Source organism: Ochrobactrum sp. SFR4 (assembly GCF_019730395.1).
Classification (GTDB): domain Bacteria; phylum Pseudomonadota; class Alphaproteobacteria; order Rhizobiales; family Rhizobiaceae; genus Pseudochrobactrum.
In genome coordinates this window covers 1-57435 of sequence record NZ_JAAPBB010000004.1, presented here as the reverse complement: position 1 = coordinate 57435, position 57435 = coordinate 1, and the positions used below count along the sequence as shown (strand labels likewise).

The 57435-nt window shown below is 50.9% G+C and carries 52 protein-coding genes, 1 tRNA gene and 1 pseudogene (1 of these 54 only partly in view); 22 read left to right on the top strand and 32 right to left on the bottom strand.

Annotated features, from left to right (window positions below):
- The 3 genes from HBA93_RS06155 to HBA93_RS06145 all read left to right on the top strand — a co-directional run.
- Positions 1-609: the 3' portion of a glycoside hydrolase family 108 protein gene (locus HBA93_RS06155; protein WP_286201778.1), read on the top strand. It extends 144 nt beyond the left edge of the window; 609 of the gene's 753 nt are visible here — the last part of the coding sequence; its start codon lies off the left edge, out of view; its stop codon occupies positions 607-609.
- Entirely contained in the window at positions 606-866 is a 261-nt protein-coding gene (locus HBA93_RS06150; protein WP_221722689.1) for a hypothetical protein, read from the top strand. The genes HBA93_RS06155 and HBA93_RS06150 overlap by 4 nt, the downstream gene beginning before the upstream one ends.
- A gap of 96 nt (positions 867-962) precedes the next feature.
- Positions 963-1289, top strand: coding sequence for a hypothetical protein (locus tag HBA93_RS06145; RefSeq protein ID WP_221722688.1), 327 nt, complete (start codon positions 963-965; stop codon positions 1287-1289).
- Here the strand turns inward: HBA93_RS06145 and HBA93_RS06140 are convergent, their stop codons facing one another.
- The 6 genes from HBA93_RS06140 to cpdR form a co-directional block, all read right to left on the bottom strand.
- The gene (locus HBA93_RS06140) at positions 1290-1466 is read right to left on the bottom strand and encodes a hypothetical protein (protein ID WP_221722687.1); all 177 of its coding nucleotides are present in this window, start codon (positions 1464-1466) and stop codon (positions 1290-1292) included.
- Positions 1467-1551: 85 nt separating this feature from the next.
- Positions 1552-1941: a cupin domain-containing protein gene (locus HBA93_RS24490; protein ID WP_353619324.1), complete on the bottom strand. Its 390-nt coding sequence runs from the start codon at positions 1939-1941 to the stop codon at positions 1552-1554.
- An 80-nt stretch (positions 1942-2021) separates the two neighbouring features.
- The gene (locus HBA93_RS06135; protein ID WP_122093786.1) at positions 2022-2276 is read right to left on the bottom strand and encodes a hypothetical protein; all 255 of its coding nucleotides are present in this window, start codon (positions 2274-2276) and stop codon (positions 2022-2024) included.
- Positions 2276-2428, bottom strand: a complete 153-nt coding sequence (locus tag HBA93_RS06130) for a hypothetical protein (protein WP_221722877.1) — start codon at positions 2426-2428, stop codon at positions 2276-2278. Before HBA93_RS06130 ends, HBA93_RS06135 begins: the two co-directional genes overlap by 1 nt.
- A 235-nt stretch (positions 2429-2663) precedes the next feature.
- Positions 2664-2738: transfer RNA gene (locus tag HBA93_RS06125), tRNA-Val, on the bottom strand.
- Positions 2739-2856: 118 nt separating this feature from the next.
- On the bottom strand, positions 2857-3219 hold the full coding sequence (gene cpdR, locus HBA93_RS06120; RefSeq protein ID WP_022709690.1) for a cell cycle two-component system response regulator CpdR: 363 nt from the start codon (positions 3217-3219) through the stop codon (positions 2857-2859).
- A 425-nt stretch (positions 3220-3644) separates the two neighbouring features.
- Between cpdR and HBA93_RS06115 the strand changes: the two genes are divergently transcribed.
- Positions 3645-4553 (top strand): N-formylglutamate amidohydrolase, encoded by a 909-nt coding sequence (locus HBA93_RS06115; RefSeq protein WP_221722686.1) that lies wholly within the window; start codon positions 3645-3647, stop codon positions 4551-4553.
- Between the two features lie 306 nt (positions 4554-4859).
- Positions 4860-5651 (top strand): histidinol-phosphatase, encoded by a 792-nt coding sequence (gene hisN / locus HBA93_RS06110; RefSeq protein WP_502910057.1) that lies wholly within the window; start codon positions 4860-4862, stop codon positions 5649-5651.
- Between the two features lie 12 nt (positions 5652-5663).
- Here the strand turns inward: hisN and HBA93_RS06105 are convergent, their stop codons facing one another.
- Positions 5664-6653, bottom strand: a complete 990-nt coding sequence (locus tag HBA93_RS06105; protein ID WP_221722684.1) for an alpha/beta fold hydrolase — start codon at positions 6651-6653, stop codon at positions 5664-5666.
- Positions 6654-6904: 251 nt separating this feature from the next.
- Here HBA93_RS06105 and HBA93_RS06100 point away from each other — a divergent pair, with 251 nt between their 5' ends.
- Complete coding sequence (locus HBA93_RS06100) at positions 6905-7396, top strand: Hsp20 family protein (protein ID WP_221722683.1); 492 nt, start codon at positions 6905-6907, stop codon at positions 7394-7396.
- Positions 7397-7452: 56 nt separating this feature from the next.
- Here HBA93_RS06100 and HBA93_RS06095 read toward each other — a convergent pair whose 3' ends face one another.
- Entirely contained in the window at positions 7453-8505 is a 1053-nt protein-coding gene (locus HBA93_RS06095; RefSeq protein WP_121993050.1) for a threonine aldolase family protein, read from the bottom strand.
- Between the two features lie 665 nt (positions 8506-9170).
- Here HBA93_RS06095 and gltB point away from each other — a divergent pair.
- Complete coding sequence (gene gltB, locus HBA93_RS06090) at positions 9171-13916, top strand: glutamate synthase large subunit (protein WP_353619328.1); 4746 nt, start codon at positions 9171-9173, stop codon at positions 13914-13916.
- Between the two features lie 31 nt (positions 13917-13947).
- Entirely contained in the window at positions 13948-15417 is a 1470-nt protein-coding gene (locus tag HBA93_RS06085) for a glutamate synthase subunit beta (protein WP_221722681.1), read from the top strand.
- A 33-nt stretch (positions 15418-15450) separates the two neighbouring features.
- Here HBA93_RS06085 and HBA93_RS06080 read toward each other — a convergent pair whose 3' ends face one another.
- Positions 15451-16731, bottom strand: coding sequence for an SGNH/GDSL hydrolase family protein (locus HBA93_RS06080; protein WP_221722680.1), 1281 nt, complete (start codon positions 16729-16731; stop codon positions 15451-15453).
- Positions 16732-16841: 110 nt separating this feature from the next.
- Positions 16842-18077 carry a lytic murein transglycosylase gene (locus HBA93_RS06075; protein ID WP_221722679.1) on the bottom strand — a complete coding sequence of 412 codons (1236 nt, stop codon included), beginning with the start codon at positions 18075-18077 and terminating at the stop codon, positions 16842-16844.
- Positions 18078-18665: 588 nt separating this feature from the next.
- Here HBA93_RS06075 and galU point away from each other — a divergent pair.
- Complete coding sequence (gene galU, locus HBA93_RS06070; RefSeq protein ID WP_121993055.1) at positions 18666-19559, top strand: UTP--glucose-1-phosphate uridylyltransferase GalU; 894 nt, start codon at positions 18666-18668, stop codon at positions 19557-19559.
- 55 nt (positions 19560-19614) lie between these two features.
- On the opposite strand, the gene HBA93_RS06065 is transcribed toward galU, so the two are convergent.
- Positions 19615-21141 (bottom strand): outer membrane beta-barrel protein, encoded by a 1527-nt coding sequence (locus HBA93_RS06065; RefSeq protein ID WP_221722678.1) that lies wholly within the window; start codon positions 21139-21141, stop codon positions 19615-19617.
- A 299-nt stretch (positions 21142-21440) separates the two neighbouring features.
- On the opposite strand from HBA93_RS06065, the gene HBA93_RS06060 reads away from it, so the two are divergent.
- Positions 21441-22415 carry a KpsF/GutQ family sugar-phosphate isomerase gene (locus tag HBA93_RS06060; RefSeq protein WP_286201777.1) on the top strand — a complete coding sequence of 325 codons (975 nt, stop codon included), beginning with the start codon at positions 21441-21443 and terminating at the stop codon, positions 22413-22415.
- Between the two features lie 50 nt (positions 22416-22465).
- Here the strand turns inward: HBA93_RS06060 and HBA93_RS06055 are convergent, their stop codons facing one another.
- From HBA93_RS06055 to HBA93_RS06020, 8 genes are all read right to left on the bottom strand, one after another.
- Entirely contained in the window at positions 22466-22924 is a 459-nt protein-coding gene (locus HBA93_RS06055) for an NfeD family protein (RefSeq protein ID WP_122094441.1), read from the bottom strand.
- Entirely contained in the window at positions 22921-24006 is a 1086-nt protein-coding gene (locus tag HBA93_RS06050; protein WP_221722677.1) for an SPFH domain-containing protein, read from the bottom strand. Before HBA93_RS06050 ends, HBA93_RS06055 begins: the two co-directional genes overlap by 4 nt.
- A gap of 53 nt (positions 24007-24059) precedes the next feature.
- Positions 24060-25091, bottom strand: coding sequence for a ferrochelatase (hemH, locus tag HBA93_RS06045; protein ID WP_286201776.1), 1032 nt, complete (start codon positions 25089-25091; stop codon positions 24060-24062).
- A 183-nt stretch (positions 25092-25274) separates the two neighbouring features.
- Positions 25275-27038: a 5'-nucleotidase C-terminal domain-containing protein gene (locus tag HBA93_RS06040; RefSeq protein ID WP_221722675.1), complete on the bottom strand. Its 1764-nt coding sequence runs from the start codon at positions 27036-27038 to the stop codon at positions 25275-25277.
- Positions 27039-27282: 244 nt separating this feature from the next.
- The gene (gene omp10, locus HBA93_RS06035; protein ID WP_121993061.1) at positions 27283-27663 is read right to left on the bottom strand and encodes an outer membrane lipoprotein Omp10; all 381 of its coding nucleotides are present in this window, start codon (positions 27661-27663) and stop codon (positions 27283-27285) included.
- A 266-nt stretch (positions 27664-27929) separates the two neighbouring features.
- Positions 27930-28619, bottom strand: coding sequence for an aminotransferase class IV family protein (locus HBA93_RS06030; protein ID WP_221722674.1), 690 nt, complete (start codon positions 28617-28619; stop codon positions 27930-27932).
- A gap of 3 nt (positions 28620-28622) precedes the next feature.
- Positions 28623-29798, bottom strand: a complete 1176-nt coding sequence (locus HBA93_RS06025; RefSeq protein ID WP_221722673.1) for an aminodeoxychorismate synthase component I — start codon at positions 29796-29798, stop codon at positions 28623-28625.
- Positions 29799-29820: 22 nt separating this feature from the next.
- Positions 29821-31644 carry a M3 family oligoendopeptidase gene (locus HBA93_RS06020; protein WP_286201796.1) on the bottom strand — a complete coding sequence of 608 codons (1824 nt, stop codon included), beginning with the start codon at positions 31642-31644 and terminating at the stop codon, positions 29821-29823.
- 706 nt (positions 31645-32350) lie between these two features.
- Here HBA93_RS06020 and HBA93_RS06015 point away from each other — a divergent pair.
- On the top strand, positions 32351-34204 hold the full coding sequence (locus HBA93_RS06015) for a peptidoglycan L,D-endopeptidase MepK (RefSeq protein ID WP_221722671.1): 1854 nt from the start codon (positions 32351-32353) through the stop codon (positions 34202-34204).
- A gap of 170 nt (positions 34205-34374) precedes the next feature.
- Here HBA93_RS06015 and HBA93_RS06010 read toward each other — a convergent pair whose 3' ends face one another.
- Together HBA93_RS06010 and HBA93_RS06005 are read right to left on the bottom strand one after the other, a co-directional pair.
- Positions 34375-35013 carry a 2-dehydro-3-deoxy-phosphogluconate aldolase gene (locus HBA93_RS06010; protein ID WP_221722670.1) on the bottom strand — a complete coding sequence of 213 codons (639 nt, stop codon included), beginning with the start codon at positions 35011-35013 and terminating at the stop codon, positions 34375-34377.
- A gap of 69 nt (positions 35014-35082) precedes the next feature.
- The gene (locus HBA93_RS06005) at positions 35083-35712 is read right to left on the bottom strand and encodes an N-acetylmuramidase family protein (protein ID WP_221722669.1); all 630 of its coding nucleotides are present in this window, start codon (positions 35710-35712) and stop codon (positions 35083-35085) included.
- 237 nt (positions 35713-35949) lie between these two features.
- Here HBA93_RS06005 and trhO point away from each other — a divergent pair, with 237 nt between their 5' ends.
- The 6 genes from trhO (at position 35950) to HBA93_RS05975 (ending at position 40622) form a co-directional block, all read left to right on the top strand.
- Positions 35950-36873 (top strand): oxygen-dependent tRNA uridine(34) hydroxylase TrhO, encoded by a 924-nt coding sequence (trhO, locus tag HBA93_RS06000; protein ID WP_221722668.1) that lies wholly within the window; start codon positions 35950-35952, stop codon positions 36871-36873.
- Positions 36874-36986: 113 nt separating this feature from the next.
- Entirely contained in the window at positions 36987-37742 is a 756-nt protein-coding gene (gene modA, locus HBA93_RS05995) for a molybdate ABC transporter substrate-binding protein (RefSeq protein WP_502910051.1), read from the top strand.
- A 16-nt stretch (positions 37743-37758) separates the two neighbouring features.
- On the top strand, positions 37759-38439 hold the full coding sequence (gene modB / locus HBA93_RS05990; RefSeq protein WP_122094467.1) for a molybdate ABC transporter permease subunit: 681 nt from the start codon (positions 37759-37761) through the stop codon (positions 38437-38439).
- Positions 38436-39560, top strand: coding sequence for a molybdenum ABC transporter ATP-binding protein (gene modC, locus HBA93_RS05985; protein WP_221722666.1), 1125 nt, complete (start codon positions 38436-38438; stop codon positions 39558-39560). Before modB ends, modC begins: the two co-directional genes overlap by 4 nt.
- Positions 39561-39700: 140 nt before the next feature.
- The gene (locus HBA93_RS05980; protein ID WP_221722665.1) at positions 39701-40387 is read left to right on the top strand and encodes a GNAT family N-acetyltransferase; all 687 of its coding nucleotides are present in this window, start codon (positions 39701-39703) and stop codon (positions 40385-40387) included.
- A 4-nt stretch (positions 40388-40391) separates the two neighbouring features.
- Complete coding sequence (locus tag HBA93_RS05975) at positions 40392-40622, top strand: hypothetical protein (RefSeq protein ID WP_121993071.1); 231 nt, start codon at positions 40392-40394, stop codon at positions 40620-40622.
- Here the strand turns inward: HBA93_RS05975 and HBA93_RS05970 are convergent.
- The 3 genes from HBA93_RS05970 to HBA93_RS05960 all read right to left on the bottom strand — a co-directional run bounded on the left by HBA93_RS05970 (position 40619) and on the right by HBA93_RS05960 (position 43502).
- Positions 40619-41740, bottom strand: coding sequence for a nickel/cobalt transporter (locus HBA93_RS05970; RefSeq protein WP_221722664.1), 1122 nt, complete (start codon positions 41738-41740; stop codon positions 40619-40621). The two genes, HBA93_RS05975 and HBA93_RS05970, sit on opposite strands and share 4 nt — an antisense overlap.
- Before the next feature lie 74 nt (positions 41741-41814).
- Complete coding sequence (locus HBA93_RS05965) at positions 41815-42492, bottom strand: DUF1007 family protein (RefSeq protein WP_151160038.1); 678 nt, start codon at positions 42490-42492, stop codon at positions 41815-41817.
- Positions 42493-42581: 89 nt separating this feature from the next.
- Entirely contained in the window at positions 42582-43502 is a 921-nt protein-coding gene (locus HBA93_RS05960) for a LysR family transcriptional regulator (RefSeq protein WP_121993073.1), read from the bottom strand.
- A gap of 773 nt (positions 43503-44275) precedes the next feature.
- On the opposite strand from HBA93_RS05960, the gene HBA93_RS05955 reads away from it, so the two are divergent.
- From HBA93_RS05955 to gnd, 3 genes and pseudogenes are all read left to right on the top strand, one after another.
- Positions 44276-45406 (top strand): type III PLP-dependent enzyme, encoded by a 1131-nt coding sequence (locus tag HBA93_RS05955; RefSeq protein ID WP_221722663.1) that lies wholly within the window; start codon positions 44276-44278, stop codon positions 45404-45406.
- Between the two features lie 219 nt (positions 45407-45625).
- Positions 45626-46243: a GNAT family N-acetyltransferase gene (locus HBA93_RS05950; RefSeq protein ID WP_221722662.1), complete on the top strand. Its 618-nt coding sequence runs from the start codon at positions 45626-45628 to the stop codon at positions 46241-46243.
- A 139-nt stretch (positions 46244-46382) separates the two neighbouring features.
- Positions 46383-47807, top strand: a pseudogene (gene gnd / locus HBA93_RS05945) (NADP-dependent phosphogluconate dehydrogenase); the annotation flags it as partial.
- Positions 47808-47865: 58 nt separating this feature from the next.
- Here the strand turns inward: gnd and HBA93_RS05940 are convergent.
- From HBA93_RS05940 to HBA93_RS05925, 4 genes are all read right to left on the bottom strand, one after another.
- Positions 47866-48927, bottom strand: coding sequence for an ABC transporter ATP-binding protein (locus HBA93_RS05940; protein ID WP_221722660.1), 1062 nt, complete (start codon positions 48925-48927; stop codon positions 47866-47868).
- 3 nt (positions 48928-48930) lie between these two features.
- Positions 48931-49734 (bottom strand): ABC transporter permease, encoded by an 804-nt coding sequence (locus HBA93_RS05935; RefSeq protein WP_022709619.1) that lies wholly within the window; start codon positions 49732-49734, stop codon positions 48931-48933.
- Positions 49731-50633, bottom strand: a complete 903-nt coding sequence (locus HBA93_RS05930; protein WP_022709618.1) for an ABC transporter permease — start codon at positions 50631-50633, stop codon at positions 49731-49733. The genes HBA93_RS05935 and HBA93_RS05930 overlap by 4 nt, the downstream gene beginning before the upstream one ends.
- A 202-nt stretch (positions 50634-50835) precedes the next feature.
- A complete protein-coding gene (locus tag HBA93_RS05925; protein ID WP_121993078.1) occupies positions 50836-51939 on the bottom strand; it encodes an ABC transporter substrate-binding protein in 1104 nt (367 codons plus the stop codon).
- Positions 51940-52643: 704 nt separating this feature from the next.
- On the opposite strand from HBA93_RS05925, the gene HBA93_RS05920 reads away from it, so the two are divergent.
- Positions 52644-53462: a helix-turn-helix transcriptional regulator gene (locus HBA93_RS05920; RefSeq protein WP_122094485.1), complete on the top strand. Its 819-nt coding sequence runs from the start codon at positions 52644-52646 to the stop codon at positions 53460-53462.
- A 50-nt stretch (positions 53463-53512) separates the two neighbouring features.
- Here HBA93_RS05920 and HBA93_RS05915 read toward each other — a convergent pair whose 3' ends face one another.
- From HBA93_RS05915 to HBA93_RS05905, 3 genes are read right to left on the bottom strand one after another with little or no spacing between them, the layout of a single operon-like run.
- Positions 53513-53959, bottom strand: a complete 447-nt coding sequence (locus HBA93_RS05915; protein ID WP_121993080.1) for a Fur family transcriptional regulator — start codon at positions 53957-53959, stop codon at positions 53513-53515.
- On the bottom strand, positions 53959-54834 hold the full coding sequence (locus tag HBA93_RS05910) for a metal ABC transporter permease (RefSeq protein WP_502910056.1): 876 nt from the start codon (positions 54832-54834) through the stop codon (positions 53959-53961). Before HBA93_RS05910 ends, HBA93_RS05915 begins: the two co-directional genes overlap by 1 nt.
- Positions 54779-55672 carry an ATP-binding cassette domain-containing protein gene (locus HBA93_RS05905; RefSeq protein ID WP_221722659.1) on the bottom strand — a complete coding sequence of 298 codons (894 nt, stop codon included), beginning with the start codon at positions 55670-55672 and terminating at the stop codon, positions 54779-54781. The genes HBA93_RS05910 and HBA93_RS05905 overlap by 56 nt, the downstream gene beginning before the upstream one ends.
- Positions 55673-55831: 159 nt before the next feature.
- Here HBA93_RS05905 and HBA93_RS05900 point away from each other — a divergent pair, with 159 nt between their 5' ends.
- The gene (locus HBA93_RS05900; RefSeq protein ID WP_221722658.1) at positions 55832-56770 is read left to right on the top strand and encodes a zinc ABC transporter substrate-binding protein; all 939 of its coding nucleotides are present in this window, start codon (positions 55832-55834) and stop codon (positions 56768-56770) included.
- A 7-nt stretch (positions 56771-56777) separates the two neighbouring features.
- Here HBA93_RS05900 and HBA93_RS05895 read toward each other — a convergent pair whose 3' ends face one another.
- Positions 56778-57191: an RrF2 family transcriptional regulator gene (locus HBA93_RS05895; protein ID WP_121993084.1), complete on the bottom strand. Its 414-nt coding sequence runs from the start codon at positions 57189-57191 to the stop codon at positions 56778-56780.
- Positions 57192-57435: the final 244 nt, after the last annotated feature.

Sequence of the window (57435 nt, the reverse complement as noted above, 5' to 3'; positions counted from 1 at the left end):
ACACCTGCGGAAGTGAAAGCATTGACCAAAGAAGAAGCCGTCGAGATTTACCGGCGCTCTTATTGGGTGCAATCCGGCGGCGATCTGCTTCCGGTTGGCATTGACTTCATGGCCTTTGATTATGGCGTGAACAGCGGTCCCGCACAGGCGGTTAAATCACTTCAGCATGTGGTTGGTGTGACTGCGGACGGCATTGTGGGCGGCCAGACAGTTGCGGCAGTGAATGCCTATAAGGGCGATCTGATCGGCGCTTATGCTGCTGAGCGCCTCCGGTTCATGAAGACGCTTAAAACATGGCCGACATTCGGGCGGGGCTGGCAAAAGCGGGTGGCACTTGTGACAGGCCAAGCTCGCGCTATTAATCGCGCTTCTCTACCAACTATTAGCAACGAACCTGCACCGGCTAAAGCCAACCCCAAAGATCAGTCAATCACGGAAACGCTGAAAAAACCAGAGGCGTGGGCATCAATCGGTGGTCTCTTATCCGGTCTTGGTGGCATGGCTTCCGGCACCGGCCCCATGCAGTGGGCGCTAGCAATCATCATGGTTGGGGCATTTGTCACCGGTGCATACTTCCTCATCAGACGAATGCAGGATCAGGCAGCATGAGGATCAGCCTTCAACACATCACTGGTGCGGTCATCGGAGGGGCAGTTTCAGGCCTCTTTTTTTATGCGCTCGGCATTCATGATGGCAAACAAGATGCGGCCTTGAAAACCGCTCAAGCCGTGGCACAGGCAATCCAGAACAGGGCAGGGATCAATGAAACAATCGACAATTTGGATAGCTATAGCCTTTGCCGTGAGCTTGGCGGGGTGTCAGACCAGTGCGAACAATTGCGCGGGATGGCAGAAAATCAGCCTTAAACCGGAAACGGCTGTTTATCTGGCTGGCAATGACCAGAGTGCAGGCAAAGGTGTTGCCGGTCACAATCAGTTTGGCAAAAAGCAGGGGTGCTGGTGATGGAAGACCCTTTGGCTCAATACGGACTCAAAGTTTCTGTTGTAATTGCTGGCTTTGCTGGCGGAGTGCTGCGGGCGCTGTCTCATAAGAACTACACGTTCCGAGAGGCCATAGCATCGCCGGTATGCGGGGCATTGGCGGCCGGATATCTCACAAGCCCATTTGTGCATTATCTCAATGCGATTCATTTTCCGCTGCCGCCTGATGATGGTTCAAACGTCACAATTCACGCAGGAGCATTCCTTGTTGGGGTGTGCGGTATGTGGATCAGTGACGCGGTATTTGAGATTATCAGCAGGCGGATAAAGGGCAGCAAAGGTGAATAATTACTTCGGCGTTTTTGCGCCATCGTCTTTGTGTTCAAAGCAGAACCATTCGACCCCATAGCGGCCAGCAAATCCAAAAGCTCCCCATTCTTTGCAGCCTTCATGCATGCACCAATGGATATACAAGGCCTCTTGTTTGGCCGGTTTGTTTTCCCATGGCGGGGTATCATCGCTCATTCTATTATGCCTTTTGAACACAGGAAGCTGCGCCGGCACCAGTGATGGTGTTGCTAATGATGGCGCAGCGATTGCTTTGTTGTGGTTATGTCGTTGGTGGTTCTAGACCATTTGGTAGTGTTATCCAGATAACAGTTTGGGCTTCAGGAGAGTGGCGCGACAGGTGTCCTTTACCGTGAGTGTCCTCTACCAACACAAAGCTTCCGGCAGATACATGCCGTGTTTGGCCATCGCTGGTTTCGTACTCAACCGAGCCGTTGAGCCTAACAGTGAGTATTGATGCTGGTACGCAGTGCCACGACACCTCTCTCATTCCAGCAGGAATGTGAGTAATTCGTACTTGCGATGCTGGATAGCTGGCGGTTACATCGAATGGTGTAGCGTCAGGGTGGACAGACACTTTTCTGGTCGGTAACTCGACTTCATCAAAATGCGATTCTCCGTCCGGCGTGGCGTAAATTCGTAGGCATTTCATGAAATTGTACCTTTATGAGTGGTGTATTAAGGCATCCGTGGGGTAACATGGACTTGCCTCCAAATGAATGCTCCTCATTGTCACGCTAACCCTCCGGTAAAGCCGGACATTTCATCCAGCCGAACCATGGCCATGCGCATCTGACCTTTGCAGCCTCGCGCTTTGCATCGGGCGCGTTTCTCAATCTCATCCAGATAAAGCTGTTCACGGCCTTTGGCTGTGCAGATCGTGGCCTTGTTGATGTAAACAAGCCTGCTGCATTTCTTGCAGATCATTTCCAGCTTTTGCGTGTCGGACAAATCACTGACCCTGTATTTGGTTTTCCAGTTGCCCATTAATAGAAGTCCTCCGCGGAGGGGATACGCACATAGCTGATCTTGCCGCCGACTGGTCTGCCGCGCAGACGCTTGTCGCATTGCTGTTCAACGCTGGCGAAGAAGCCGTCAAAGTCGAGGTATAGGCGTTCAATGGTTTCTGGCTTGCGCATGGCAGAACAAATCCGTGGCGCAAACGAGTGCGCGAAAATAGATTTAATTTTTAAAACTTCAATTCTGTTCTACAAATGTTCTCTTGTAGACAAGGAGTCAATATCTGAAATTGCTGATTTGTTTTGATGTGATCAAATATGAAGGGGAAACTATTGTTAGGTTCAATGAACCTACAGATCGCTATTTATTGATTAATAAAATGGCGCTTAAGTCTTTGATTTATTGAGGTTCGGATGGTGGGCGTAACAGGGATTGAACCTGTGACCCCTACAATGTCAATGTAGTGCTCTCCCGCTGAGCTATACGCCCATCCGATGACGCGCATACACCATATTGGTTCGCGCGCGTCAATGCCCTTTTGAAGAATAAAGAGAAAAAACTTTGTTTTACCTGTTGTTTTTCAACAGGCTTAGTCCGAGACCTGCAATCAGGCTGCCAGCAACATTTTCTCGATCTCATTCACGAGATCGCGCAGATGAAACGGCTTGGAAAGGACTTTGGCTTCACGCGGTGCATTCGAGTCGGGATTGAGGGCAACGGCAGCAAAACCGGTGATGAACATGACTTTGAGGTCAGGATCAATCTCGGTCGCACGGCGCGCCAGTTCAATTCCGTCCATTTCAGGCATAACAATATCCGTCAGCAGCAAAGAGAATGGCTCTTCGCGCAGACGCTCATAGGCGCTGGCTCCATTGTCGAAATGGGTGACATGATAACCGGCTTTTTCCAGTGCTTTCACCAGAAAACGGCGCATATCATTATCATCTTCAGCAAGCAGAATTCTTTTCATTGGTCCGTCCGAATGTCTGTACGCTTTTTATCTGCGTGTCCCCAGCATGATATTGCGGTGACAAAATGGCAAGAAAAGCGATTCAATCTGATCCTATAAGACGCTGCTTTGGTAAATATCGGATGAATCATTCCTATTAATCTGCCGCGTCTCCGTGACTGGCAGTAAAGTTGTTTTATCGTACATGCGTTTTAACAGGCAAAATTTTCTTTAAAAATGACATATAGGGCAGTTCAAGAAAATGTCATGTGTCGTGGTATGAAATTGTTCTTAAATAATAAATTGAACGCCTGCTGCCGGTATTTTCTGGAAAATATGACAATTCCGGCTTTGCTTTTCCTGATTATCAGTTAGGCTTGAGGGATAAACGGCTCTCGGGCCAAAATAATCCGGGCAAATGCCCTTGCAGTATATGAAAGCGAAGAATGAGCCTGCAACGGGATTTTCAGACAATTACTCCCTTTGAAGTCTGTGCTCCGGCACAACAGCGTATCCCGTTCGTTTTTAATTCACCGCATAGCGGAAGTCATTATCCTCCGGCATTTCTGCAGCAGTCCCGTCTCAGTCCTCATGATATCCGCCAGTCAGAAGACTGCTATGTTGATGAATTATTCGCCATGGCTGTACCGTTGGGGGCGCCTTTGCTGCGTGCGCATTTCCCGCGTGCTTATCTGGATGTGAATCGTGAGCCCTACGAACTCGACCCGAAAATGTTTAACGAGCCTGTGCCGTCTTATGCGAATATCAGGTCGACACGGGTTGCAGGCGGCTTAGGCACAATTGCTAAAATTGTTGGGGAAGGTCAGGATATTTATAAATCCAGACTGCCATTATGTGAGGCGCTCGACCGGATAGAAACGATCTACAAGCCGTATCACCATCAGCTCGGACAGTTGCTGAGCGATACACGGGCACAATTTGGCTATGCTGTTCTGGTGGATTGCCATTCTATGCCGAGCGGAATGGACATGGCTGATCATGCCGGTCAGAACGGGGTTGCAGGGCGACCGGATTTCATTATCGGTGACCGTTTCGGGCGTTCCTGTTCGGATGCTTTGTCTTGGGCAGCAATCGAGCTGCTGCAAAATATGGGTTATAATGTTGCGCATAATAAGCCTTATGCCGGTGGCTATATTACCGAGCATTACGGGCGTCCGCATCGTGATTTTCATGCTTTGCAAATTGAAGTGAACCGCGCACTCTATGTCAATGAAAACAGTCTTCAGTACCTGCCGTCATTTGCGGGGCTTTGCCGTGATCTGACGCAATTTATGGCAGATCTGACGGCCTTGCCGGATTATGTGTTTTTGCAGAAACCGCAGGCTGCAGAATGAGACACGCATAAAAAAAGACCGCACAAAAGTGCGGTCCAAAATCTAGGGAGGAAACGCCCTTGCGGGCGAAAACAGACATATTGTCCGTTAACTATTTTATTTTGCCGGTGAGTTACGGTCAATTCGGAATTCGGAAAAATCAGACATTTTTATGAAAATTCTGAATTTTCTGAAGTTACAATCAAATTAACTTATTGATATATTTCATCAAAATGTTTTGGCTAAAAGCTATAGCTCAAGCATTTTGATGAAATATATCGCCGAAATTTCGTCGAAATGCTAAAATCCTGCTATGAAATGGAGTGAATTTTCGTGGTGAATTCGTCGTTTTTGAAAGAGGTTGCGCTTGCAGCGTCCGAACAAACCCTGCCGCGATTCCGGCAAAAAATCGCAATCGATAATAAATATACTGTCGGTTTTGATCCGGTAACCGAAGCGGATCGCGAGGCTGAAAAAGCCATTCGCAAAGTGATTAATCAGCATTTCCCCGGTCATGGAATTCTGGGAGAGGAATTTGGCGGCGAAAATCTCGACAGCAGCCATATCTGGGTAATTGATCCGATTGACGGCACCCGTGCTTTTATCTCCGGATTGCCGGTCTGGGGAACGCTGGTCGGCCTGATGGTTGATGGCGATGCCCGTATCGGCATGATGTCTCAGCCGTTCACCAACGAAATGTTTTATGCGCTGGGCGATGGTGCGTTCTGGAGCGGGCCGGAATATGCAGGCAATGGCGGGCATGTGCAGCTGAAAACCCGCCAGACCACAGATTTGTCGGAAGCAACGGTTTTCACAACGTCTCCCGCTTTGTTCAAAGACACGCAGCGTGAAGCGTTCGATCGTCTGGAAGCACAGGTGCGTTTGTCCCGTTATGGTGTGGATTGCTATGCCTATGCAATGCTGGCTTCCGGTTTTGCCGATCTGGTGATTGAGAGCGGTTTGCAGCCTTATGATGTTATGGGGCTAATTCCGGTGATTGAACAGGCGGGCGGTGTCATCACGCAGGCCGATGGCGGGCCTGCGGAGAAGGGGGGCTATATTGTAGCAGCTTCTTCGGCAGCTTTGCATGAACAGGCTCTGAAACTGCTCAATGCCTGATTATTATGTGGTCTATGCTTCTGTCAGCGCCGGTTCAGTATTCTGTTCCGGCGCGTTTGATCCCGGTATGAATGCATCAAATGCTGCCCAGACCTGCTCCCGATAAAAATCGCTTTCCTGCAATAATTCATGTCGCGCACCGTCAATGGTAATCAGAGACGCGCTGCGTAATTTTTCAGCAAGGCGCATTGCTGCTTTACCATCGACAACACGGTCGGCACCGGGAACGATAAACAGCGTCGGGATCGCAAAATTCTCATAAAATTGCTGATTGTTGATACTGTGAATGGCATTGAGTGTTTGTGCCAGCCAACGGATTGTCGGCCCAGCAATACCCAGTTGCGGATGATCGCGTGTGATTGCGGCATTGCGCAAATAACGGGTCTGATCGTGCGTAAGCGGGTTGCCGTCAAAACTCTCCGGCGGCAGTTGCAAAGGGACTTTGCCTGCATAGCGGCTGCCAAAACCGGATGATGCCAGCAATGAGGCAAGGGGCCGTAGCTGGCGGTCTGAGAATATACTGCGCGCTAGCCCGAGAAAAGGGGAAACCAGAACCATGCGGCGGATGCGCGACTGCAGCATTTCATGCGATTGCAAGGTAATTAACGCGCCGGTAGAATGAGCTAAAATATAGAATGGCGGCGGGCAATCGGGCATGATGATGGTCTTGAGAAAAATCTCGAAATCACTGCGATAATCGGAGAATTTGCGGACATAGCCACGCGCAGCATCTTTGAGCATGCGGAACGATCCGCCCTGACCACGCCAGTCCATTGTCGCAACACAAAAACCGCGCCGGTTCAGATCGCTGATTGTTTCATAATATTTTTCAAAGGCTTCATTACGTCCGTGGAGTAAAATGACAGTGCCGTTGCGCGGTGTATCTTCCGCATAGGGGCAAATGGCATAGCGCAGCTGAAATCCGTCGGCAGACTGAAAATAGCCTGCCTGCAATCCTGCGGGCGTCTTGTTATTTTCTGTCTCAAAATACGGATTTGTCATTACTGCTACTCTTGTCATTGCGTGCCGGTGAAGCTTCAGTGCTTCTTATATGGTCTGCATATAGCGGGATCATGGCGGGCGGAAGACAAATTGTAAATGCCGGAATTGCCCCCTTGAAATATGTTTTTGGCAATACCAGATCATTGGGGTAGCCGCCTGATAAGGGGCTGCGCAAACGAGAAAGGCTCGCCGATAACGGGAGTTTTTCAGACAGTCTTTTAACGCAACGTCGCTCTGAAGGAGGGCATTTTATGCGTCATTTTGATTTTTCTCCGCTTTACCGTTCAACCGTTGGTTTCGACCGTTTGTTCACGATGTTGGACAGTCTCGGCCAGCCGGAAAGTGCGCAGGCTTATCCGCCTTATAATATTGAGCGCACCGGTGAAAGCTCTTACCGTATTACCATGGCTGTGGCCGGTTTCGATCAGAATGAGATTGAAATTGAAGCTCACCGCAATCAGCTGACCATCAAAGGCACCAAGATTGCCGATGAAGCGGACAGTGAAAAAGAATTCCTCTATCGCGGAATTGCATCGCGTGCGTTTGAACGCCGCTTTCATCTGGCCGACCATGTTGAGGTCGCCGGTGCGAGCCTGAAAAACGGCCTCCTGCATATTGATCTGAAGCGTGAGATTCCGGAAGAACTGAAGCCACGCAAGATTAATGTGACGAGTGTTTCAGGCGATACTGTGCAAAGCATTGATGCCAAAACAGTTGATGCAAAAGCAATCAGCAAAAACTGATCTGCACATATTGTGGTAATGAAAAAGGGCAGGAAATTTCCTGCCCTTTTTGTTTGTTATAATGCTTTGATAAGGCTGACGAATTTATCTGTCTCGGCTTGCGTAGTGGCGAAGCTGGTAACAAGACGAATGAAAGTTTCGTCCTCAGCAATCGGATCGGCGCTGTGCGGCGGGTTCCAGTCATAGAATACTGCGCCCTGCGCCAGTAGTTTTTCACTGTCTGACTTTTTCAGAATGGCGAAAATCTCATTGGCCTGCGGTTGCCATGCCAATTTCACTTTGCCGGAAGTTTCGATAGCATTTGCCATTCTGGTGGTCATGGCATTGGCATGACGGGCAAGATTGAGCCACAGATCATCTTTGAGATAAGCATCAAACTGTGCGGCAATGAAACGGGTTTTCGAGAACAGCTGCGCTGCACGTTTGCGGATAAATGGCAGGTCTTTTGCCTGATCAGGATTCATGAACACCAGTGCCTCTGCACACCAGCAGCCGTTTTTGGTGCCGCCGAAAGAGACAATATCCACGCCCTGTTTCCATGTCATTTCTGCCGGTGTAACACCCAGCGTCACCAGAGCATTGGCAAAGCGTGCGCCATCGAGATGCAACGGCAGATTATGCTCACGGCAGATAGCTGAAATCGTGGCGATTTCGTCAAGTGAATATAGTGTGCCGATTTCTGTGGCCTGCGTGATAGTCACAGCCATTGGCTGACCGGCATGAATGAAGGCAGGGTTGAAGCGCTTCAGTTCTTTGCGCAGATTTGCCGGATCCATTTTACCCAGAGCGCCGTCTACCGGATGCAGACGGGCGCCGCCGGTGAAATATTCCGGTGCGCCGCATTCATCTTCGATCACATGGGCTTCACGATGGCAAAGCGATACACCGCCCGGACGGTTGACGCTGGCCAGCGCCAGAGAATTGGCGGCTGTACCTGTGCCGACAAAATAAACCGCAACTTCGCGTTCAAATAATTCATTGAAGCGCTGCTCGACTTTTTTGTCGATTTCACTGGCACCATAGGAAGCAGCAAAGCCACCGGCATGAGCAGTAATATTGGCATTGATATCAGGATGGGCACCGGCCCAGTTATCGGAAGCGAAGAACATCAAGAGCTCCGTATGCGTCAGGACTAAGAACTAAACTGCAAATCGCTTACAGGGTGCAGTTTAATGTGATGCGTGTTTATAGCTGGTTTTTTCTGACACACGAATGAAACCTGATATCAAGTTTCAGTGTGGTCACATTGACGCAGTTTGCCTGTATTGCAGCTTACGCAACCTTCTAAATCCTTGTTTTTTCATAAAGCAAAATTGATCGCGCAATAAAATTTCAAAAAATCGATTTAAAATTGAATATTTCGTGCTTGTAGAGCGGAAAATATTCTGCAATAAAATGATAGGGCAGCAATGCTGACCTATTGAGCAAAGTTTGACTTAGGGAGAATCCGGCGAATTTTGCTGCAATTCATGCTATGATTTTACCTGTTTTCCGCAATGGCAATCAAAGCGGCCGTTGCGATAACTGGTGGGAACATTCCGTTCATGCGCACGCCATTGCGTGCTTAGTAACAAGGGAGGCCGGTCAATGATTAATCTGATGTATTATGCTGTCTGCTTCCTTTGGTGCGCTGCACGGACAGGCATTTTCACAAGCTCATTTAACAATTCTGTCGTTTCAGTTCCGGCTTTTATCCCGTCCGGAGGACGGGTTGGTGCCGCACGCCTGAGCCGGCACATGGCCCTGTACCGGGTCTAAGGAGGTTTCGATGTTGATCAAGTCGCATTCTGTTGGGGCATTTCAGGCTCATACGCATACAGAAAAAGGCGGCAAAACCACAACATCGACTAAAACCGCCCAAACATCCCGAACTATGCCCAAGAAACAAGGGCTCTATGATCCGCGACATGAGCATGATGCCTGTGGTGTCGGCTTTATTGCGCAGATGAAAAACGTGCCGTCGCACCAAATTGTGCTGGATGGCTTGCAGATGCTTGAAAATCTGACGCATCGCGGTGCCGTCGGCGCAGATCCTTTAATGGGGGATGGTGCCGGTATTCTGGTGCAGATTCCGTACCGGTTTTTCCGAGAGGAAATGGCAAAATCCGGTATTCATCTGCCGGATGCCGGATATTATGCTGTCGGCCAGATTTTCATGCCGCAGGATGTAAAACTGCGTGCGCATCTGGAGCGGGTGATTACGGAAGTGATCGCCGCAGAAGGTCAGACATTGCTCGGTTTCCGCACTGTGCCGGTGGATAATAGTTCACTGTCCAAAGCGCCGGAGATCGCTGCAACCGAGCCGGTGCATCGTCAGGTCTTTATCGGCCGCAACCCGAATATTGCCAGTGATGATGATTTCGAGCGCCGTCTGTTCGTGCTGCGTAAGGTGATTTCCAATCGGATTTTCCACGAGACAGAAGGCCGTGACAACGGTTTCTATATTGTCTCCATGTCTGCCCGCACCGTTGTTTATAAAGGCATGTTTCTGGCCTATCAGGTCGGTGCCTATTACAAAGACTTGGCCGATCCGCGTTTTGAAAGTGCGATTGCACTGGTGCATCAGCGCTTTTCAACCAATACTTTCCCGTCGTGGAAACTGGCGCATCCGTATCGCATGGTTGCCCATAATGGCGAGATCAACACGCTGCGCGGCAATGTAAACTGGATGGCTGCGCGTCAGGCTTCGGTGGATAGCGAGCTGTTCGGCAATGATATTTCCAAGCTTTGGCCGATCTCCTATGAAGGCCAGTCGGACACGGCTTGTTTTGACAATGCACTCGAATTTCTGGTGCAGGGCGGTTATCGCCTGAGCCATGCGATGATGATGCTGATCCCTGAAGCCTGGGGCAATAACAAGCTGATGGCTGATGAGCGTAAGGCATTTTACGAATATCATGCCGCTTTGATGGAGCCTTGGGACGGTCCTGCCGCCGTTGCTTTCACCGACGGCCGTCAAATTGGCGCGACGCTGGATCGTAACGGTCTGCGTCCGGCACGTTATCTGGTGACCGATGATGACCGAATCATTCTGGCATCGGAGGCGGGTGTACTGCCGGTGGACGAGAGCCGCATTGTCAAAAAATGGCGGTTGCAGCCGGGGCGTATGCTGCTGATTGATCTGGAAGAGGGACGCATTGTCAGTGATGACGAGCTGAAATCCCAGATCGCCAGCGCGCATCCATATCGCCAATGGCTGAAAAACACACAGCTGGTGCTGGAAGATCTGGCACCGGTGGAGCCACGCGCGCTACGCCGTGATGTCAGCCTGATCGAGCGTCAGCGCAGTTTTGGTTACACACAGGAAGACACCAAACTGCTGATGGCGCCGATGGCGACAACGGGGCAGGAAGCGGTTGGTTCGATGGGTACGGATACACCGATTTCCGCGCTCTCGGACAAGGCCAAACTGCTTTATACCTATTTCAAGCAGAATTTTGCGCAGGTCACCAATCCGCCGATTGATCCGATCCGGGAAGAACTGGTGATGAGCCTTGTATCTTTCATCGGGCCGCGTCCGAACCTGTTTGATCTGGTCGGCACCTCACGGCGCAAGCGGATGGAAGTGCGCCAGCCGATCCTGACCAATGCTGATCTGGAAAAAATCCGCTCGATCGGCCATTCGGAAGACCGTTTTGACACCAAGACACTGGATATTACCTATCCGGTGAATGAAGGTGCGGCAGGTATGGATGGTACATTGGCACGTCTGTGCGACCGTGCGGAAGCCGCTGTGCATGGCGGCTATAATATCATCATCCTGTCTGACCGGCAGGTCGGGCCTGACCGTATCGCCATTCCGGCTTTGCTGGCAACGGCTGCCGTACACCATCATCTGATCCGCAAGGGTCTGCGTACATCTGTGGGACTGGTGGTCGAGAGCGGTGAGCCGCGTGAAGTGCATCATTTCTGCTGCCTTGCCGGTTATGGTGCCGAGGCGATCAATCCGTATCTCGCTTTTGATACGCTGACCGACATGCATCAGCGCGGCGATTTTCCGCCGGAAGTCGACAGCAGTGAAATTGTCAGCCGTTATATCAAATCTATCGGCAAAGGCATGCTGAAGGTGATGTCGAAAATGGGCATCTCCACCTATCAGTCCTATTGCGGTGCACAGATTTTTGATGCCATCGGCTTAAAACAGGATTTTGTCGACCGGTATTTCTTTGGCACAGCTTCGATGATTGAAGGTGTGGGCTTAAATGAAGTGGCGCAGGAAACTGTGCTACGGCATAACACGGCCTTTGTGAAAGAAATCGGCGGTACCGGCGCTTTGCCAGCGGGTGGTGAATATGCGTATCGTATTCGCGGTGAGGCGCATATGTGGTCGCCGGATGCGGTGGCCAAGCTGCAACATGCCGTGCGCAATGACAATCCGAAGAGCTTTGCGGAATATTCCGAAATGCTCAACAGCCGCTCAGCCGCTGCTAAAACCATTCGCAGCCTGTTTCACTTAAAGCGCGCCGGTGAACGCGGCAAGAGGCCGGTGGATTTGGCAGAAGTTGAGCCTGCGGCTGAAATCGTCAAGCGCTTTTCAACCGGTGCGATGTCCTTCGGCTCGATCTCGCGCGAGGCACATACAACATTGGCAGTCGCCATGAACCGGATAGGTGCCAAGTCCAATACCGGTGAGGGCGGGGAAGAGCCGGATCGTCTCTATCCGCTGCGCGACGGTTCACCAAACCCGCAGCGCTCGGCGATCAAGCAGGTGGCTTCTGGTCGTTTTGGCGTGACCACGGAATATCTGGTCAATGCTGATATGATCCAGATTAAGGTGGCGCAGGGTGCCAAGCCCGGTGAAGGCGGACAGTTGCCGGGGCATAAAGTGGATGCGACAATCGCCAAGACACGTCATTCCACACCACGTGTCGGCTTGATCTCACCACCGCCGCATCATGATATTTATTCCATTGAAGATCTGGCGCAGCTGATTTTCGACTTGAAAAATGTCAATCCTCAAGCCGATATTTCGGTCAAGCTGGTGTCGGAAGTCGGTGTCGGTACGGTTGCTGCCGGTGTTGCCAAGGCACGTGCCGATCATATCACCGTTTCCGGCTATGACGGTGGTACCGGTGCATCACCGCTGACTTCGCTGAAACATGCCGGTTCCCCTTGGGAAACAGGTTTGGCCGAAACCCATCAGACATTGGTTCTCAATGGTTTGCGCTCGCGCATTGCATTGCAGGTCGATGGTGGTCTGCGCACGGGGCGCGATGTGATTATCGGTGCTTTGCTGGGTGCGGATGAATTCGGCTTCTCCACCGCACCACTGATTGCTGCCGGTTGCATCATGATGCGCAAATGCCATCTCAATACTTGTCCGGTTGGCGTGGCGACCCAAGATCCTGTGCTGCGCCAGCGTTTCAAAGGCACGCCGGAGCATGTGATCAACTTCTTCTTCTATCTGGCGGAAGAAGTGCGTGTGCTGCTGGCCGAGCTTGGCTTTACCAAGCTTGAGCAGATTATCGGCCGTTCAGACCTGTTGGAAAAACAGGCGGCGATTAATCACTGGAAGGCACAGGGGCTGGATTTCAGCCGTATCTTCTATCGCCCTTATGCGGCCATTGCTGGTGATGAAAAACAATTGCGCCATACGCAATTGCAGCAGCATCCGATTGATGATGTGCTGGATCGTGATTTGATTGCAGCTGCCGCACCGGCACTGGAAAATCGTGAGAAGGTTACACTTATCCGCAGCATTAAAAATACCGATCGCTCGGCAGGGGCGATGCTGTCCGGCGCGCTGGTCAGCCGTTACCGCCACAAAGGTCTGCCGGAAGATACGATTCAGGTGCGTTTCAACGGTACTGCGGGGCAGTCTTTCGCAGCCTTTTTGGCGCATGGCATCAGTTTCGAACTGCATGGCGAAGGCAATGACTATATCGGCAAGGGCTTAAGCGGCGGGCGGATTATTATCCGTCCGAGTGAAGACAGCCTGCTCAAAGCCGATGAGGCGATTATTGCGGGCAATACTGTGCTCTACGGCGCGATTGAAGGCGAATGTTATATTCGCGGACAGGCGGGTGAGCGTTTTGCCGTGCGTAATTCCGGTGCCGTTGCTGTTGTTGAAGGCGTGGGCGACCATGGCTGCGAATATATGACCGGCGGTGTGGTGGTTGTGATCGGCGAGACAGGGCGCAATTTCGCGGCCGGTATGTCCGGTGGCGTGGCCTATGTGCTGGATGAAGCCGGTGATTTTGCCCAGCGTTGCAATATGGCAATGGTCGAACTGGAGCCGGTGCCTGAAGAGGATGACATTCTCGAAAAGCTGCATCATCACGGCGGTGATCTGATGCATAAAGGCCGCGTGGATGTTTCCGGCAATATGACCCGTCACGATGAGGAACGTCTGGCACAGTTGCTGGCCAATCATCATCATTATACGGGGTCGCAACAGGCACGGATGATCCTTGATAACTGGGAACAGTATCGTCCGAAATTCGTCAAAGTCATGCCGGTCGAATATCGCCGTGCCTTGGAAGAGATGGAACTTCTGCGCAATCCGGTTGCCGCAGAATAATCCGCACTTCAGAAAAGAACAGGTTTTTAAAATGGGTAAAGTTACAGGTTTTCTGGAGATCGACCGGCAGGTTGCGCAATATCAGCCGGCATCGGATCGTATCAGGCATTTTCGTGAATTCACTCTGCCTATGAGTGAACCGGAAGTGCAGAAACAGGCTGCACGCTGTATGGATTGCGGTGTGCCGTTCTGCCATGGCGATAAAAGCGGTGACAGCGGTTGTCCGGTGAATAACCAGATTCCGGACTGGAATGATCTGGTTTATGCGGGGCAGTGGGAAGAGGCGATTGCCAATCTCCATTCCACCAATAATTTTCCGGAATTTACGGGGCGGATTTGCCCTGCGCCGTGTGAGGAATCATGCACGCTCAATCTTGAAGATATGCCGGTGGCCATCAAAACAGTTGAGCAGGCACTGGCCGATAAGGCTTTCGAACTGGGGCTGATACAACCGCAAATCGCGGCTATTAAGACCGGAAAACGTGTTGCGATTATCGGCTCGGGCCCTGCAGGTTTGGCCGCTGCACAACAGCTCGCACGGGCTGGTCACGGTGTTGATGTCTATGAACGGGAAAGCCGTGCCGGTGGTTTGCTGCGCTATGGTATTCCTGATTTTAAAATGGAAAAGCACCTGATTGACCGTCGTATCGCCCAGATGGAAGGCGAGGGCGTGACGTTCCATTGCAGTGTGGAAATCGGCAAGGACATTGCGGTCAAACAATTGCTCAAAGATTATGATGCCGTACTCTATTGCGGCGGCGCGGAAACACCGCGTGATCCGGCTTTGCCGGGATCTGATTTAAACGGTGTTTATGATGCCATGCCTTATCTGGTGCAGCAGAACCGCCGTGTGGCGGGTGAAGACGAGCAGTCGCGTGCTTGGGCATTGGAAGACAGTATTTCGGCAGCAGGCAAACGGGTTGTGGTTGTCGGCGGTGGCGATACCGCCTCTGACTGTGTGGGTACGGCGTTCCGGCAGGGCGCAGTACAGGTAACGCAGCTGGATATTCGTCCTGAACCACCGGCACGGGAAGATAAGCTCGGCGTGTGGCCTTATTGGGCAACCAAAATTCGTATCTCTTCCAGTCAGGCGGAAGGCGCTATGCGCGAATTTCAAGTGGCAACCCTTGGCTTTGGCGGCGAAGACGGCCAACTGACCCATGTGCTTTGCAGTGCAGTGGATGAACGGCGCAGGCCAATTGCCGGTTCTGAATTCATTTTGCAGGCTGATTTGGCATTCATTGCCCTTGGTTTCAGTGGTCCTGCCAAGCAGGGTGTTTTGCCGGAATTAGGCGACAAATTGAAACTCAGGAAAGATACACGCGGCGGGGAGAGCGTGATGGCCAATGAAACGGATTATCACACATCCGTACCAAAATTCTTTGCAGCGGGTGATGTGCGTCGCGGCCAGTCACTTGTTGTCTGGGCAATCCGTGAAGGCAGACAGGCTGCACGGGCTATTGATCTGCAATTGATGGGTGCAAGTCTGTTGCCTGTGTGAATGAAAAAGCCCTGCTGAAAGCAGGGCTTCTTTTTAAGGGCGTGGCCAGCTGAAATCATCTGCGCGGCCATGCGGAGCCGTCTTTGTTACAGGCTTATTTCCTGCAGGCGCAGCAGCTGTTTTACTGATCGCGGTTGTGTCACCCAGTAAAATGTCATCATCTGACTGGTCAAGGTCGTTGAGTTTCACTGGTCCGATACGGGTAATTTCTTTATGCACCGGCAAAGCCATAGGCTCATTGCTTTTACTGTCAGATGAAACAGGAGCATCCGGCGATGAGAGTTTCAGCAACTGGCGTAATGGTTTTTCTGCATAGAAAGCCAGTTTTCGCTTGCCGGCTGCGGTCATATTAATCCCGTCATTGCCGCGCAGGCGTACTGTCTGGCCGTTCACATCAACACCGGTCTGTGTGAAGCTGCCTTTATCATCGACAAAACCGTCCCAAACATCAGCGAAAACAACCTGAGGTGTTACGTTTTCTGCCGTGCGGGTTTGTTCTGTGGTGACTTTGTAGGTGGCTTGCTCGGTTGCAGTCTTGTAAATCTTATTCAGCGACAGCATGGTCTGAGATAATGCAGATGACTGATAGGGAGGCTGGCCGATCCAGACAACAGGGACGCCGGATTTCGCTGTGACTTGCAGAAATTCATCAACTCGCGACTGATACAGTTTTTTCCATTCATCTGTATCGGCGGCAACACTGATACTTTTCTGTGTGAGCGGCTGACGGTCATTGGCTCCGATCATCATAACGACGACAACTGGTTTTTGTTCAGCCAAAATGGCCGGAAGTTCTTTGCTCCAGTTATAATAATCCTGACGAACAAAGCCTGATGAACCATTTGTCCGGTTGATAATCTGCAAATCCGCGGTTTGGGAAAATGTCTCTGTAAGCCCTTCGGCAAGACCACCGGCGATAAAATCCCCGATAACCATGATTTTCCGCGCATCGGGGTTCTTTGCGACGGCTTCCGGTTGCGGTGGTGTTATGATGGCTGGTTTAGGTTTGGCCACAACGGGTTTTTTCTTCACCGGTGCCGAGCGTCTCTGCGGTTGCTGAATCTGAGGGCGGGTGACTTCCTGCTGTCTTGGCTGTGCGGGATTACCGAATAAAATATCCAATAATGTGCGGCGTTTCTGTTGTTGCGGATATTGCTGGGCAATGAGAACAGAGGCGTCGTCCGGCTCTGTTATTTGTGCCTGTGCAGTGACAGCGGTCGTCAGCAATGCGGTCAGAGCGAAAACCACAGTTAAGGATTGCAGCCGGATGAATCCTGATCTGATCTTGTTCTGTGTGATTGTCTGATCCGTCATAACGGGTTTCAACCCTTAAATTTTCTGCCTGTATTCGCTGTTTTCAAAACGCAGATGAGCGGCAGTATAAAGGATCAGGCCGGATAAACCGGCCTGAAAATAAGTTGTATTTAACGGCGGCGCAGGACGCTGAGTACTTCTTTGCTCGGATGGCCGTCAGGTGAAAGCCCGTTGCGCTGCTGGAAAGCTTCAATCGCTTTGCGTGAACTGGAGCCGATTTTGCCGTCAATATTGCCGTCATAATAGCCAAGTGCACGAAGATGCGTTTGCAATTCCTCACGCTCTTTCATGGATATTGGCGTGAAAGGACGGTTCCAGTCCTGCACAAGGCCGTTGTAACCTGCTACACGGTCGGCCAGAAGACCCACGCCGAGAGCGTATTTATCCGCATTATTATAGCGCTTGATAACGAAGAAATTCTTGGTCATCAGGAAGGCAGGGCCACTGCGGCCATCCATGACTTTCAGCGTTGCTTTCTCACTGTCGCTCGGGAACGGCCGGCCATTGGCACGTACCAGCCCCAGACGACGCCATTCGGCAATGCTCAGGCTACCGGACGGGAACTTGCCCGAAGCGGGCAGAACGACTTCATAACCCCATGTGCGGCCTGGTTCCCAGCCGTTTTTTCGCAGAAGATTGGCAGCCGTTGCCAGAGCATCCGGCACGGAATTCCAGATATCGCGTTTTCCGTTACCATCAAAATCAACAGCATAGGCCTGATAGCTGGTAGGGATAAACTGGGTATGTCCCATCGCACCGGCCCATGAGCCGCTCAGATGCCCGCGGTCAATATCACCGGTCTGAAGAATTTTCATAGCTGCAATCAGCTGTGTGCGCGCATATTTGGCACGGCGCTGATCGGCATAGGCCAGAGTCGCCAGAGACCGGATCGCATCGCGCATCACATCCGGACGTTGCATCATCTCGCCATAGCCGGTTTCCATCGACCAGATGGCCAGAAGCACATTTTTGTCTACACCATATTGCTTTTCAATAGCATTGAGGGCTTTGCCCCATTTACGTGCCATTGCCTGACCGGTGCCGATAGAATGCTCATTGACACGGTTGTCGATATATTCCCAGACAGGAGATGTAAATTCGGGCTGGTAGCGCGCCTTTTGCAGCACTTCTGGATCAATGGCATTCACACCGGCAAAAGCACGGTCAAAAGTGGCCGGAGCAATACCGTTCTGCATAGCTACAGGCCGGAAACCGGAAACCCATTGACGGAATTTTGCGTCGGCAGAAGCATGTCCTGTTGAGAGCATGAGCGACAGGGCAACAGCGGAAGCTGTCGTCGCGGCTGTCTTCCACAGGCGGCTACTGAAAATATGGGTTCGAAGCATGCTTTTCTCCCTGAATATAAACTTTTGTATTTTGCAATCAAACAATGCACATCGGCATTGCTGCTGACACGAAAATGCAATCAATAATGAGCGTAATGCAGTTTGCCGGTGCTCACTACGCTCGGGTAATGGTGTTAGCCACATTATCCGGATACAAAATCGCTTCACAATTTTGCGGGAAATGGTCTAGGTTTATTCTTTATGCCACACGGAAGTTAGCATTTAGTTTACCATGCAGTACCGGAATTAAGAACCGGCAAAAAACTGTTAGAACCGTACAGATAATAATCAGACAGCGAATGATCAGTATATGCGTAATTTCAGCTTAACTGAATTACTGCTGCATTCATGAACCGGACCTGAAGAAATTCCGCTTTATGCATGAAATTTGCTCAACTGCGGTAATAATTGCACATGAAATGTGACTGTAACTTTTAGATAATGCAGGCTTTTTTCATATTTTGGCTGTAATGGCTTTTATAGATCAGGTTTAGCAAGAGACTATAGTACAGGTTCATAATAGAAAAATTATAACCGGCGACTTAGGTTTTTAAATGTAGGTTGAAACCGGATAAAACGGGAAGTGACATGAGTTCAGTTAAAAAAATCCGCAAAGCAGTTTTTCCTGTCGCCGGACTGGGGACACGTTTCTTACCGGCGACTAAATCAATTCCGAAAGAAATGCTGACGGTTGTTGATAAACCCGTCATTCAATATGTGGTTGATGAAGCGCGCGAAGCGGGTATTGAGCATCTGATTTTTGTAACCGGTCGTAATAAGGCGGTGATCGAAGATTATTTTGATGCGCAGGTTGAACTTTATGCCACTCTGCAGGAGCGTGGTAAGCTCAATGAGCTGAACCATATGCAGGAATTGCAGCCACAGCCCGGTACGACCAGTTTCACCCGCCAGCAGGTGCCGCTGGGTCTTGGCCATGCAGTATGGTGTGCCCGCGAAATCGTCGGTGACGAACCTTTTGCGTTGTTGTTGCCGGATATGGTGATGCAGTCGAAAAAAGGCTGCCTCAAAGAAATGGTTGAGCTTTATGAGCAGACCGGCGGCAATGTGATTGCTGTACAGGAATGTGACCCGGAAGAAGCGCATAAATATGGTATTGTCGGTAAAGGCAATGCAATCGGCAACGGTTTTGAAATCAACCAAATGGTTGAAAAGCCTGCCAAAGGCACTGCACCGTCAAATCTCTATATTAATGGCCGTTATATTCTCCAGCCTGAAATCTTCGACCTGCTGAGCAAACAGGAAAAAGGTGCCGGTAATGAAATTCAGCTGACTGATGCGATGCTGAAACTGGCGAAAGAGCAGGAATTCTACGGCTTTAATTATCAGGGGCGTACCTTTGACTGCGGTTCTAAAGAGGGGTTCATTCAGGCAAATGTGGCCTTTGCCCTGTGGCGCCATGATATCCGCCCGCTGGTCGAAGTCAGCATTGATGAGTTACTCAAGACGATTAAACTCTCTTAGTTGAAACAAAAAAAGCCGGTCAGTGACCGGCTTTTTTTATTACGGGTGTAACTATTCAGCGGCGCAGCTTTACGCCGAGATAGACGCTGTTGCTGCTGTATTTACGGCTGGCCACATCGCTGTTGATGAATTCATGGCGCAATTTTCCATCCACACCGAAGAAACGATTGAACCAATAGGTTGCCCCGATTTCCGCGCCCATACCATAATCGGTGCCGCTGCCGTCACGATTATCACGAATGGAAGCATCAAAACGGGCATTCACACTGAGGTCAGCACGGATCATGCGGGTGACATCAATATTGGCGAGATACAGAATTGATGAATTGCCGCCAATATCCGGACTGCTGTCGAGATAAGTACGCAGACCAAAGCGGACATCTGTGCCGCGCTGTGGTGACCAGTTCATCGCTGCATCCACGGACAGGCCGCCGGTATCGCGCAGACGGTCATCTTCGCTGCGGGCACCGATATAGCCGACTGAAAATTCACCGTTCAGTTTTTCACCGGTATTGATCTGCAATCCGGTACGAAGCCCGAGCTGGGTTGCATTGCGATCCAGGCCATTATCATTCTGGTAAAGACGGCGCCCCACTTCAACTTCCGCAAACGGGCGGATAGCGGCGCTCAACTCAAAACCACCACGCAATGTCATGCTGACATAGGTATTGTTGCGGTCGCTCTGATCCAGCTGGTCGCCATTATATAATTTGGCTTTACCGTAACGGGTATTGTTCACCCGTGCTATCGCACTGGCAAAAATCTTGCCGATATCACGCTCAATACCGGCCTGTGCATTCAGACTCTGTACCAGGGGGCGGCTTCGTGCTGCGCTGATACCGTTCGGATCGGACGCATCTTCACGATTAACTGAGTAACCAAGCCCGAAATTCAGGCGGGTTTCATCACTCATATCCAGCCGTAATGCGGCATCAATCTGCCCGCGCGGATTGGAAACATACTGGCCGGAGAGATTCTTCTCGAAGATACCGGATGCATCAAGTGTGGCCAGATGGCTTGCCCAGTCTGAGCGTGCATTCAGCCGTAATGCGGTTTCGGACAAGATACCGCTGGTTCCGGTTGAGCTGTTGTCGGCATTGTTGGTTGCGCGGATACCCTGATCCAGCGACGGACGTAAGATGAAACTTCCGGCACGAATGCCCTGCGGTTCAAACGGATCAGCTTCGAAAGGTGCCCGCGGGCGACCTTCAACGGCACCTTCCGGCAGATTCTCCCGCCCTTCGCGAACGGCTCTGCCTGCATCTGCGGGGCCGGTGCGCAAGCCGCTGATATCTTCGCTCAAAGGAACAGTGCCGTCGGCAGCAGGGCGTGCAGCCGGAACTGCAGGATTGATCACAGGCTGTGCAACAATCCGGCCATTAGCATCATAAGTTACATTTTCAGAGCCTTCGCTCTGCGCAATAACATCGGCAATTGCATCATTCTGAGTGCCGGAGGGTACAGTTTGTGCCTGAGATATAGCCACGGATGAAAACAGCACAACGCCCGTCAGCAGAGCTGCCTGACGCAGCCCGTACAGGGAAAGCGGGGCGTAATGAGCCGGTTTGGCTGTTTTTTCCATTGTCCTGCCAAGAATTGTGCACGCAACTGAGAATTCCTGCAGAGAGCAGGCTTGTTACAGGACGGTAAATGATCATGGTTAATACAAGGTTTCTTTTGCTGTAATGGGCTGGCTTTATTCAGTTTTTTAGCTTGTGCTTTATTAATTGCAGGGAAATATGCTCTGTGTTTCTGCAAACGGAGAGGCTGGACAGGGAATGTGTAAAGTTTTACCTCACATAATTCGTTTTGCAGAATGCAGCTCCGGTTTCTATATAGAAGAAGCACTATTGACCGGATGAATGAAGTGAGAGAAATCCATTGAGCAGCCACAGCCCAGCTATCCGCTCCGCCCTGAATACAATCGCAGTTGAAAAAGCCGGTATGAGCGCTCTTGAAGATGCGCTGCAAAACGGACTTGCAGAGCCGTTTGAACAGGCGGTTCAGGCTATCTCCGCTATGAAAGGACGGGTTGTTGTGACCGGTATCGGCAAAAGCGGCCATATCGGTTCCAAGCTGGCGGCAACTTTTGCGTCCACCGGAACGCCTGCGTTTTTTGTTCATGCGGCAGAAGCCAATCATGGCGATCTCGGCATGATTAACAGCAATGACGTTATTCTTGCCCTGTCCTGGTCAGGTGAGACTGCGGAGCTGAAAGGTATTGTCAGCTATTCCCGCCGTTTCAAAGTGCCGCTGATTGCACTGACCTCCGGTGAACATTCCACGCTCGGCCGTGAATCTGATGTGCTGTTGCTGTTGCCGAAAGCAATTGAAGCTTGTCCGCATGGGGTTGCGCCGACCACCTCGACTTTGATGCAGCTGGCAGTCGGTGATGCTTTGGCACTTGCTCTGCTGGAAAGACGCGGCTTTACCGCCAGCGATTTCCGCGTATTTCATCCGGGTGGCTCGCTGGGGGCGAGCCTGTCCCATGTGAAGGATATTATGCATCGCGGTGATGAACTGCCGCTGGTTAAAATCGGCACGCCAATGCCGGAAGCGATGCGCATTCATTCGCATAAGCATTTCGGCTGTGTGATTGTTGAGAATGAAGACGGCACTCTGGCCGGTATCATCACTGATGGCGATCTGACGCGCAATGTCGACCGGCCGATGGCGACGCTGAAAGTCGATGATATTATGACCCGTACACCAAAGACTGTCAGCCCTGACCAGCTACTTGGCTCAACGCTGGCTCTTTTGAATGAAGCACGTATTGGCGCGGTGATTGTGGCTGAGAATAACCGCCCTGTCGGACTGGTGCATTTCCATGATCTGCTGCGTGCCGGCGTGGCGTAAAATACTCATTGTATGATAATAAAAAGGCGGCTTATCAGCCGCCTTTTTTGTTATTTCACTTCTTCGATTTGCAATAATCCGTCGTGATATTCCCGTACGATAATTGTCGTACCGGCGGGAAGATCAGGGCCGGTCACACGCCAGAGTGTATCATCAAAACGTGCACGGCCATGGCCGTTGATAATCGGCTCTTCCAGCGTGGTGCGCATACCGATCAGCTGATCGGCTCTGCGGTTGAGCAGTGGTTCATCACTGTTTTGTACCCGTGGATTAAAATATTTGCGCCCGATCAGCACAAATATCACGGATAGAACCATGAAGAGCAGCAATTGCGCTTGCCAGCTGTCGATGAAACCGAAGCCGGTAAACGCAATCAGGCTGGTAACCAGAGCAGCAAAACCGATCCAGATCAGGAAGACACCGGGTGTCACCAGTTCCAGAAACAGCAGAACGAGGCCAAGGACGACCCAGTTCCATATCCCCAATGCTGCGAGCATATCCGGCATCAGCGTGATCCTGTCGGCGGTACACGATTGCCGATAATGTGGTTCGGTACCGTGACATAATCAGCGGAGCCGCTGCGGGTTGTGCCTTCGCTGCGTGTAGCCGGTTTGGCAGGCGCTTTGCGCGCTGCCTGTGTACCCTGACCGGTAGTATCGGCACCGGAGTCTGAATTATTGCCGAAGACCTCTTTGGCAATCGCACCGATACCGCCCAATGTGCCGATCAGTGATGAGGCTTCTAGCGGCATCATAATGATCTTGTGATTTTTGGCAGAGGCCATTTCAGACAAGGCATCGGTATATTTTTGTGCAACGAAGTAATTCAGTGCCTGTACATCACCCTGCGCAATAGCTTCTGACACCATGGTTGTCGCTTTGGCTTCCGCTTCTGCCAGACGCTCGCGGGCTTCTGCTTCACGATAGGCGGCTTCGCGCTTACCTTCCGCTTCCAGAATTTGTGACTGTTTCAGACCTTCAGCACGCAGGATCTGCGCATTACGGTCACCTTCAGCTTCCAGAACCTGCGCACGCTTGTCACGTTCGGCTTTCATCTGACGCGCCATGGAATCAATCAGATCCTTCGGCGGGTTGATATCTTTGATCTCAACGCGGGTGATCTTGATACCCCATGGATGCGCCGCCTGATCCAGCACGCGCAACAGGCGGTCATTGATGGTGTCACGGTTGGAGAGCAATTCGTCCAGATCCATCGAGCCCATAACTGTACGGATATTGGTCATGGTCAGGTTGAGGATTGCATATTGCAGATCGGAGACCTGATAGGCAGCCTGCGCCGCATTCAGCACCTGAAAGAAGGCCACAGCATCAACGGATGTGGTGGCATTATCACGGGTAATGACTTCCTGTGTCGGTACGTCCAGCACCTGTTCCATCATATTAAGCCGCGCGCCGATACGATCGAAGAACGGAACGATCATGTTCAGACCCGGCGTCAATGTGCGGGTGTAACGGCCGAAGCGTTCGACAGTAAAATTGGAGCCCTGCGGCACAATTTTAATACCGGCATAAAGCGTAAAAATAACCACTGCAGCTAAAATCAGCAGGGCAATATTGGCACCGAATTCCATTCTGTTTCCTTTTTAAAATGCCGGAAATGATGATGGTTTGTTTTATAAAAGTTTCAGACCCAGCCCTGCAATTCACGACGTACGAGATCTTCGATTACGCGCATACCGAGTTCTGTGTCATTGAGGCACGGAATATGGCTGAAATTTTCGCCGCCGTTTTCATGGAAGGCCTCTGCCGCTTCATTGCCGATTTCATCAACGGTTTCAAGGCAGTCGGCCACGAAACCCGGATTGAAAACGGCAACGGATTTGATGCCCTGTTTCGGCATTTCCTCGATGGTTTTATCCGTATAAGGCTGGAGCCATTCCTCAGGGCCAAAGCGCGACTGGAATGTGCTGATAAGTTTGGTTTCATCCCAGCCAAGGCGTTCACGCAGCAGGCGTGTGGTTTCAAGGCATTGCTGCGGATACGGATCGCCGCGGCGTGCATAGCTCTGCGGAATACCGTGATAGGAGGCAATCACGACCTGCGGATCAAAGTCGAGCTTGGCGATATGTTCCTCAATCGAACGCGCCAGTGCATCAATATAGACCGGCGCATTCTGATAGGACGGCACGGTACGAACAGCAGGCATAAAACGCAATTTGTTCAGCGCATCATTGAGTTTTTCATTCACGCTGCCCGTCGTGGAGGAAGAATATTGCGGATAGAGCGGGAAAGCGACAATACGGGTGCAACCCTGTTCGCGCAGGCGGGTCAACACATCTTCAATTGATGGCTGACCATATCGCATGGCCCAGTCTACGACGACATTGCTGAGATCGGACAGGCGGGCGCTGAGCTGATCGCTCTGGGAGCGCGTGAAGGTGCGCAAAGGTGATTCATTGCGCTCACGATTCCAGATGCGCTCATAAAGAGCACCGGATTTTTTAGGGCGTGTATTGAGTACAATACCAAACAGTATCGGATACCAGATTGCTTTTGGCCATTCGATAACACGCGAATCCATCAAAAATTCACGCAAATAGCGACGCATAGATGTGCGGTCAGTGCCATCAGGTGTTCCCAGATTAATCAGCATTACACCTGTTTTTTCAAGAACGGGTTTTGCTGAAACCGGCCGGGAAGTCGCAGATTGGCTCATCACATTATCATGCATGTCTGTGTCTCTATCCTGATGGAGCGGTGCTTTTGCTCAAGCAATCACAATCTGTGTCTGCGTGGGCGTAAGCTGCCGAACAAAATTTGCCTATCATAACAGTATTATGTCCGGCATGACCAGAACATAACCATAACATGATGTAAAAACTCAAATTTAAAGTGGTTTTTATTCGGAAGGTGCTCCGGTTTTTAAAACAGCACCAACCGGTAGTTTGCGCGGCTTGTAATTCGGGTTCTGACGGAGCAGGTGTTTCCATTTTGAGCCATTGCCATAGAGCCTCTCTGCAATCGACCAGTAGCTGTCGCCCTGTTTGATTTCGTAAGTTTCAGAGACAGGCATTTTTACCGTTGGCTGTACATTGCCTGAATAGGGCGAATGCTCCTGTAAATATCCGGCAACAACCTGATCAAGCGATGGGCCGTAATCATAGGCTTTCTCAGCTTTCTGAGCGATCATGTCGTAGCCGTCACCGCCTGTGCGCAGATAGTCCGTGGCGGCAATACTATAGAGTTTATTGTCATCAAGCGGCTGCCAGATGTTTGCTGCCCCCTGCATTTCGACAGAGGTAATGCGCTGTCCGGCAGGTTTGGCCATATCCATCGTGAATTTTATACCGGCTACCTGTGGATAGCGGCCGCTGCCTTTTTCAATCTGGCTGACACCGTTTTCCAGTGCTGACCGCAGATCACGGCCTTTCATCTGGAATGTTGCAATCGTATTTTGAAACGGCAGCACAACCAGCACGTCACCCATAGTAACGTCACCGGCCTTGATCGAAGCGCGCAATGCACCACCATTAATCAGTGCGGCAGTGATGCCCTGATCGCGCACACGATCGAGCATGGCAGTGGTAACCAGATCGCCCATCGGGCATTGCTGCGTGCGGCAACTGACAGCAGAGCCATCAATCAGCCTGGTTGTTTCAGCAACGCGGCGGTTTTTCAGTTCTTCAATCGGCTTGGCCATTTCCGTGATGCGGCTGGCCAGTTGTGCATCAGGCTTGATGGAAGCATCCAGCCGGAGCGGTGCACCGGAGGCCGATGTGAGATTGCCTGCATCATCAAAATTCAGAACCAGCCTGCCCAGATATTGCGTATAGGCATAGGCCGTGACAACCGGCACCATCTTGCCGGACGGATTTTTGACCAAGGTTGGGTAAGGACCGGAAGCACGCAAAGCATTGTCGCCGAGCAATGTATGGCTGTGCCCGCCGACAATTGCATCCACATCATCCAGTTCTGCTGCCAGTTGCTGATCCGCATCATAACCCAGATGGGTGAGGGCGATGATCTTGTTAACGCCTTCTGCCTTCAGGTCTGCGAGCATGCGCTGCAATGTTTCCCTGGCATCAAGAAAACGGATGTCCTTGCCCGGACGTGCAATTTCCACTGTGTCCGGTGTAGTCAGGCCGACAATGCCGATCTTTTCATTGCCAATTGTCTTGACAAGATAACGTGCGAATTTGCCGTGGATCGGTGAACCGGCAGCGGTTTCAATATTAGCCGATAAAACCGGCAATTTGATTTCATTCAGAAAGGGCGCCAGCCCTTCCTGTCCCAGATCAAATTCATGATTGCCGAGCGCCATGGCATCATAGCCGATGGCATTCATGAATTCGGCATTATCAATGCCTTTATAGGTGGTAAAAAACAAAGAGCCCTGAAACTGATCTCCCGCATCCAGCACCAGCATATTGCCGCCCTTGGTGCGCTCGGCATCAATAGCAGCTTTCAGCCGTGCCATGCCGCCGAAACATTGTTGCTCCGCGCTTTCCTTAGCCGAGCAGGTCGCGTCATATTTATTGACCTCTTCAATGCGGGAATGTGTGTCATTGGTGTGCAGAATGGTCAATGTGTAATCGGCATAGGCAGGCAGGGACAGGCTCACGAGGCTGGCGCTGCAAAACAGAATCTTAAACAGTCCGGACATGGCTCTCTCCGTGGGCATTTATCGGGCAGAATAGCATAGTAATATGACGAATGCTGTTTGCATCTCCCAAGTTCGGAGAGGGCTGATAATAGCAAAAAGCCCGCAGCAGAGCCGCGGGCTTTTGTATATCTTAGAGCATAATTTCTTTAAGTTGAATTAGTTCAAGATAAAATTATGTTCTCATTTTAAAGTGTTAGAGCGCCGTGCGCCCAATCGGGCGCACGGCGCTCTAATGCTGAATTATTCAGGCTTTACGTGTCAGCGAGAATTGCGAACCGGTTGATGTGGTGCAATTGAGCTGTGACGAAGTAACCTGTGCGCAATTCACTTTGGATGTGGTGCCGCGTACGATCGAACGCATGTCAATTTCCACCAAACGCGGTGACAGGTAACGGTAATTACCTTCCGCCAACTTTTCATTGGTGTCTGTTGTGCGGGTTTCAAAAACGCCGCCATTGAAATTCGATGTAATGCCATTGGCATCAACCCAGCCACCGTCAATACCGGCATTAGCCGGACGGGTTGGCATGGTGTTGCCGCCGCCGCCATTGACTGGTCCGTATGTGGTACAGGCAGCGAGTGTGGCAGCCAGACAAAGGGATGCGGCCGTGCGGAATGTTTTCATAAGCGAGCTCTCCCGGGATTCTGCAAAATTTTATAATAATTTGATGTATGTAAATGCGGGTAAATACAAGAGCTTTATAGGTTGCTTAACCATGAAGAGCCTTGTATCTGTTGCTTTTTTACCTCACATCTTTGTGTGTGAAGCGGTTTTGTTGGTCTCAGACAGCAAAAATATTATATTTTATAGCGGTGTAATTTAAAGAGCTGCTGATATTAGAATGTAACTGTTAGAGCGGTTCCGGTTAATATTGAACCGGTAGAACCGCTCTAACTCTTTGTTTGAACGCGTATCTTATCCGAAAACCGCTTCGCCCTTTTCGGGATACGCTCTAATTGTGCTGCTATCATGCCACGCAGAGAATTGCCGACAAAAATCCGGTGCGCTTTTTGTAAATCCTGAAGCGTGAGAACGGCGGCTCTGGCTTTTCCCTGTTGCAGTAATTCCTGCCGCAAGACGCCATTCAGCAACCCGCATTCCAGCGGCGGGGTTAGCAATATACCATCCGCCATATCTGCGAAGAGCGAAGTGATTGTGCCTTCGCATAGCTCACCTTTTTCATTGAGCAGCAGAACTTCATCAGCCTGTTCCGGTGTAAATTCCGCCCGTGCGGCTTCATAGACTGTACGGCGTGTTGTTTTGTGACGCAGCAACTCATCCGCACTGTTCAGGCGGGTTTCGGCAATTGCCAATGTCCAGATCATTTGCGGCGGCAAAGGCTGAAAGACTGCGGTGATGATATCTGCTGTGCCGTCTGCCATCAGGCAAAGACGGACACGTAATGCATGGGCGCTGTTTGCGTGATCCTGCAATTGTGTACGGATAGCATTTTCATCAAAAACAAAACCGAGTTGCGTCGCGGATTGCTGCAGACGCTGTAAATGCTGTTCGAGGCGCAAAAAACCATTGCCAGGCTCAAAGCGCAATGTTTCGATCAGGCCAAAATTCAGGTTTTGCATGTTTCAACCATGAGTACCGGAGACTGCATTGTCGCCGGTTGCGTAGCGGGCTTTCAGCAGGCATTCAGCATATTCCGCTTCTGCCGTTGAATCATAGACCACACCGCCACCGACATTGAGAACTGCTTCTCCGTCAGGGTATAGAGACAGGGTGCGGATTGCGACGTTGAAACGCATTTCACCCGATGGTGCGATCCAGCCGATAGAACCGCAGTAAATGTCGCGTGCCTGTTGTTCAAGCTTATGCAAAATCGTCATGGCGCTGATTTTTGGCGCGCCGGTCACTGAACCGCACGGAAACAAAGCTGCAAAGATCTGCCGCAAAGTGAGGTCGGGCAACAGTTTTGCCCGCACATGGCTGACCATCTGGTGCACCGTCGGATAGCGCTCGACATGAAAGAGTTTTGGCACAGAAAGGCTGCCGACTTCGCTGATCAGCGAAATATCATTGCGCAGCAAATCCACAATCATGCGGTTTTCGGCCTGACTTTTTTCGTCATGGATCAAAAAATCACGTAAGGCATCATCTTCTTGTGGTGTTGTCCCGCGCGGTGTGGTGCCTTTCATCGGATGGGTTTCTATCCAGCCGTCTTTATTGATCTGAAAAAACAGTTCCGGTGAGCGCGACAGAATAAGTGGTGCCTTGCCCTGCGTTGTCAGATTGACATACGCACTGTAACGCACCGGCTGGCGGTTGCTGAGACCGGCAAACAGTGCTTCAGGCTCACCCTGATAGCGTGCCGAAATCGGAAATGTCAGATTGCCCTGATAGCAATCGCCTTCACGCAAGTGACGATGCAGACGCTCAAAGCGCTGCTGATAATCCGCTTCCGACCAATGCGCATGAAAGTCAGAAAGATGGGCATTGGTGTGGGTGTTTCTGTTTCCGACAGGGATATCCGCCGGAGGTTTACTAAAGACACCAAAGCAGATCAGCGGAACACGGCGCTTCTCCGGCAGCAGGGGAGCCAGTTTGGGCTCGAGCAGAAAACCTGCCTCATAGCTGAAATAACCTGCAAGCCATTTGCCCTGACGATGCGCTGCTTCCAGCGCGGCAAAGCCTGCCTCAAAATCGGAAGCCTGTTCAATAATAATCAGCTGTTCCGGCCTGTTGAACAGCATGGATTGCTGTTCAACATTATCCCGAAACAGAATGAAAGGCTCAGAAGATGCAGGCATTGCTCGCTCAATCATAATGCGATCAGTCTTCCATCGCTTCCAGCTCGTCGATCATGCCTTCAATAACTGACAGGCCCTGCTGCCAGAAGGCCGGATCAGAAGCATCCAGACCAAATGGTGCCAGCAGTTCTTTATGATGGCGGGTACCGCCAGCCTTCAGCATATCGAAATATTTGTCCTGAAAGCCTTCAGGGCTGTTCTGGTAAACCGCATAGAGCGAATTCACGAGACAGTCGCCGAAAGCATAGGCATAGACATAGAATGGTGAGTGGATGAAATGCGGAATATATGTCCAGAAGCTTTCATAACCCGGATTGAGGCGGATTGCCGGACCTAAGCTTGAACGCTGCACTTCCATCCAGGTTTCACCGATCTGCTCAGCTGTCAGTTCGCCGTTTTTGCGCTCAGTGTGAACTTTACGTTCAAACTGGTAGAAGGCTATCTGGCGCACGACCGTATTGATCATGTCCTCGGTTTTCTGCGCCAGCATCGCTTTACGCTCACGCTTGTCTTTTGCTTTAGCAAGCAGGGACCGGAAGGTCAGCATTTCACCGAAGACGGAGGCGGTTTCCGCCAGTGTCAGCGGCGTTGAAGCCATCAGGGCGCCTTGTTTCGCAGCCAGAACCTGATGCACGCCATGGCCAAGCTCATGGGCAAGGGTCATGACATCGCGCGGTTTGCCCAGATAATTGAGCAAGACGTAAGGATGTGCGGAAGGCACGGTCGGATGAGCAAAAGCGCCCGGTGCCTTGCCGGCGCGGCTCGGGGCATCAATCCAGTTCTTATCGAAGAAATCGCGGGCAATATCGGCCATTTCCGGTGCAAAGCCTGCATAGGCATCCAGCACAGTTGCTTTTGCCTCGTCCCAGCCAATTGTTGTCTGAGGTGTTTCCGGCAACGGTGCATTGCGATCCCAGTTATCAAGCTGTTCAAGGCCGAGCCATTTGGCTTTCAGCGCATAATAACGATGGGATATACGCGGATAAGCGGCTTCAACTGCACTGGCCAAAGCATCGACAACTTCACGCTCGACACGGTTGGCAAGATGTCGGCTGTCGGCAATATCTGCAAAACCGCGCCAGCGGTCGGATATTTCCTTATCCTTGGCCAATGTATTGGTAATCAGGGTAAAGAGGCGCAGATTTTCACCAAAGGTTTTCGACAGGGCGTCCGAAGCTTTTTTACGATTGGCACCATCGGCATCCTGCAACATGGTCAGTACCGGCTCGATCGGCAGAGCCTCGCCGTCGATAGTAAAGCGCAACCCGCTCATGGTTTCGTCAAACAGGCGGTTCCATGCACCAAAACCGGTGACGGATTTTTCGTGGAACAGCGCTTCGGTCTTGTCATCCAGCTGATAAGGCTTGTCTTTACGCAGGTCGACCAGCCATGGTTTGTAATGACCAATAGCCGGATTATTCACGATGGCCTTGTCGAGCAGGGTATCATCGATGCGGTTGAGTTCCAGTGAAAAGAAAATCAGATGACTGCTCGCATCGGTCAGTTTTTGCTGTACGTCACCATAGAGTTTGGCATTGGCTGCACTGGATGTGTCATCTGCATAAAGCAAACCGGCATAGGAATAGATGCGCCCCATCAGCTCTTCAAGCTGTTCGAATTCTTTAATCGCGCCGGCGAAATCACCGCCGTCAGGCTTGGAAACTTCTGCTTCCAGCTTGCCTTTCCATCTATTCTCAAAAGCAACGGAACGTTCGGCCGAGAGCTTGAGATCGCGGGTCAGTTCCGCACTGTCCGGTGCAGGGTAAAGATCGGTGAGGTTCCAGCGCGGCAGATTGCTCAACTCGGATGATACGGAAACCTGTGCCTGCGGTGCATCGGCAGGCATACGGAGAAATTCTGCGTGGTTGCGTAAGTTCATTGCAGTTCAACCTCATACGATTCTTTTTAATGCTGCAGACTATATAGGATGTTCTTGTGCAGATTTCATGCGTTTCAGCAGCATTGAAATTGGGGGAACAAAGTCGGGTGCAGGCAGGTGCTGTTAAGATATGAAACGGTACAATCAGGTGTCCGGCAGGTGTCCGGATCAGAGGGGAGAGATGCGATTTTGTGTTTTTCCGACTCAAAAGCAGAGCCAAAACCGATTTGGTTCCCGAAATGAGGCTCTTTATCCCATCACATTGCGTTACACTAACGAAACAATGTGAGTAAAATCCGGTAAATTTTATGCGCTTAAGGCATATTATATTGCTGAAATGTTAAATGAATTTTCTGATTATCGTTCTTTGTTTTTCAAGCTTCGGAAGCCACGAAATATTACAGTATTTGCACTGAAAATTAAATATTTTCAATCAGATGGTGCATATATGCCACAGAATGCTGTTTGCGTCGCTGCGCGCGTGTATAGATAAAATCATGCTTCCTCAGGTTGTAAAATCTGTTCATAAACTCTTTACCATGATGGAAAGTCCTTCCCGAATGCGTTTTTTTTGTCATGCTGAAAACTCATTGTCTGTTCAATAAGTGTCTATTAACCATTAAATCCGATATTCATCTGAATAGCGTGACTGTAAACGGTAAGGCATTCGAAATTGGAAAACAGCAAAACATCTAAACTGGCGGGCTGGGCAGGCAGAGTTTTTAAACTCAGCGCGCAGCTGGCACTTGTTTTCACGGCTGTTACAGCTTTCGCGCCGTCTCAGGCTGCAGCCGAAACCCGTACACTGAAGCTGCATTTTGTGCATACCGGTGAACGTGCAGAAATCACGTTCAAGAAAAACGGCCGCTATCTGCCGGATGGTTTGAAGAAACTGAATGTCTTCCTGCGGGACTGGCGCCGCAATGAACCGACCAAGATGGATCCGCGTTTGTTCGATCTCGTCTGGCAGGTCTATCAGACTGCCGGCGGCCGCGATTATATTACTGTTGTTTCCGCCTATCGTTCGCCGGCGACGAACTCCATGCTGCGCTCGCGTACCCGCGGCGTTGCCAAAAGCAGTCAGCATACGCTCGGCAAGGCGATGGATTTTTTCATTCCGGGTGTTCCGCTGAAAAAACTGCGTGACACTGCGCTGCGCTATCAGATCGGCGGCGTTGGCTACTACCCGACTTCCGGTTCACCATTTGTGCATCTTGATGTGGGCAGTGTTCGTCACTGGCCGCGTCTGAGCCGCCGCGAATTGCTGGCAGTGTTCCCGGACGGTAAAACAATTCACGTTCCGACGGATGGCAAGCCGTTGCCAGGCTATGAGCAGGCTCTTGCTGCCTATGAGGCCCGTAAGGCAAATGGCGGCACAATCCAGATGGCTTCTGCCAAGCCGAAGAGCAAATCTCTGTTCGGTATGTTGTTTGGCGGCGGTGCTGATGAAGAAGAAGATAATGGCGAAAGCTCCGGCCGTGCCGTAGCAAATTCCCGTCCGGCGCGCACAACACCTTCTGCCGGAGTTCCTGCCCGTCAGGCTCCTGTACCAAACCGTGTTGTACCAGCACAGCCTGAGCCGCAGGCACCGCAGGAAGCGTTGATCGCTGCTTTGCCGGCTCGCGATGCACCGGTACCGCTGAATGCACCGCGCCCTTCTGCCGGTGTGGAAATGACACCGGATGCACAGGCGGCAATGGCTTTTGCTGTGCCGGTTCCGGTGAAGCGTCCGCAGTCGGAAGCCGAAGTGCTGCTGGCTATGGCACCGCCACCGCCGAATACACTTGAAGCGCAGGCTTTTGCGGGTGCCACGGGTGCGCCTTCTGCACCGGCTCAGCCTGCCAATGACCAGATTGCCGCGCTGGTTGCAGCAGATACAACTGCGAATACCGGTGCGACTGCTGGTGCTATGCTGAGCGGATATGTGCCGGTTCCGGTACAGCGTCCGCAGGGTGCAGGGCAGGCGATTAATACAGTTCTGGCTGCCGCTGTTCCGGCAACGCGTCCAACGCAGGCTCAGGAAGCCTCCGTTGCCCGTGCTGAAGCCGGTCAGGATGCAATTGCTGATCTGCTGAGCAATAGTGACCACACTGCATCTATTCCGGCCCCGCGTCCGCAGGTTCAGGAACAGCAAGTCGCTATGGTTATGCCACAGGATGCACGTAACAGCCGTACGTCCTCCCGCTCAAGCGTTGTAAGCAATGAGAATACTGCTGCAGCAACTGGTGCTGACGCTGTACGCACAACTGCCAAAGCCGGTCGCTCAGATCGCCCGGCATCTAAAGCGGCTGCCAATGCAGTGTTGCAGCCTGCCGATGCCGCGACAGAAGTTGCGATTTCAAATGAGCCTGTAGCCAAGGTTGTACCAGTGTCCAATCCGGTTCTGCGTAACGATGCTATGCGTCAGGCACCAACCGTTGTTTATACGGCTGGCTTCCAGAAAGACCTGCCTGCCGGTAATTCAAACCGCTTTACAGGCAATGCTGTGACTTTCATCCCGATTGCCAAATTCTCTAAAGTGAATTGATCTCTGTAGAGGGATAACAAAAAGGGGGCGAAAGCCCCCTTTTTTATGTCTGATATCAGGATTTACAGCGGTTCCAGTTAAGACTGAATAGTTGGAGCCGCTGTAACTATTTGTTTTACGCATTATCCGACGCAAAACCGGTTCCCACTTTTGCTGGAAATGCTATAAATTTAGTTTTTGAGTGCAGCCGCTGCTGCAGCAAGTGCAGTAATTTCATCCCACTTGCCATCATTGACCAGTTCTTTTGGTGCAATCCAAGAACCGCCGATGCACAGCACATTCGGAAGCTGCAGGTAGTTCATTGCATTGCTGAGGCTGATCCCGCCTGTCGGGCAGAAAAAAGTGCCTGCGAGCGGGGAGGACAGGGCTTTAAGATAGGCCGCGCCGCCTGCCTGTTCTGCAGGGAAAAATTTCACATGAGTATAGCCGTGCTCACGCAGGTTCATCACTTCACTTGCTGTCGCGCAACCCGGCAGTAGAGGAACAGGGCTGTTATCTGCGGCTTTCAGAACGGCATCTGTTACGCCGGGGCTGACGATGAATTTTGAACCGGCGGCGACAGCCTGCTCATAATGGGTGGCATTGAGGATGGTTCCTGCGCCGACAATGGCTTCCGGCACATCTTCTGCCACGGCACGGATGGCATCCAGTGCCGCACTGGTACGCAGGGTAATCTCGATGGCAGGCAGACCGCCTTTTGCCAGAGCGCGTGCAAGCGGCACGGCATCTGCTGCTTTATCAATCAGCAGAACAGGGATGACGGTTTGTCCCGTCATAACGGGAATCAGGCTTTCGGTTTTCTGCGACATCTCACCCTCGGAATTATTGTTATAATCGATTTAACGTTCCGAAGATATTTTGTCTATGCTGTTCGTTCATCAGGAGTGATGAAGGCCGGCATCAAGGGGAGTGAAGGATGGAAACAAGGGCTGATACAGCGCATAATTCTGAGCCAGTTTCCGGTCGTAGCGGTTTTTGGCATAAAGCGGGCCGTTATAGCTGTATGCGAATTTCTGCCAGTCGTGCTTGTTCAGAATATCCCGCAGATTGCTGTAGACGATAAAGCGGCTCATCAACTCAATCTGCTCCGGCACGGCGCTGCGCACGGTTTCAACCATTTCAGCAACGGACACATAGCCCAGCCAGTGCCAATGGGCGCCCATAACTTGTCCTATACCCCATGATGTGGATTCATAAGCGGCATCGCGGTTGATGCGGCAGGCTTTGGCCAGCATTTGCCAGCGTTCCGCCTGACCCGCCGGATTGGGAATGGCACCGGCACGGGGAGAGGAGAGCTTCAGCGCTCTGGCCTTTGTCTGATCGGCAGGGCTGAGGCGTTTATCAAAATAATGCCCCTCAAAACGGATCAGGGGTTCATCATGGCCATTGATGCGTGTGGTGACGATGCCGCTGCTCTCTGTCTGCGCTACAGCGGCAAGAGCTGCGGGATCAAGATGATGCGTTTGTCCCGCTTCTGAAAACAGGGTTCTGATTTCTGCGCGAAACATGGCACTTTCTCCTGAATGATATAATCCGTTACAGTGTGTCATTCGTAGTGAGAGCGGGGATAGATTTTCGCTACACGGCAGCAAAACTTGGCATTGATCTTGAAATTGACCCGCAGCAGCGTTAGAGCACTGGCAAGCAGATTAATCTGTTTTCGGCTGTCTGACTGATCCTCAGGGTGGTCAGGCGGAATATCACGGCAGCGCCTTTGCGAGGCGACCAGCTATTGAGGTTTATTTATGTGTGAAGCACATTTCACTGTTGCTGCGCTTTATTGTTTTGCGCGTTTTCCGGATTTTGAAGCCTATCAGACATCGCTGACTGAGCTTTGTGATGAGCAAGGTATTAAAGGTACGTTGCTGCTGGCTGCTGAAGGACTGAACGGCACTGTTGCCGGTACAAAGTCCGGCATTGCCGCGCTGATTGCTTTTATTGAAGCTATTCCTGCCTTGCGTGAGCAGAATATTGAACTGAAATATTCAACAGCTAGCCAGATGCCGTTTAACCGTATGAAAGTACGCCTCAAAAAAGAGATCGTGACCATGGGTGTGGACGGAATTGATCCGTTGCAGAGCGTCGGCACTTATGTGCAACCGCAGGAGTGGAATGCGCTGATCGACGATGAGAACACGATCCTCATCGATACGCGTAATGATTATGAATATGCCATCGGCACTTTCAAAGGCGCGATTGATCCGAAGACCAAGACGTTTCGCGAATTTCCGCAATGGGTTGAAGATCACCGCGATGAGCTGGAAGGCAAGAAGATTGCCATGTTCTGCACCGGCGGTATCCGCTGTGAGAAGGCAACGGCTTTTGTAAAAGGTCTGGGCTTTGATGATGTCTTCCACCTCAAAGGCGGTATTCTGAAATATCTCGAAGATATGCCTGCTGAAGATACACGCTGGGAAGGCGAATGCTTCGTTTTCGATGAGCGCGTTTCCGTTGGTCATGGTCTGGTGGAAGGTGATGTGGAACTGTGTCGCGCCTGCCGCAATCCGGTGACGCCGGAAGGCAAATTGTCTCAGTTTTACGAAGAAGGTATTTCCTGCGACAGTTGCTATCATGAGCGCAGCGATGCTGATCGCGCCCGCTATGCCGAGCGCCAGCGTCAGGTTCTGCTGGCGAAAGAGCGTGGTGCCAAGCAGCATATCGGTGACTGAGATTTTCTCAGCTGACTATTTTGCAAAAGGCTCTCCCTTTGGAGAGCCTTTCTTATTGCTTGATGCACAGGTCAGGAATCGTTATGCATGATGGAATATAATGATTGAAAATATTGAGGGATATCATGATCAGATTTGTAGTTGCACTTGGCCTGCTTGCCGGAACTGCCCTGCCAACTTTTGCGGCAGAGAAGATTGTTGTGTTCGCAGCGGCCAGCATGAAAGATGTGATTGATACAGCCGCTGAGAAATTTAAGGCCGAAAACGGTGCGGAAGTAACTGCATCTTATGCATCGTCTTCTGTGTTGGCGAAGCAGATCGAAGCCGGTGCACCAGCCAGCATTTTCATCTCAGCCGATCTCGACTGGATGGATTATGTGCAGGAGCGCAAGCTGATCGACAATGACAGCCGCGCTGTGATTGCCGGTAATGCGCTGGTTATCGCCGGTGCCAAAGATACAAAACCGGCAGATGCTGCGGAAATCCTCAAAGCCGGTCGCTTCTCTATGGGGGATCCGTCAAATGTACCGGCCGGTAAATATGCTAAGGCAGCACTTGAAAAACTTGGCATCTGGGGTGATGTTTCTGCCAATGCAGTCTTTGCGGAAAATGTGCGTGTAGCGCTGCAATATGTTTCCCGCGGTGAAGTCAAAGCCGGTATTGTCTATGCATCGGATCGTGCACAGGTGCCTGAACTGACAGAAGTTTACCGCTTCCCTGCATCAAGCCACGCGCCAATTCTTTATCCTGCGGCACTGGTCGGCAAATCTGACGAAAACTCCAAGGCATTTCTTGCATTTCTGCGCAGCGATGCCGGACAGGCAATCATTGCCGATAAGGGTTTTGTGCCTGCGGCAGAAGCAAAATAAGGCTTTGATCTGACTGATGGCAATGTCGGAAATGGAAATTATCGCTTTGTCTTTGAGGATAGCAGGGCTTGCTATCCTCGGAGCCTTGCCGGTTGCATTTGGTTTTGCGTGGATACTGGCACGCTATAATTTCCCCGGCAAAAGCCTGTTGCAGGCTGTGCTGACAATGCCGCTGGTGCTGCCGCCTGTGGTAACCGGTTATTTTCTGCTGGTGCTGTTTGGCACACGCGGCGCTATCGGCAGTCTGCTGCTGCACTGGTTTGATTTTACCTTCGCTTTCCGTTGGACGGGGGCAGCCTTGGCTGCCGGTGTGATGGCGCTGCCATTGCTGATCCGCCCGATGCGGCTGGCGATTGAAAATATCGACAGGGGATTGGAAGAAGCTGCCCGCACGCTGGGGGCAGGACGCATCAAAGCCTTTATGACTGTGACACTGCCCTTGCTGATACCGGGCATTATCGCCGGCAGTGTGCTTGGGTTTGCCAAGGCGCTCGGCGAATTTGGTGCAACAATTACCTTTGTCTCGAATATTCCGGGCGAAACGCAAACTCTGTCGCTGGCGATTTATGCGCTGATGCAAACGCCGAGCGGTGATGCCGCTGCGCTGAAGCTTATTTTGGTTTCCGTTGTGCTGTCTGTGCTGGCGGTGGTGCTGTCCGAATGGTTACAGCGCCGGTTGAGCGGAGCTGGCAAATGACACATAAAATCAGCTTTAATACCCTCGATTTCAATGTAAAAGGCGGCAATGGCGGTTTTCACGTGGAGGCTGCCTTTCGTGCTGAGACTGGCGTTACAGCATTATTCGGTGCATCCGGTGCCGGTAAAACCACTTTGCTGCGCATGATTGCCGGAACACTGCGCCCTGAGGAAGGGCGCATTGCTGTTGGCAATCTGGTGCTGTTCGACAGTACTAAAAATATCAATCTCCGGCCTGAAGAGCGTCATATCGGCTATGTCTATCAGGATGCCCGCCTGTTCCCGCATCTCAGTGTTTTGCGCAATCTGACTTATGCGCAATGGGCGGGTAAACGTGAGCCGGAGCGTAAGGTTGAAGAAATAACCGAGCTGCTCGGCATTGGCGCTTTATTACAGCGCAAGCCGCATCAGTTGTCCGGCGGTGAGAAACAACGTGTGGCGATCGGGCGGGCATTACTGTCTGCACCGCGCCTGCTGTTGCTCGATGAGCCTCTGTCATCGCTGGATCATGCGCGGCGTCAGGAGATTTTGCCCTATCTGGAGCGGTTGCGTGACGAGAGCGGGCTGCCGATCGTCTTTGTCAGTCATGAAGTGGACGAAGTCGCGCGGCTGGCGGATACGCTTGTGTTGCTGGAGCAGGGACGGGTAAGGGAAAGTGGTTCAGTGTTTGATATTTTCAGCCAGATTGACGGTACGGGCGATACGACCAGTGTGCTTTTGCAAGGCGAAGTCACCCGCAGTGATGATGCCTATGCCATGGCTGATATTGCCATTGGCGGACATAATTTTCAGCTGACAGACCATGCACTGCAATCGGGGATGAAAGTGCGTCTGCGTATCCGCTCGCGCGATGTATCTCTGTCGCGTTTTGCACCGGTGGATATCAGTATCCGCAATATTTTTCCGGTGACAATCACTGCAATCTCAACCGATGACGGGCCGTTTGCAGAATTGCGCCTGCAACTGGGTGATGTGCAATTATTGTCCCGTATTTCGCGTAAGTCCGTGCAGGAACTCAATCTGAAAACCAGTGAGCAGGTTTTTGCACTTATCAAAGCAGTGTCGATAGATCGCAGTGCCGCAAGACTGCAGCAAAACGAAATCAGTTTGCAATTAGCATAAAATATGGTCATTTCTTCGGGGTAGAGCATAATTCCTTAAGCTTGGATCAGCTTAAGGTGGAATTATGCTCTACTTTTAAAGTGTTAGAGCGACCTTTGGGAGCCCAGCGGGGCGCCCGGCGCTCTAAAAGGAGAATGATTATGCAGGACCTGTCTGGGTGGACACCTTGCCCTTTGCCGGAGCGCAAAATTCTTGAAGGGCAGTTTGTGCGGCTGGAGCCGCTGAGTGTTGAAAAACACGGGCAGGGGCTGTTTGAGGCATCCAGCGTTGCAGATGCGGATAGTCGTTTTACATGGCTGTTTGATACGGTGCCTGCAACTCTCGAAGAGATGCTGCCATGGCTGGAGAAATCCGCTGCAAGCCAGACGACCATGTTTTTCGTCACGATTGATAAGGCGACAGGTAAAATTGCCGGTCGTCAGGCGCTGATGCGCATTGATGCCGAGAATGGCAGTATTGAAATCGGTAATGTCTATTGGGGGCCGCTGATTTCGCGCAAACCGGCTGCGACCGAAGCCCAGTATCTGTTTATGCAATATATTTTTGATGAGCTCGGTTATCGCCGCTATGAGTGGAAATGCAATAATGACAATCTGCCGTCAAAGCGTGCGGCAGAGCGTTTCGGTTTTCAGTTTGAAGGTATTTTCCGGCAACATCTGATTGTTAAAGGTAAGAACCGTGACACTGCATGGTATTCGGTGATCGACAGCGAATGGCCTGCATTGAAACAGGCTTATCAAAACTGGCTCGCGCCTGAAAATTTTGACGCGACCGGACAGCAGATCAGAAAGCTGGAAAGTTTCTACGCCGATACAGGCCGGAGATAAGCGCATGGCATCCCCACAGCAAAATAAGAAGGATACGCGCAATTCCGCTATAGCCGCCGCTTTGATTATGGTGGTTTTTGGTGCGCTGTTTTATTCCATGCCGATCATCATGCTGGCGGTCGGGCCTTACAGCCATGTGCTGGCGGCACTGATTGCAGTCGTTTTCGTAATGGGCTTTTTTGTGGTGTTCTGGCTGCGGGCGAAATCACAGCGAAAACACCACAAAGAGAATTAACTCAAAGCGGCAATCAGCAGAAGCACACCGGTTAGAATGATGAATAATGCAGCGGCGATTTCAATTGCCGTTTGCAATCGTGATGACATCAGCGGATTTTTAACAAGGCGCAGCGCCGTATTCTTAGCCGTGACAGCCAGAGTTGCCAGCAAGGCTACGGTGATGAAAGTACCGAGTGCCATGGCAAAGGCAGAGAGAATACCGCCCAGCATCAGACCGTTGAGCATTGAGAATGTCAGCACAATGATCGCGCCGGAGCAGGGGCGTATGCCGACGGCGATAATCGCTGCCCATGCGGTTTTCCAGTTGAAATCACCGCTCAGAGTGGACGGATCGGCCAGATGACTGTGGCCGCAGGCTGTGCAATTGGCACCATTCCCTGAAAATTCATGGTCAAAAACGGCTGCCTTAGCATTGGCAGGCTGATATTTGAGCCGCATGGACGTGTTCAATGATGATGGTTTTTGTGTAGCCGAGGCTGAGAGTGAGCCTTGCCAGACGGATGCCGGTGCAATTGTTTCAACCGCCAGTGCAGGGGCAGGCTGCGGCTTTGAGCGAAGCTTGCGGAAGATGATATAAATACCGCAGAGAATGACCAGAATATAGCTGGCTATTTCCATGCCGCGCCCTGCTTTTCCCATTGAGATGCCGATACCGCGCAGGACAAACCATGCCATCCCGACCAGAAAAATAGCGGATAGTGCCTGCAAAACGGATGAGATGAGGGAAAGAAATATCCCGCGTCGCAAAGCTGTTTCATTGGCAATCATATAGGACGAGATCACTGCTTTGCCGTGGCCGGGGCCGGCGGCATGTAAAATACCATAGAGAAAAGACAGGCTGACCAATGTCCATGCAGCCCACGGATCATCCTTCATCGCTTTCAGTGCGGTGGTCATCATCAGATAGAAGCGTTTTTGCTCGGCATTAATCCACAGTATCAGATGGGCAAAAGGGCCGGTTGGCTGCAATGTAACTTCACTCGCACCGATGCCTAATGAAGACTGCGCCCATGCCTGACTGTGAAGTACAAACAACAGACAGGTGCATATGGTCAGCAGCAAAGCACAGGCTCTTAACGGGGACAGAGTAAGAGTGTGTTGCTTTGCGTGGTTCATACCGGAATGCCTCTGATGATATAACGTAACAAATTTGAATTTTGACCAATCCTAATGCGCTGGCCGCGGGCTTGTTATTTACAAGTGATTTCTATTCGGGTTGCGAAGAATTTTGACACGTCATTGGTCATCGCCGCTGCTTCGTCGAAAAATGCCTGTGTCAGGCTTTGCTGGTTCTGGGCAAGTGCCTCATCGGGATCAGGGCGGACAACGGCAGAACTGCAGCCGGACGGCATACCCTTCACCACCAGATCTTCGTCTTTCAGATAGTCAATTGCTGTATAGAAAGTCGGGTCGTAGACGCCGAAACTGACTTTATGGCCGGGTTCCAGTTTCAACGGTTTTTCCGGCTTACTTTCAAACAGAACAATCAGCTGATTATCCGGCAGATCGGCAATCAGATGCTCGGGCTTGTTCATGGCAATATCTTTGCCGTCCTGCGTAACCGTCTGAAAATATTTATATTCGGCAATGGATGTGTCGATCGTGGTGCTAAGTTCATTCAACTCGGCGCTGTCGAGTTTCAACGTGCCTTTTTTGTCAAATTCCATCAGGACTGTCGATGAAAACAGATCATCAAAGCGCCAGACATGCGCCAGTTTCTCAACGGAGCGATCCGGCGTGATTGTGATTTCCAGACGGGCTTCGGCAAAAACATGCGGATGTGCTGATGCCGCAACAACACCCAGCCCTGTCATGAGACAGGTCAGGCCGAGGACATTCAGTAAAGACTTGTTTTTGCTGCTGGTCATGGAAACGAAAATCACTCTTTTGAGCGGTCAATGCTGGTTCGGAATTTGGAGAATGAGTGAGGCAAAACTACGACGACAGTCTACGGGGTTTACGCCTCGTCATTGGTTAGTTCTTTGCACGGATTATCTTTGAACCATTTGGCGAGATAGTCCACCAGCAGGCGCACTTTGGCGGGCAGATAGGTACGGTGCGGGTAAACGGCATAAATGCCGCCGTCATTGAGCATGAAATCCCGCAGCACCGGTACAAGTGTGCCTTTATTCAATTCGCCATCGGCGACAAAACGCGGCAGAACGCTGAAGCCCAGACCTTTGACAGTCGCTGCCATCGTGGTGAGCGGGCTGTTCACCTCCAGCGGGCCACGAATAGCAACGGTCATCATCGAGCCGTCCTGATTGCGGAACTGCCAGTTATTGCGGGAACGGCTGTTGGTATCAATGATACAGGGCATTTCACGCAATTGCTCCGGTGTTTCCGGCATGCCCAGCTGTGCGATCAGATCAGGAGAGGCACAGACAACGGTGTGAAACGCGCTCAGCCTTTTGGCGATCAGCGATGAATCCTGCAGGCGGGTGATGCGGATAGCAAGATCGAAACCCTCTTCAACCAAATCAACAAAACGGTCATCAAGGTGGATATCGAGCGCAATCTCCGGATGATCTGCGCAAAAATCAATCAGTGACATACCCAGTGAGGCATCGGCAAAACTGCGCGGGGCTGTCAGTTTGATCTTACCGCGTACATCACCGCTGCTTTCGGAGATGGAATCCTGAAGATCATCCAGCTCGCGCAAAATCTCCGTTGCACGGTGATAATAAGTGTGGCCGCTTTCGGTAAGCGAAAATTGCCGTGTTGTACGGTTCAGCAGCCGCACGCCCAGATCGTCTTCCAGCTCGCGGACATATTTGGACAGAAGGGCTTTGGAGCGGCCGATTTTGCGTGCTGCTGCGGAAAAGCCTTCGGCCTCCACAACATCAATAAAAGCACGCATCCGTGTGAGTGTGTCCATAAGCTCTGCCCTCCAGATCAGCGACCAAACCGCACCATATATCGCGATCCTGAATATTCAAAATGTCTCAGAAATATCAAAGTGATTCGCTGTGCTGCTATCAATAAGACATTTGTTTTTATCCTCTACATAAAGCACTGCGCCGTATTTTGAATAAAGAAGTGATTTATTAACCAAAAAAAATCAAACCGGCGCAAATTTGTCATTGTGTGGACACATAAATCATCTTATATCGCCCTTGCCCAAAGTCGCACGTGCCTGTGGGTGTCCGCCGGTATTCTTAATGGAGAATGACCCGGTACGGTAACCTGGACCTAACCGCTCCAGTTGATCTGATGGCCAACCATGGATCAAGGACACCTTGAAGCAACGACGGTGCGGGCCTTTCTGGTGTCTTCCGGCTCTCCACAGGTCGGGAACTCAAAGAGGCACACCCTCATTGCCCTAAGTGCGGAACCGGGTTTTTCCCATTCCAAGCCAAGGCAGACAAAGCGGAAAAACGCTAAATTCAGGGCGTTGATCCATCTGCATATGTATTTGTTCCGTGTTTCCTGCATCTCCAAAGGCCGGTTGCGCGAAGAGCTGATTCATATTTGCCGCAAGGCAGTTTGTCCCTCTGATGGCTTTTGATGCGTGTATGCGCAGGTATTTGCTCATCAGTCCTTTGAAACCATGCTCAACCTTGTGCGGCAAACGCGCGGGGGCAGGCTTTCGCATCGCAAATGATATGAAGATGCGGCTTTTTACTGCTTATTGCAGTTCAGGAGATCAGGATGGCTACACAGCGCATTATCGACTTTCTCGCCACCCGACGTCCGGAAGGCCCTTGCCTTGTCGTTGACCTCGACGTTGTGCGTGAAAATTATGAACATTTTGAAAAGGCTCTGCCGGCCTCGCGTATTTTCTACGCGGTAAAGGCAAATCCTGCACCGCAGATTCTGTCGCTGCTCGCCTCTATGGGCTCGAACTTCGACACAGCTTCGGTTGCGGAAATTGAAATGGCACTCAATGCCGGTGTAACACCTGACCGCATTTCTTATGGTAATACCATCAAGAAAGAGCGTGATATTGCACGCGCCTATGAATATGGCATTCGCCTCTATGCTGTTGATTGCGTTGCAGAAGTGGAAAAGGTTGCCCGTGCGGCTCCGGGTTCCCGCGTATTCTGCCGTATTCTCGCCGATGGTGAAGGTGCTGAATGGCCGTTGTCGCGCAAATTCGGCTGCGTTCCGGAAATGGCAGTTGATGTGCTGCGTGCAGCCCATCAGCTGGGTCTGGATGCCTATGGCGTATCATTCCATGTCGGTTCACAGCAGACTGATCTGACTGCCTGGGATCGTGCTCTGGCCGATACCAAAGGTGTGTTCGACCTGCTGGCCAAAGAAGGCATCAACCTGCGTATGGTCAATATGGGCGGTGGCTTCCCAACACGTTATCTCAAAGATATCCCGACTGCACAGGCCTATGGCGAAGCTATTTTCGACGCGCTGAGCCGTCATTTCGGTAATCGTCTGCCGGAAACCATCATCGAGCCAGGCCGTGGCATGGTTGGTAATGCCGGTGTGATCAAAACCGAAGTGGTTTTGGTTTCCCGCAAAGCCGACAATGACAATCGCTGGGTCTATCTCGATATCGGTAAATTCGGCGGTCTGGCTGAAACCATGGATGAAGCGATCCGTTATCAGATCGTGACTCCGCGTGACGGCGATACTCTGGAACCTTGCGTTCTTGCAGGTCCGACCTGCGATAGCGCCGATGTGATGTATGAAAAGGCACCTTATCCGCTGCCGGTCTCGCTGACCATTGGCGATGAAGTGCTTATCGAAGGCACCGGCGCTTACACAACGACCTATTCGGCTGTTGCGTTTAACGGTTTTGAACCGCTGCGCTCCTATGTGATCTGATACTGATATGCGTCTCGACAGAGACGCATATTCAGCCTCACATTGCGAATGATACCGGTGGAAAAATTCACCGGTCTGTCACACAACATTTTTGCTTTGTGTTTATCTTCGCGTCGACACGCGAAGAAATGTTTCTACCTGTCTCTTTGTTTTGGCGCATTTGCCTCACTCAAAACTGCTTCGCACTTTTGGCTCGCAAATGCTTTAAGGTTCACGCTGATGTCTGCTTCTTCTGTTGCGGTCGGAACCACGGCTGAATTGTCAGCCGCGCAAGTCACTGCTCCGGCACCGGTCTCGTTTAGTATTGCGCATGAAACGCCTGCGGACAGCAGTGCGCGTGAAGCTTTGCTTGATCGTGTGATGGGAGAGGGACGCAAGCGCAAATCATCGGAAAAGCTGCGCCGTAAACGCGTGCCTGCCTATGGGCTGGCATTGATTGCCCGCGATGTGCATGGAGTGATGATCGGCAGTGTCCGGCTCTGGCATATTTCTGCCGGTAAAAAAGCCGGCGGAGAAGTTGTGCCTGCTTTGCTGCTGGGGCCTTTGGCGGTTGAGACAATCTATGCGGGGCGGGGTGTCGGCGCTGCATTGATGCGTCAGGCTATTCACAATGCGCAGGCGCTTGGCCATAAGGCGATTTTGCTGGTGGGAGACCCTGAATATTATGGCCGTTTCGGCTTTACCGGCAGTAAAATGGCTGGTCTGGCTATGCCGGGGCCTGTGGAACGTCATCGTTTTCTGGCACTGGAGCTGGAAGAAAACTATCTGGATGGTGCATCCGGTGTGCTGACCGCTACCGGCAAGCCGATTGCTGACCGGCAGACCACCGCCGTTTGAATATTACGCATTTTAAAGAAAATAACCGGTTTCAGCTGTCAGTCTCTGCTTTCAGTTGAAACCGGTTTTGAATAGCATACCTATATAGAACGAAGAATTATGCTCCGGCTATTTTACCGGAAAGTTCACATATAGGGAAAACAGAATGCAACTGGCAGATATCGGACTGATCGGGCTTGGCGTCATGGGTTCTAATCTGGCGCTCAATATTGCTGAAAAAGGATATCGGGTTGCAGTTTATGATCGTGAAGCACCGGTATTAGAAAAATTTTACGCTTCCAGCGGTGAGTTGCAGGAGCGCATTATTCCCTGTGCGACTATGGAACAGCTCAGCCAGAATATTGCCAGGCCGCGTCCGATTATCATGCTGATTAAAGCAGGTAGTCCGGTTGATACGGAAATGGCCAAGCTCAAGACCTTTCTGGAAAAAGGCGACATCATTATTGATTCCGGCAATTCCGATTACCGCGATACGGTGCGTCGTCTGAATTCACTCGGCGAAAATGATCCGACTTTTGTTGGCATGGGCATTTCCGGTGGTGCGGAAGGTGCGCGTAACGGCCCGTCAATGATGGTGGGTGGTACGCCTGAAGCCTATGCGCGGATTGAGCCGATTTTGGATGCGGTTGCCGCGCGTTATAAAGGCGAACCATGCAGTGCGCGTATGGGGCCGGATGGTGCGGGGCATTTCGTCAAAACCATTCATAACGGTATTGAATATGCCGATATGCAGATGATTGCGGAAATCTATGGCATTTTGCGTGATGTTTGCGGTTTGAAGGCTGAAGAAATCGCGCCGATTTTTGCAAAATGGAATACAGGTGCGCTGAATTCCTATCTCATTGAAATTACGGCAGAAGTGTTGAAAGCGCTTGATCCTGAAACCGGAAAGCCGGTGCCTGATATTATTCTGGATGCTGCAGGACAAAAGGGTACCGGACGCTGGGCAGCTATTGAAAGTCAGATTCTCGGTGTTCCGGCGACAGGTATTGAAGCCGCTGTTGCTGCACGCTCGATATCCTCCCTGATTGCACAACGGCAAAAACTGGCAGATGTCTATGGCGAGCCGGTACAGACAGGATCGATCAAGGCGGATCAGGCTTTTATTGATGCACTGGAGCAGGCATTGCTGGCCGCAAAGATTGCGGCCTATGCGCAGGGCTTTGCGGTGATGGCCGCTGCCTCACAGGAGCATCAGTGGAATTTGCCACTGGCAACGATTGCTCGTATCTGGCGCGCCGGTTGTATCATCCGTTCACAGTTTCTGGATGAAATCGGTGAGGCTTTTGCTGCGGGTGAGGTGGATAATCTGCTTCTGGCACCTGCATTTGTTGAGCAAATGAGCGTGGCTGCCCAAAGTCTTCGTCAGGTTGTGGCAGCTGCGGTGACTGCCGGTGTGCCAGTACCAGCACTGAGCTCTGCGATCAGCTATTTTGACGGGTTCCGCCAGAAACGCGGTTCAGCCAATTTGATTCAGGCGCAGCGTGATTTCTTCGGGGCGCATGGTTTCAAAAGAATCGACAAAGACGGCGATTTCCACGGCCCTTGGGGCGACGGACTGTAATTGCACCTTGTCACAGGACAAGAAAAGGCCGGACTTGATAAAAGTCCGGCCTTTATTTTTATTTGCCCAGAACCAATAAATCCTGTGCAGCAAAATGGACAGTGATTTTGTCACCATGCTGCGGCGGGCGCATCGCCGGATTGTTGAAACTGTCGAAAGACAGTTGATTTGCACCCAGTGTTACACGGGTACGAATGACTGATCCTAAGAAATGCACATCCTGCACAATGACTTCAACACTGCTGTCGCGGGCAGGGGAGGCATCAAGGCTGATGGTTTCCGGCCGCAGCGCCAGAGTGACCGCATCACCTTTGTTGTAAGATGCCAATGATTGCGGGACGGTGATGGTGGTGCCGCCAAGATCAGCTTTATTCTGCTGCGGGTCTGCCACACGGACTTCCAGCATGTTCAGCGTACCAACGAATGATGCCACGAAGCGGGTTGCCGGACGGTTGTAAATATCAAACGGTGTGCCGATCTGATCCGCTTTGCCTTCATGCATCACTACGATCCGGTCGGAAATAGACAGTGCCTCTTCCTGATCGTGGGTAACAAATACGGTTGTGATGCCAAGTTGACGCTGAATGGCGCGGATTTCTTCACGCAATGAAATACGAATTTTCGCATCCAGTGCTGAGAGCGGTTCATCGAGTAGCAGAACCTGCGGTTTGGTTGCCAAGGCACGGGCGAGAGCAACACGCTGTTGCTGGCCGCCGGACATCTGATAAGGGAAACGGTCTGCCAGATGCTCAAGGCGGATCAGTTCCAGCATCTCTTTGACCGTTGCATCAATCTCGGCTTTAGGCTTGCCGGACACTCGCAGACCAAAGGCAACATTCTGCGCCACGGTCATATTCGGAAACAGTGCATAGGCCTGAAACACCATGCCGATATTGCGTTTGTTCGGTTTGAGATCGACCACATCCTGACCGTTGATCTCGATCACACCCTGATCGGGAGATTCAAAGCCGGCAATCATGCGCAGAACGGTGGTTTTTCCGCAGCCCGATGGACCGAGAAACGAGATGAACTCGCCTTTTTCAACTGCCAGACTGAAATCATGGACAACAGTATTAGCGCCGAAGCTTTTTTTGAGATTATTAATATTGAGAAAAGCCATGACTTAATTGCCTGCTGTCTTAAATTTGGAGAAGCGGGTGACAAGCTGGAGCATAATCATGCTCAGCCATGTGATGCCGAAGGCAATAATTGCCAGCGCTGACGGTTCATAAGCGCGGTTTGCACCGACAAGCTGCAAATAAGGGCCAAAAGCCGGACGATTGAGCAGCGAAGCCAGCGTAAATTCGCCGATGACGATCGCAAAGGTAATGAACGCACCGCTCATGACGCCGGAAAGCACATTCGGGAAAATCACCTTGAACAGAATGGTCGGCCAGCCTGCGCCCAGGCTTTCCGCGGCTTCTGTCAGCGTGCGAACATCAATCGTGCGCATGGCCGTATCAATCGAGCGATACATATAAGGCAGCGCCAGAGTCACATAGCCGAACATCAGCAGAATATCGGTTGCGCGCGTTGATCCTGTAAATGGCAACCATGAGGACGAGTTATAAATTCGCAAATAGCCGAACACGATAACAATCGCCGGAATAACCAGCGGCATCAGCGTGATAAATTCAATGACCGGACGCAGATACGGCATACGCAGACGCACCCAATAGGCGGTCGGTACGACCAGCAGCACGCCGAAAATAATCGTCATGATGGCCAGCATGATGGAATAGCCGAAGGTCGCCTGAAAATTCGGGTCAGTCAGCACAACGCGGTAAGCGTCAAAAGAATATTCACCACGACGCATACGCAGGGAAAATTCAAATGTACCGATCAGCGGCACAACGAAATAGATCGCGCCGATCAGAAAGGCGATCCATGCGCCAAGGGTTTTGGGAATGAAATATTTCAGCTTCATTTCTGCCACCGTTCTGCACGCATACGCAGCCAGATATAGAGCAGATTGGAAATGCCGGTAATCAGGATCATGCCGAGTGCCAGTGCATAACCGAGATTCTGATTGTGCAGAACATCGCCGCGAATCTGCGCATAAAGCAGGATCGGTACAATATTCAGCGAAGAACCGGTCAGCGCATAGGCCGTTGCAATGGCACCAAAGGCATTGGCAAACAGCAACAGGCTGGTGCCGAGCAGGCTAGGCCAGAGAATCGGAAAGGCCACCATGCGCCAATATTGGAATGTTGTTGCGCCGAGAATAGATGAAGCCTCGCGCCATTCTTTTTTCAGACCGTCCAGAGCAGGGGTGAGGATCAGCACCATCAGCGGAATCTGGAAGAACAGATAGGTCAGTGTCAGGCCGAAAAAGCTCAGAAGGTTAAAGCCGGTGGCATAGAGATTGAAGCCGAACCATTCGCGCAGCAAAATCGTAACAAAACCGGTGCGGCCTAGCGTGGCAAGAAAGGCGAAAGCCAGCGGCACGCCGGCAAAGTTGGATGCCACACCCGAGAATGTGAGCACAGTCGGGCGCAGGAAACGGGGCAGTTTACCCAGTACAATTGCCCATGCCATGAATGACCCGATCACAGCGCCACCCAAAGCGGAGGCAAAGCTGATTTTGATCGAGACCCAATAGGCGCTCATAATGCCGGGTTCAAACAGATCTATAATATTTTGCAGAGTGAAATTACCCTGACTATCCTGAAATGCACCGACGACCAGATACATGGTCGGCCAGAGCAGAAACAGAATTGCGAAGGCGAAAAACGGGGCAACACCGAGCCACTCTAAGGGCAGACGGCGCTTGGCGCGTCGCACAGGGGGCGTGTCAGATGTTATGCCATTGCTGGACAGGCTCATATGATTTTTGCTTTTTATCGTCTGCGTCGGTGATGGCTTCCGCAGATTGAGGTGCTGAAATCTGCAGGCATACAGCAATGTTCAGATTGCGGTGCCGGCTGAGTTATTTTTTATGATGATATGTGTCGTATAAAAATGCAAATTGCAAAACCTGTTACGGGCGGACGATGCCGCCCGTAACAGCAGCATTTAGCTGTTCAGCTTACTGAACATTCGCGCCGACTACGCTATCCCAGTTCTTGGTGATGACAGCCTGAGATTTGTCGAGTTCTTCCAGAGTCGGGAAGACAGCTTTCTCATAAGCTGCGGCCGGTGGCAGTTTGTCGAGCAATTCCTGAGGAATTTTGCCTTCTTTAGCCATGGCGTTGAAGCGGATCGGATGGCAATAGCCCTTCAGATAGCCGATCTGGCCTTCATCGGAATAGAGATGTTCCATCCAGAGTTTGGCGGCGTTCGGATGCGGTGCATAGGCGCTGATGCCCTGTACATACACACCGGCAACAACACCGGTTTTCGGAATGATAACTTCGACTTCCGGATTGCCGTTCAGTGTATCGCGGTCTGCCAGAGCATTATAGTCCCAACGGATAACGATAGGGGTAGAGCCCTGTGCCAATGAAGCGGCTTTACCGATGACAGGTACAAAATTACCGGCCTTGTTCACGTCACGGAAGAACTCCAGACCTTTCTGAGCCGCTTCTTCACCCGGCTTGCCGCCAAGGGAAAGACCGGCAGCATACACGCTCAGGATTGCCTGTGTGGATGCGCGCGGGTCGCCGGAATGTGCGACCGCATTGGCAAATTCAGGCTTGAGCAGATCAGCCCAGTCCTGCGGGGCATCTTTGATAATGTCTTTGTTCACTTCAAAGGCCAGAACGCCGTAATAGTCGCCGTACCAGTAACCCTCGGCATCCTTGGCATCATCAGGAATCGAATCCCAGGTTGATACTTTATAAGGCTGAAGCAGGCCGTCTTTTTTCGCAGTGGTACCGAATGTGAAGCCGACATCAATCACGTCCGGTGCCTGAGGGCCCTTATTGTCTTTGTTCGCTTTAATTGCTTCGATTTCATCGCCGGAGCCTGCATCCGGATTCAGCTCATTAACCTGAATGCCATATTTGTCTTTGAAGCTCTTGATGATCTCACCATAACCGCACCAGTCATGCGGAAGGGCGATTGTGGTCAGCTGACCCTCTGCTTTCGCGGCGGCGATCAGTTCTTCTGACGGAGCTGCCACGGACAATGTGGTGCCGGCAAAAGCGATCGCTGTTGTCAGGGACAACAGCCGTGTTGTTCTGTTAAGCATTGACATACTCCCCTTAAAGTTACGGGATGTCTGCTTTCAGGCATCCTCGTATTTTTTCGATAGGCGCGTCATATGAAAGTACCATGACAGCTATCGTTTTTCTTTATCCGAGCAGAAGTGAACCATGTTTTTTTATCGCAATCAATTGAATGTTGCAGTTTAGAGAGAGGGAAATGAATAAAAAACAGCAATATACTTAATCTCTTGAATATATTGATTTTTATCTAATGATAATTTGATTGTGCAGTGCGGATCTGAATTTCAGAAAAGATTCATAGGTTTAATGGCTGTATGTCGTTAACAGAATGAAATAAGCGGGCAATTAATTGGTAATTGTGCATTGTGACAAAAACATTTTAATAAAATAATTGCGCCTGATCATGAGATTCTTTTAAACGAGAAAATAATTTTAATCTTAAGGTGCTGATATTTAAATATTAAATTGTGTGGGAATATTTTCCCGCCGGACTTAAGGGAGAGGATATGTCCGGAGATTTTCATTTCAGATCAATGCGATTATATCTTATTTGCGCCATCGCATTGAAATAGTATTCTTGATGCATTCATGCCGGAGTTGAAAAATAGAGCGCATATTATATGCGCTTTCTTTCGAATCATTTTCATGTTTGTGCGTTTTTTTGATGTTTTTGATTTTTATGTTTTCATTTCGCTGATTTTACAGTTGTTTAAAACGGAATTTTTTCATGGAATTTGAACTTATCCATTTCCCGGAATTTCAAAACAGTTTCTTTGGTAAAGAATATTGTTCATCTATTCTGGAAACATATATTGCAGTTCGTAAAAAACTTTCCTGCAAGCATATTACGCATATTACGCCCAAGAATATTGATGCGGATATCGCGGACAATCTAAAGACTGTGGTGACGACATTCCCGTCGGACTGGGTCGTGAATTACGCTGCTAAAAGCTATTTTGATATTGATCCGTTGTTTCATCAGAAATGGTCTGATCCCGAGCAGCCTCATAGTGTCAGTATTGCGGAAATTTACGGCCATAAACAAAAAACACCGGCATTGCAGAATTATGTCGATGATTTGAGAGCGCATAATTTTGGCGATACATTTATTATGGTGACACAGCGGCTGAATGGCAGTGGGGATGCCCATACTATTTATGCGTTTGATACAAAAAAGGGACAGAACAGCTCAAATAATCTGAGTGCTGAAGATCTGATCCGTTTGCTTGAGAAGGATTTTTTACAGGTAACCGGGCAATTGCATGAAACTGTGTTGTCGGCTGTGAGTGATTATTCATCACAAAAGAAAGAAGTACAGTCGCTGGTTTCGCTGACACCGCGCGAGATTGATTGCCTCAAATGGGCTGCGCGTGGAAAAACGGACGGTGAAATTGCTGAAATCCTCAGTATCGCCCGCTGGACAGTGGTGACCTATCTGCAAAATGCCAAAATTAAACTGGGCTGTGCCAACCGCACTTCTGCTGTTGCGGTGGCGATGTCGCTTGGCATTATACCTTTACCGGACACGTCGCATTTACAGGGATGATTTGCAGAACACCCCGCACATTTCTGTGCGGGGTGTTCTGTTATTCCTGATCAGTTGTGTGCACAACTTGCACAGAGGCCACGTATTTCCAGAGTGGTTTTGCTTGGATGGAAATGGTTCTTCTGTGTCCAGTGCTGCACGCAATCTTCAATTTCCGGCTCTGAAAATTCCGAAGCCTGACCGCATTGATCGCAAATGGCAAAAGCCGCAATGCCATGAATATGGCCGTGCTCATGATGGTGCGGATGGGCACAGGCAATAAAAGCGTTCAGGCTTTCAAGACGATGAATCAAGCCATATTCCAGCAGTTTGTCCAAAGCGCGATAGACTTGGAGCGGCGCACGGAAGCCTTCTTCGCGCAGCTGGTCAAGAATTGTATAGGCGCTGAGCGGAAATTCGGCTTTTGCAAGAGCTTCCAATACAAGATTCTGATTGCGTGTGAGCTTCGGAGCGCGTGCTGCTGCAGATGCAGTTCCTGTATGCGTATGAGCGGTCATTATGAAGTCTCCTTATCGCGCGCAACAGGCAAAGATGTCTTGAGTTTTTGCCATGGTAACAAGCTTATAACAAAAAACACCACAGATGCCACGACTATGGATGGTCCTGAAGGGGTGTCATAATTCAAAGAACCGAAAAGGCCGGCAATAACCGAGCACGCTCCGATAAAGGCTGCATAGATAGCCATTTGCTCCGGCGATAATGCAAAGCGGCGCGCCGTTGCTGCCGGAATAATCAGCAGGGCGGTAATAAGCAGAATACCGACGATTTTCATGGCAATGGCAATCAGCAGAGCCAGCAAAATCATAAATAAAGTGCGGTGCAGTTCCGGTTGCAGGCCTTCAGCCTGCGCAATATCTTCACTGATGGTTGCTGCCAGTAGCGGCCGCCAGAGTTTAATCAGAGCTGCGAGAATTAACGCACCGCCGGCATAAATGGCGATAAGATCGGAGACTGAGACCGCGAGAATATCACCGAACAACAGTGACATCAGATCGAAGCGGATCCATGTCATGAAGGCGACAAGCACCAGCCCGAAAGCCAGTGTGGCGTGGGAGAGTATGCCCAGCAGTGAATCGGCTGAAAGTGAGTGGCGTTTTTGCAGGATCACCAGCAGCATGGCGATACTAAAAGCGATCAGAAAGACGGAAACCATAATATTCAGGTCAAACAGCATGGCGAGGCCAACACCAAGCAGAGCTGAATGAGCCATCGTGTCGCCGAAATAGGCCATGCGTCGCCATACAATAAAGCAACCGATCGGACCGGTGATTAAAGCGAGGCCGATACCGGCAAGCATGGCGCGGATAAAGAAGTCATCAAGCATGATTGTGCCCGCCGGTTTGGGAATGGTTGTGGTCTTCGCAGTGTTCATGATGATGGCCGTCATCATGGTGACAATGATCCGTGATCGTACCGTCAGCATGTTGTACCCGTCCGTCGGCAAGATGAGTGTGGTCATGATGATGCGTATAGACCGCAAGCGAGGGTGGAATTTCCATGCCGCGCGGAGTGCGCAATCCGAAAAGTTTTGCATATTCAGGGCTGGCGGCCACATCAACCGGTGTGCCGCTGCAACATATATGTCCGTTCAGGCAGACAACGCGGTCTGTCGCGGCCATAACAATATGTAAATCATGGGAGATCATCAGCACACCACAACCGGTATGGTCGCGGAATTTGGCGATTGTCTCATAAAGTTCTGCCTCACCGGCAAAATCGACGCCTTGCAACGGTTCATCCAAAACCAATAAGTCCGGTTTACAACCAAAAGCACGGGCAAGCAGGACACGCTGAAATTCACCGCCGGATAAATGCACGACCTGTGCATTAAGTAGATGCGGAATTCCGGCGAGAATGAGTGCTTCTTCAATTGCCTGTTTGCTCAGCGATGCAGTCATGCGGATCATACGCTCAACTGTCAGCGGCAGGCTCGGATCAATGGAGATTTTTTGCGGTACATAGCCGATGGTCAGGGACTTCTCGCGTTTCACTGCACCCTCATCAGGCTTATGAATGCCCAATGCCATTTTGGCGGTCGTGCTTTTGCCTGAGCCGTTAGGGCCGATGAGCGTAACAATTTCCCCTTTATGCAGGGTGAGATCAATGTTGCGGACAAGCCAACGACCGTTCCGCTCAATCCCTGCATTTTCAAGGCGCAGAAGAATGTCAGGTGTTTGTCCGCTGGTGGCAGCTGATAATGGATGATGCATTGTACGCTTTCGGAATTATAGAAAAGCAGATCCTGCTCTTGTCACGGGTTATCTCATACGTTATAGCATTACGCAATAATGTAACTTTATAACATATTGTTTCGACGTACTGCCATTTCAATCGCTGGCAGTGATTAATAGCAATTTCTGTGAGGTTTTATGTCTGTTATCCGAGTTTTGCTGGCATCCGCTTTGTTGTCTGTTTCTTCGCATGCTGTTCTTGCGGCGGAAAAAGGCGATGTCGTGGTTTCGATTAAGCCAATTCATTCGCTGGTTTCTGCCGTTATGCAGGGGGCAGGGGAGCCGGAACTTATTGTTAAGGGCGCTGCATCAGAGCATGGCTACAATCTTAAGCCGTCAGATGCCGGTGCACTGGAAAAGGCAAAAATCATTTTCTGGGTCGGGCCGGAAATGGAAACTTATCTGACAAAGCCGTTAGAGACTCTTGGTACTAAGGCCGAAGTTGTGCGACTGGATCAGGTAAAAGGACTTGAAATCCTGTCTGCGCGTGAAAGCGGTAATTTTGAACCGCATGATCATGGCGGGCATAATCATGGTGAGAGTGGTGAGGCGCATGACCATCATCATGATGATTTGCATCTCTGGCTTGATCCGCAAAATGCCAAGCTGATGTTGGAGCCGATTGCGGAAGCTTTAAGTAAAGCTGATCCGGCGCATGCCCCGCAATATCAGAAGAATGCTGCAGCCTATGCTGATAAGATTGATGCGTTGCAAAAAGAAGTGGCGGCGGAACTAGAGCCGGTGCGCACCAAGCCTTATATTGTGTTCCATGATGCCTATCAGTATTTCGAACGCCGTTTCGAACTTTCAGCGGCAGGCTCAATTACAGTGAATCCGGAAAAAGCGCCGGGAGCAGCGCGCATTCGTGAAATTCAGACTAAAGTGAAATCCTTGGGAGCGACCTGCGTTTTCTCTGAGCCGCAATTTGAATCCGGTTTGGTAAAGACCGTGCTTGAAGGAACGGAAGCTAAAACAGGTGTGCTTGATCCGCTTGGTGCTGATCTTCAGGACGGGCCGGAACTTTATCCGCAGCTGATCCGCAATCTAGCGACATCGCTGAAGACCTGCTTGCAGTAATTCCCGTTTAAATATCGCTATAACCATCTGCCAGTGTACGTTTATCCAGTACGCTGGCGATGGCTTCACGCACTTCCAGCATCATGCGGCGGATTTTACAGTCTTCTTCTATGCAATCCTCGCAGGCTTTATAGCCGGTCTTACTGGCGCAGGGGAGGGGGGCCAGCGGGCCGTCAAGACTGCGGATAATATTGCCGATAGATATCTGATTTGCTGGTTTGGCCAGACAAAAGCCTCCGCCTTTGCCTTTACGGCTTTGTACGAAGCCAGCTACGCGCAAATCCGTCAGGATATTATCCAGAAATTTACGCGGTATATTGCGGGCTTTGGCAATCTCGCCCACAGAAATAAGATTGTCCTGCGGGGCTTCGGCCAGATGCACCATGGCTTTGAGGCCGTACTTCCCTTTTTTAGTCAGCATGTAAGCGGTGTTCCCTGCTTTATATCGTTATTGCACTCTATGTGTAGCGCAGAGTAGGGCAGGTATCAAACGCAAGTCATAATGTATGTATCGATCATTGGTCTTTTGGTTTGCCGAATCCGGTTTTTCGGAGGTCAAAAAGAGGGTAAATTTTCGCTTAATTTTTAAAGTTTTCCCTGTGGAAAGAAAGTTTGCGATTTGTGTAATTTTTTTGAAAAGTCGTGTTGACAGTTTGGATTGGTGG

What these genes read in the sequence shown, in the direction of transcription:
- HBA93_RS06150 (WP_221722689.1), top strand. Translation starts at nt 606, where the DNA reads ATGAGGATCAGCCTTCAACACATCACTGGTGCGGTCATCGGAGGGGCA.
- HBA93_RS06145 (WP_221722688.1), top strand. Translation starts at nt 963, where the DNA reads ATGGAAGACCCTTTGGCTCAATACGGACTCAAAGTTTCTGTTGTAATT.
- HBA93_RS06140 (WP_221722687.1), bottom strand. Translation starts at nt 1,466, where the DNA reads ATGAGCGATGATACCCCGCCATGGGAAAACAAACCGGCCAAACAAGAG.
- HBA93_RS24490 (WP_353619324.1), bottom strand. Translation starts at nt 1,941, where the DNA reads ATGAAATGCCTACGAATTTACGCCACGCCGGACGGAGAATCGCATTTT.
- HBA93_RS06135 (WP_122093786.1), bottom strand. Translation starts at nt 2,276, where the DNA reads ATGGGCAACTGGAAAACCAAATACAGGGTCAGTGATTTGTCCGACACG.
- HBA93_RS06130 (WP_221722877.1), bottom strand. Translation starts at nt 2,428, where the DNA reads ATGCGCAAGCCAGAAACCATTGAACGCCTATACCTCGACTTTGACGGC.
- cpdR (WP_022709690.1), bottom strand. Translation starts at nt 3,219, where the DNA reads ATGAAAAGAATTCTGCTTGCTGAAGATGATAATGATATGCGCCGTTTT.
- HBA93_RS06115 (WP_221722686.1), top strand. Translation starts at nt 3,645, where the DNA reads ATGAGCCTGCAACGGGATTTTCAGACAATTACTCCCTTTGAAGTCTGT.
- HBA93_RS06105 (WP_221722684.1), bottom strand. Translation starts at nt 6,653, where the DNA reads ATGACAAATCCGTATTTTGAGACAGAAAATAACAAGACGCCCGCAGGA.
- HBA93_RS06100 (WP_221722683.1), top strand. Translation starts at nt 6,905, where the DNA reads ATGCGTCATTTTGATTTTTCTCCGCTTTACCGTTCAACCGTTGGTTTC.
- HBA93_RS06095 (WP_121993050.1), bottom strand. Translation starts at nt 8,505, where the DNA reads ATGTTCTTCGCTTCCGATAACTGGGCCGGTGCCCATCCTGATATCAAT.
- HBA93_RS06085 (WP_221722681.1), top strand. Translation starts at nt 13,948, where the DNA reads ATGGGTAAAGTTACAGGTTTTCTGGAGATCGACCGGCAGGTTGCGCAA.
- HBA93_RS06080 (WP_221722680.1), bottom strand. Translation starts at nt 16,731, where the DNA reads ATGACGGATCAGACAATCACACAGAACAAGATCAGATCAGGATTCATC.
- HBA93_RS06075 (WP_221722679.1), bottom strand. Translation starts at nt 18,077, where the DNA reads ATGCTTCGAACCCATATTTTCAGTAGCCGCCTGTGGAAGACAGCCGCG.
- galU (WP_121993055.1), top strand. Translation starts at nt 18,666, where the DNA reads ATGAGTTCAGTTAAAAAAATCCGCAAAGCAGTTTTTCCTGTCGCCGGA.
- HBA93_RS06065 (WP_221722678.1), bottom strand. Translation starts at nt 21,141, where the DNA reads ATGGAAAAAACAGCCAAACCGGCTCATTACGCCCCGCTTTCCCTGTAC.
- HBA93_RS06050 (WP_221722677.1), bottom strand. Translation starts at nt 24,006, where the DNA reads ATGGAATTCGGTGCCAATATTGCCCTGCTGATTTTAGCTGCAGTGGTT.
- hemH (WP_286201776.1), bottom strand. Translation starts at nt 25,091, where the DNA reads ATGAGCCAATCTGCGACTTCCCGGCCGGTTTCAGCAAAACCCGTTCTT.
- HBA93_RS06040 (WP_221722675.1), bottom strand. Translation starts at nt 27,038, where the DNA reads ATGTCCGGACTGTTTAAGATTCTGTTTTGCAGCGCCAGCCTCGTGAGC.
- omp10 (WP_121993061.1), bottom strand. Translation starts at nt 27,663, where the DNA reads ATGAAAACATTCCGCACGGCCGCATCCCTTTGTCTGGCTGCCACACTC.
- HBA93_RS06030 (WP_221722674.1), bottom strand. Translation starts at nt 28,619, where the DNA reads ATGCAAAACCTGAATTTTGGCCTGATCGAAACATTGCGCTTTGAGCCT.
- HBA93_RS06025 (WP_221722673.1), bottom strand. Translation starts at nt 29,798, where the DNA reads ATGCCTGCATCTTCTGAGCCTTTCATTCTGTTTCGGGATAATGTTGAA.
- HBA93_RS06020 (WP_286201796.1), bottom strand. Translation starts at nt 31,644, where the DNA reads ATGCCTGCCGATGCACCGCAGGCACAGGTTTCCGTATCATCCGAGTTG.
- HBA93_RS06010 (WP_221722670.1), bottom strand. Translation starts at nt 35,013, where the DNA reads ATGTCGCAGAAAACCGAAAGCCTGATTCCCGTTATGACGGGACAAACC.
- HBA93_RS06005 (WP_221722669.1), bottom strand. Translation starts at nt 35,712, where the DNA reads ATGTTTCGCGCAGAAATCAGAACCCTGTTTTCAGAAGCGGGACAAACG.
- trhO (WP_221722668.1), top strand. Translation starts at nt 35,950, where the DNA reads ATGTGTGAAGCACATTTCACTGTTGCTGCGCTTTATTGTTTTGCGCGT.
- modB (WP_122094467.1), top strand. Translation starts at nt 37,759, where the DNA reads ATGGCAATGTCGGAAATGGAAATTATCGCTTTGTCTTTGAGGATAGCA.
- modC (WP_221722666.1), top strand. Translation starts at nt 38,436, where the DNA reads ATGACACATAAAATCAGCTTTAATACCCTCGATTTCAATGTAAAAGGC.
- HBA93_RS05980 (WP_221722665.1), top strand. Translation starts at nt 39,701, where the DNA reads ATGCAGGACCTGTCTGGGTGGACACCTTGCCCTTTGCCGGAGCGCAAA.
- HBA93_RS05975 (WP_121993071.1), top strand. Translation starts at nt 40,392, where the DNA reads ATGGCATCCCCACAGCAAAATAAGAAGGATACGCGCAATTCCGCTATA.
- HBA93_RS05970 (WP_221722664.1), bottom strand. Translation starts at nt 41,740, where the DNA reads ATGAACCACGCAAAGCAACACACTCTTACTCTGTCCCCGTTAAGAGCC.
- HBA93_RS05965 (WP_151160038.1), bottom strand. Translation starts at nt 42,492, where the DNA reads ATGACCAGCAGCAAAAACAAGTCTTTACTGAATGTCCTCGGCCTGACC.
- HBA93_RS05960 (WP_121993073.1), bottom strand. Translation starts at nt 43,502, where the DNA reads ATGGACACACTCACACGGATGCGTGCTTTTATTGATGTTGTGGAGGCC.
- HBA93_RS05955 (WP_221722663.1), top strand. Translation starts at nt 44,276, where the DNA reads ATGGCTACACAGCGCATTATCGACTTTCTCGCCACCCGACGTCCGGAA.
- HBA93_RS05950 (WP_221722662.1), top strand. Translation starts at nt 45,626, where the DNA reads ATGTCTGCTTCTTCTGTTGCGGTCGGAACCACGGCTGAATTGTCAGCC.
- HBA93_RS05940 (WP_221722660.1), bottom strand. Translation starts at nt 48,927, where the DNA reads ATGGCTTTTCTCAATATTAATAATCTCAAAAAAAGCTTCGGCGCTAAT.
- HBA93_RS05935 (WP_022709619.1), bottom strand. Translation starts at nt 49,734, where the DNA reads ATGAAGCTGAAATATTTCATTCCCAAAACCCTTGGCGCATGGATCGCC.
- HBA93_RS05930 (WP_022709618.1), bottom strand. Translation starts at nt 50,633, where the DNA reads ATGAGCCTGTCCAGCAATGGCATAACATCTGACACGCCCCCTGTGCGA.
- HBA93_RS05925 (WP_121993078.1), bottom strand. Translation starts at nt 51,939, where the DNA reads ATGCTTAACAGAACAACACGGCTGTTGTCCCTGACAACAGCGATCGCT.
- HBA93_RS05920 (WP_122094485.1), top strand. Translation starts at nt 52,644, where the DNA reads ATGGAATTTGAACTTATCCATTTCCCGGAATTTCAAAACAGTTTCTTT.
- HBA93_RS05915 (WP_121993080.1), bottom strand. Translation starts at nt 53,959, where the DNA reads ATGACCGCTCATACGCATACAGGAACTGCATCTGCAGCAGCACGCGCT.
- HBA93_RS05910 (WP_502910056.1), bottom strand. Translation starts at nt 54,834, where the DNA reads ATGAACACTGCGAAGACCACAACCATTCCCAAACCGGCGGGCACAATC.
- HBA93_RS05905 (WP_221722659.1), bottom strand. Translation starts at nt 55,672, where the DNA reads ATGCATCATCCATTATCAGCTGCCACCAGCGGACAAACACCTGACATT.
- HBA93_RS05900 (WP_221722658.1), top strand. Translation starts at nt 55,832, where the DNA reads ATGTCTGTTATCCGAGTTTTGCTGGCATCCGCTTTGTTGTCTGTTTCT.
- HBA93_RS05895 (WP_121993084.1), bottom strand. Translation starts at nt 57,191, where the DNA reads ATGCTGACTAAAAAAGGGAAGTACGGCCTCAAAGCCATGGTGCATCTG.